This window comes from Glaciecola sp. XM2, from assembly GCF_018595715.1.
In the GTDB taxonomy this organism is placed as follows: Bacteria; Pseudomonadota; Gammaproteobacteria; order Enterobacterales; family Alteromonadaceae; genus Glaciecola.
In genome coordinates this window covers 1-57,494 of record NZ_JAHEOJ010000015.1, presented here as the reverse complement: position 1 = coordinate 57,494, position 57,494 = coordinate 1, and the positions used below count along the sequence as shown (strand labels likewise).

The following is a 57,494-nucleotide window of genomic DNA, read 5'->3' as shown; positions in this document are numbered from 1 at the left end:
TTTCTCACATCGGCAATGTTTTTAGTATTAATACCGCCATCCACTTCTATGCGCAGGTCTAGTTTTAACGAATCGGCCCATGCTCTAAGCGCCTTAATCTTATCTAGACTATGTTCGATGAATGCTTGACCACCAAAGCCTGGGTTAACCGACATAATCAACACATAATCAAGCTTGTGAATGACATGATCCAACACATTGAGAGGTGTCGCTGGATTTAAGGCTAATCCTACTTTGCAGCCATGCTCTTTAATGAGTTGAACACTTCGGTCAACATGCTGGCTGGCTTCGGGGTGAAAGCTAATCATGCTCGCACCAGCTTTTGCAAAGCTATCAATTAATGCATCTACAGGGCTGACCATTAGGTGTACATCAATATCGGCGGTGATCCCATAATCACGCAAGGCGCTGCAAATCATTGGTCCAAAGGTAAGGTTAGGGACATAGTGGTTGTCCATCACATCAAAATGGACAACGTCAGCTCCCGCTGCTAATACATCTTCTACTTCTTGGCCTAGACGAGCAAAATCAGCTGAGAGTATGGATGGAGCAATTAGCGGTGAATTCATACAACCTCCAATAAAAAAACGAAGTGTAACGAACTTCCTGAGATAGGCAAAGTGAAAACCCTGCCCTTTAATGGGGATAATGGCTTATTTTGGTGCAATTGGACCATTATTTACCATACTCTCTCCAATGTTAGAGCGGGCAGTCTTTAATCAAATTTATATTAAGCTCAATTAAAACAGTAAGTTAAATTTAAATTTTACCGTAATTTGTTTTCAGGCACTGCTTTTGCTAAAGCCAAAGTAACTAGCGACATAACAATAATAATAATATTGCCACGTTTTAAAAATACACTTTTTGTAAATTATGGAGAACACACATGCTAAACATCAAAAAAACGGCCATTGCGGCATCTTTATTGGCAACAACCTTTATTAGTACACAGGCGATGGCCGAAACTGAATGGTCTGCTAACATTGGCGTACTTAGTGAATATCACTTCCGTGGTATTGTTCAAAACAACAGCGCCACAGCAAACGGTGGTGTTGATGTAGAGTCAGGTGGTTTTTATGGCGGTGTTTGGGTCGCTGATGTCGGCACTGATGGCGAGAGCGGAGCGGGTCTTGAAATTGATATCTATGGCGGTTATGGCTTCGAATTTGAGAACGGATTATCGCTAGGTGCTGGCGTTACCTCGTATCAATACACAGGTGACTTCGATACTGAATATAACGAAATTAACTTATCTGCAGGCTACGGCTTTTTAAGCGTTGAATACACGCTTGGTGAAAGAGACGGTGAAAGCGATCCAGATGATTCATATACTTTCTTAGGTATTACTGCTGAAAATGGCGGCTTCTATGGCACATTTGGTGTGTTTGGTGGCGACTATGAAGGCCATTACGGTGAAGTTGGCTACGGCGCTTCATATGAAGGATTTGATTTTGGTATGGCCTTTATCAAAAGTAACAGTGATTTAGATAATGACGAGACGCTTTATTTCTCAGTCTCAAAATCATTCAGCCTATAAGTAAGCTTGCGCGCTACACAGGCAATTGCTCCTAAGCGCACGTATAAAGCTTCTGATAAAACGCCAACGTTTGTTGGCGTTTTTTATTGGGATGAAGTATTATCACAAGGTAATATTGGGATGAAGTATTATCACAAGGTAATATTTATTAGAGGTAGCTATGAGTAAGTCGAAGCATTCGTTGAAGCGTCTCATGATCACTGTGTTTGTATCGAGCTTTGTTGTCGTAACAGCAATGTATTCTATGCTAATGACAGCTAATGCACCTTGTCACAATATCACCAATGGTTATAACATTGAGACTGCTGTTTCTACTCATCAATGGCAGCGCGGAAACGCCGATGTCGACGCCTTTTGCAATCGTGATAGCCAACAAATCAACTGGGTCACCTGGTTGTTCCAACGCCCTCAGTCAGCACAGTTTCACTTTGTTGATTTATTAGAACTGCTTAACCGCTAAGCGTGAATATAACTACTATGAGCAATCGTTTTACGCGCATGTGGCGGGTCGTTCGTAGTGTGTTTGCCGCGTTTCTCGGTGTGCAAAGCCAACAGCATTATGAAGAAGATTTCACTGAAGCTAACAGTATTGTGCCCTACATCGTTGTGGGTGTGGTTATTGTTGCGCTGTTTGTGTTATCGATTGTGGGAGTTTTGAAGCTATTTATGTAGCTTTACCTTAAGAGCCAGTTGACGCTACGCCATTTTTACCTGCCGCTTGATAGAACTGATTTGATTCCAGGAATAACACAAGCTCTTGGTGAGCAATCGGACGAGATATTAAATATCCTTGAATGTAGTCACACCCAAGCAGCCTTAATTGTTCGAAGTGCGCTTCAGTTTCAGCTCCTTCGGCAACGATGGGGACAGAGAGTCCGTGCAGCATCTGTGTTAAAGAGCCGACTATACGCTGCTGTCTTGCGTCAACATCGATATTGTTCAACAACGAGCGATCTAATTTAACCGTGTTGTAAGTGAAGGCGGTCAAGTAGGAAAGCGATGAATAGCCAGCACCAAAATCATCGATAGCAATCTTAAAGCCTAGTTCTGTCGCCTGTTCAATCCATTCTTTGGCCTGCTCAAAATTGGTAATCAGAGAGGTCTCTGTGATTTCAAGCTCAATACGTTTAGCGTCGATATTACGCTCTTTGATCATAGTCGACAGTAAATACAACGCCTCATCATTAACAAGCTGAGACGGACTTAAGTTAATCGACATGATAATGTTGGTCAAACCAACACTGTCTAAATATTCCAACTCGGTAAGCACCTCACCCACGATCCATTCAAATAGCGTATTCATGTTTTCGCTTTCTTCTAATACGTCAATGAAGATGGGTGGCGGAATGTGGCCAAGTTCAGGATGTTCCCAACGGCATAACGCTTCTAGTTTTACTAACGATCGGTCGCTAGCACTGACGACGGGCTGGAACACCATGTAGAGTTGCTCGTTGGCCAAAGATGAAATGAAATCGTTTTTGATTGTGAAGCGTCGCTGCGCATTTTTGCGCATTTGTTCGTTGAAAAAGGTAAAGCAGTTCTTACCGTCTTCTTTTGCTTGATACATGGCAATATCTGCATAACGCAAAAGACGGTCCGGCTCTATGGAAGTCGCCGGCTGAAACGCGATCCCAATACTTGCGCTGATAGTGATGCTGGTATCGTAAATATGAAAAGGCGCAGAGAAAAGCTCTACGACTGAATCTGCCATAAGCTTTAAGGTATCTTGAGATGCATAGTTCGAATAACAAATGACAAACTCATCACCGCCTATGCGGTACACACGAATAAATTTATTCACCACACCTTTTAATCGATAACCAATTTTTTTGAGCATGATATCGCCGGCTTCGTGACCGAGATTGTCATTGACGGGTTTAAATCCATCTAAATCCAAGAAAAATATCGCTACGTTGGCGATATGCTCCTCTCTGTTCATATTGGCTAAATCCTCTATGAGGACATTGCGGGTATATAGGCCGGTTATGCTGTCGATAGTAGCTTGGCGCACTAAGCGCTTTTGTGAGTTGCTCAGTTCTTGCTCGTATGTCTCTAGCACGTCTATAGCGTGACGAAACTCGTCTTCTAAGTCGTCAAGCTCATCTGGCATCATTGCTTTGCGAGGCTTCCCTAATCGATAACGGGCAATGTTGTACTCTTTCGCACCGATGAGTTTAATCGCTCTTTTTAACTGGTTAATTTTAGAGATGGGAATAATCGTAAATAGAATCAAAAATAACAAGATACCAAAGGTAAGGGTAACAAAAATAATAATAACTTGTTGTTTTTGCTCTCGTTGTTGCATGAGTGTGGCCGACACATCATGTACAAACATTATGCGCAAGTCCTGTCCAACGGCGCGTATGGTTTCAAACCAAACGTAATAGTCCATGTCGGGTAGTGCTATTAACACGCCGTCTTGCTCTAGCTGTTGCAGCTGTACTTCACTTAACGGTAAGGCGAACAATTCAGCGGTGTTCTCCATACCGGTCATTACTTCGGTCGCGTAGCGCGATAAGGTATTGTTTTCTTGCGCGGTTTGTTCAAAAGGTGAAATAACACCAATATCGCTGCCCACTATAGAATTTAAAAGCATCACCGCGGGCGTTAAATCTGATAATAATGATAACGACCAAATTTGCCCCTGATAATTCACCGGTACTGATGCGGCTAATTCGCAGGTCTGATGGCATAAAATGCCAGTTTGCGGACGTCGCTGCGTCTGCACGAGCAGCTGCATCTCTTGCATATCCGCTTTAGGAAAGCGGCCAAAGGCGATGTCGGTGGTGCCGTTAGAAAACGAGAGGGAGGAGAGTGAAAAGCTCAGTTGAATCCTAGGCCAAACCGCTTCAAAGAAAGGGGTGATTTCAGACTGTTCAAGTTGCGACAAATTACTTAATAGCGCGACCTCTTCTGCTGAGAGTATATGTTCTTGCATTTCGTCTGCAAGAAGCAACCGCGTCGCCCGTAAGTGAGCTTGTTTTATGGTGCTGATGTTTTCATCTAAGGTTTGTTGTTGTTGAATAGACACAAACATATAGCTTGCGGCAAGTGCAATAATTGCAACGACCACAACCAACAACAACATCTTTGATAACAATCCACGCAGTATATTCACGTTAGGGCGCTGACCTATATGGAGTTAATAGCAAAACTTCACCTGTTTAAATCGGGCGCGAATGATACAGTATAGACCTAAACACGCATAGCATTATAATGGTGTATCGGCACAACAGCGCGGCGACTTAAGCTATAATGTCAATTAGGCGAGCTAGGAGGGGTGTTTAAAGCAAGCAGATTTTTTACCCTATCTCGCTGTGCTTAATAAAACCCTGTATATTTTGTGTATAGTGTGATCAAATACTGTACGACTCAAATAAAAACTCCAAAGCTGATGACCTATCAGCTATTAATAAGAGAGATATGGCGCACAAATCCACATTAAACAAAGCTGATAGCCGAAAGCTAGGGTATATCGGCGCAGTCCCTCAGCAACGTGCTGACATCCCTCGCGACTCTGATTCGTGGTTTACGCCCAGCACATACATCGACATGGTGCGCCAGACGATTGGTGAGATAGACCTAGACCCTTTCTCTAGCGCACAAGCCAATGAAGTGATCAAAGCCAAGCGCTATTTTGATGAAACCAGTGATGCCTTTAAACAAAGGTGGTTTGATGACTTAGGCACGGTGTTTATGAATCCGCCCTACAGTCGGCAACTGATAAACGCCTCGGTGGATTTGTTTATTCAGCATTGGCTTAAAGGGCATATTTCTCAAGGGGTTGTACTGGTGAATAACGCGACTGAGACAAAATGGTTTCAAGCGCTTTTACATGAGGCGTCTGCAATTTGCCTAGTAAATAAGCGCATCGCTTTTGAAAATCGAGACGGTAAACACGTTTCTGGCAATACCCGCGGTCAAGTATTTTTCTATTTTGGTACGCACACCACTAAGTTCACTCGCACATTTAGCCGCATTGGTGCGGTGTTAAAGTGCACTTAAAAGCAAGCATCACTGCAACTGTTGCAGTTAAGGAATTATCGTGAGAAGTATTTCTTTTTTTATAGCCAATTTGTTTGTGGCCAGCGTTTGTTTCGCGCAGGTACAAAGTGCTCCTTTAGTATCCATCCCGAGTCAAGATGGGTTTTTTGAGCGGATCAGCCAATTGTGCGGTCAAGCATTTGCTGGCACGGTGGTCGTTGACAATCAGCCTAGCGACGCATTTAGTCAGCCGCTTAAGATGCATGTACGAAAGTGTGATGAACAGCAGCTACAAATCCCGTTTCATGTGGGAGATGATGCATCGCGTACCTGGATTGTGACTAAGACAGGCAGCGGGCTGTCGCTAAAACACGATCATAGAAAGTCTGACGGAAGTCACGACGCACTCACTATGTATGGTGGTCATACGCTAGATGCAGGCTTTGAGCATATTCAAAGCTTTCCGGCTGATGAGTACTCCAAACAATTGTTCTCTAAGCTGGGATACCCTCAATCTCTTGGCAATACTTGGCAAATGTATATTTATGACGACGTATTTACCTATCGCTTGGTGCGTCAGGGCAGAGAGTTTCGAGTTGATTTTGACCTAACAAAACCGATAGCGCTACCACCTACACCTTGGGGCTATGCTGATTAAAGCTCGCGGTTGAGGTTTATCTCTTGTTGAATTTGCTGCACGGTTTTCGCAAATGGACTGCCGCGCACGACATTCTCACTTAAACTTGAGATGCTTGCAGTTGCCTCTGCTATGGTAGAAAAAGACTGATTTGATAGCACTACGTACCATGGGCCGCCATATCGCTGAGTCTGATACACCCAAGTGCTGTCTTGTAAGTTATTATCGCTGATGTAGCTTTGCAGTACCGATAAATTCTGCATACCTGAGAGCTGTAACACAATGTTTGAGGCGGGTAGCGTTAGCAGTGTTGACTCATCAAACAAAAAATTGTTTGTGGTTGGTGCCGAGAGTTCCAATGGCTCAGCTTGAATGTCGGTGAGCGTTTGCGATAACTGCTCATCTAGCTGCGATACACTGACAATATCGTCCACCGCAAAATCCTCATTTGCTTGAGCGGTGACTTCGCTTTCATTTTCGCGGTTTACTGGGCTTTGTGCAGGCTGCGGTGCCGCATCGACATAGGTTAGATTCTCATTGGTGGCTACTGAAACTGGCTCAACTCGTTCCGCCGGCTCCCAATTGCTCACAAGCAACTCGTCGGTAACGCTTGGCGTCACAACTTCTGCATTTGCGGTGTATGCAGAGCCATCTTCGATAGATTCGATTTCTTCTAGGTCAAGAATAGCTTGAGATTCGCTAGGCAGCGTAGGCGCCTCGTCAGTGCTTGCTTGAATATCCTCAGGTAACTTCCCGGTAGATAGTAGAGTGGCCACATGATGGGGATATTGTAAGGTCATTAGTGCAATAAAAATAACTAAAAACACGCCGAGCACAGCACTAATAAACCAGGTTTTTTTGAGTATTGAATCACCTGTAGACGGCGCAAAGAAGGCGCGTTTTTGTGCCATGAGGTTTTCAAGTGCGTTGACATCAAAGCCTACCGCATCGACCGATTGGGTAGACAGTAAAACAGGTTTATTGCTGTTGTGATCAGGCAAAGCCTCCTGGGCTCTTTCTGTCCAAGACTGCTCACCAAATAAAATAACGTTTATGTGCAGGTTTTCATGATGCTGACGACTGGTTGCTACCCATTCCCAAAGTTCGCTTAAAAACGTCATATCCAAGTACTGGGCTTGCGAGATACAAACGAGGTAATGCCCTTTGTTAGGGTCTATGTCTTGCAAAAGCTCCGTGAGTGGGCGCACAAAACTGCCGACGGTATGATTGGCAAGCTGTCGACATATTATGCGCCGGTAATCGCTGGCATCTTGCTCGTCGCTGGCAGTGAGAAAAGAGACTTCCGTACTTTCTTGCTGAAGCGCTAAAAAGTCACTTAAATTACGCTGTTGATTGGCAACAGAATCGCTACCTACAAAAATAAGCTGCGAAGAGTAATTTACTAATTGTTCTAATCGATTGTGAAGTTCTGACACCTAAATTCCTGAACCAGTAAGCCTAAAGCTATCGCAAATGTATCCAAAGAATTGTGCTGCGCGAGTTAATCCAGCAGTTTTACCAGCATCTGTTCGGTAACATCATCGACTACCTCAGCTGCACCAATACTAGTGGGTAAGACAAACCTCATACGATTATTGAGCGCTTTTTTATCTCTTAGCATATGCGTAATGTAGGTCTGTGCTGTCATATTCTTTGGTCCTGCCGTGGGTAATGAAAATGCCTGAATAAGCGCGCTTACGCGCTCAACATCTGTCAAATTTACATCACCGCGTTGCAGTGCAAGCTCAGTAGCAATTACCATACCAGCTGCAACTGCCTCCCCGTGCAACCAGTTTCCATAACCTTGTTCAGCTTCTATGGCGTGGCCAAAAGTGTGCCCGAGGTTGAGCAGGGCGCGGACATTTTGCTCTCGCTCGTCTAAGGCAACAATATCGGCTTTAATTTGGCAACAACGCGCGACCATATAGCTAAGCGCACTCGCATCTTTTTTGATAATAAGCGCGATGTTTTGTTCAAGCCAAGTAAAAAAATCGCCATCGTGAATGATGCCATATTTGATGACTTCAGCCATGCCAGCTGAAAACTCTCTATCTGGCAATGTACGTAAAGTATCAATATCTATATACACGGCTTTAGGTTGGTAAAAGGCACCAATCATATTTTTGCCAAGGGCATGGTTGACGGCGGTTTTGCCTCCTACCGACGAGTCTACTTGTGATAATAGCGTGGTAGGAATTTGCACAAAATCTATGCCGCGCTGATAGCAGGCTGCAACAAAGCCAGACAAATCTCCGATAACGCCTCCACCTAAGGCAACGATGCACGCGGAGCGAGAGGCTGGCATGGCCAACAATTTTGACATGACCTGCTCAAAGCTTGCGAGTGTTTTGTGTGCTTCGCCATCGGGCAGCACGACAACGTCTACTTTACGGCCCATGGATGCAAAACGGCTGCTGACCGTCTCAAGATAAAGCGGGGCGACAACATCATTCGTGATGATGATGATATGAGGCGCAGGTATTTCGTCAAATAAAAAGCCGGTATCTGTCAAGATACCGGCTTCAATATATATCGGGTAACTGCGCTCGCCTAGGTCGACATTCAATGTAGGCATGGTGAGCTCCTTTTGGACTAAGCGTTACAGCCCTATTTTACTGATAATTTGATTGGCAACAGCGCGGGCGCTTTGCTCGTCTGTTTCTACTACGTAGTCCGCAACATCTTCATATAAGGGGTTACGTTCGCCAGCGAGCTCGCGCAACACTTTTTCGGGATCTTCGTTTTGTAGAAGCGGGCGGCGCTTATCGCGTTGAGTTCTAGCTACCTGCTTGTCGATCGTGGTTTGTAAGTACACCACAATGCCTCGTGCTGAAAGTCTATTTCTGACGGCTTTAGAGACCACAGAGCCACCGCCAGTTGCTAGCACAATTCCTTGCTTATCGGTAAGATCGTGAATCACATCTTCTTCACGCTTTCTAAAGCCTTCTTCACCTTCCAAGTCGAATATCCAAGCGATATCTGCGCCTGTGCGACGTTCAATTTCTTGGTCTGAGTCATAAAATTCTAAATGAAGTTCATCGGCGAGGTGGCGGCCAATAGTGCTTTTACCAGCACCCATGGGACCGACTAAGAATACATTACGTTTTTCAGCCATATTTTGCTAATTCACATCTTAAATAGTTGGTTTATGTCAGTTTTTGTCTTATTCGTGCAACTGACTTTGACCATAACAAGAGGCCTTGCTATGGGCGAATTTTGTCCTCGGGAAAAATCGAGATGGCGGATTATCTCAATGATTAGCGCATGTTTGCAAGCTTTCAAATGAAAATGCCGGTGATTTCTGTGGAAATCACCGGCATTTGAGTGCTAACTGTATGATTTTATTGACCTTCGAGGATTATCCTAGGTGTAACAAAAATTAACAATTCGCGTTTTTCTTCAATTTTCTGAGAGGTTTTGAACAAATTACCTACTACAGGTAAGTCACCAAACAAGGGTACTTTTGACACATCATCAGTACTGGTTTGTTGGAATATTCCGCCAAGTACAATAGTTTCGCCATTTTCTACAAGCACCTGTGTGCTGATTTCTTGCGTATCAATGGCTACCGCTGGACCTGTAGACGTTGATACAGTCTCACCACGGGTGTCTTGGGTGACGACTAAGTTCAAGATGATACGGTTGTCGGGCGTAATTTGAGGCGTGACGCGTAAGCTCAATACTGCCTTTTTAAACTCTACCGACGTAGCACCAGAAGAGGTCGCTTGTACGAAAGGTATTTCAGTACCTTGCTCAATATACGCTTCTTGCTGGTTAGCAACCGTAATACGTGGACTTGCGATAATCTCACCTTTGTTCTCGGACTCAAGTGCGCTTAACTCTAAGTCTAAGATGTTACCATCAACTAGATTGGCAATTTGGAAACCGATGCGGCCGGCCGGGTTAGATACCGGAAGGTTGACGTTCAAGCGGTCGGTAATCGACGGAACGATGCCTGCTCCTGCTAGGTCTGCGCCTTCTAAACCACCTGAAGATGCAGAGTCGCTGCCAGTGCCGGTAAAGCCCCAGCGTACGCCTAGTTGCTCGTCAGCATTTTCACGAACGGTCACCATGCGTGACTCAATTAATACCTGCTTAACAGGAATATCTAAGGTTTCAACGACACTTCTAGCTTGGTCAATCGACTCTTGCGTGTCACGAATCAGCAAGGTGTTTGTGCGATCATCTACGCTCACCGTGCCGCGGTCAGACAAAATGCCGCCATCAGTTGTTTTCAATATCTCTGCAAGCGCCGCAGCGGTTGCATAGTTCACTGAAATGTTCGCAGATTTTAATTCAGCTAAGCTTTGTACTTGCTGTTTAGACTGTAGCTCTTGTGTTTCGCGAGCGGTAAGTTCTTCGCGTGGAGCGATAAGCAAGATGTTACCTTCTAGGCGCTTATCTAAACCACGGATTTTCAAAATCATATCTAATGCTTGGTCCCACGGAACCGCACTTAAACTGATGGTGACGTTTCCGGCAACCGTGTCGGTGGTAACTAGATTAAAGCCGTTCACTTGTGCAATGATTTGTAATACCTGGCGTACTGGTACGTCTTGGAAATCCAAAGAGATAGGCGCACCGCTGTAGTCTTTCTCGGCTGATTTAGCAATCTCTTCGTTTGTAATTGTAACAATATCAAAGGTGTAGCCATCTTCTAGCTCAGTTTTTGAGACCTTTACTCGGCCGTCATAACGAATTTCAACACGCGCGGTATCATCTCTTTGGAAGGTTTCAATGTTTTCGACCATGGTGCCAAATTGACGTACATCAATCTCGACATACTGCTGCTCGTCAAGTTCACTGCCTTCAAAGCTAAGCGCAATATTGCCTCGGGCTTCTACCATCGCCAGCTCGGGCACCCCGTTTTCAAACTTCACGGTTACTTGAGCGGTATCGCCTCTGCGGTTAAATGAAATGTCACTTAGCAGGACTTTATTGGCTTCTAGCTCATCGCCCACTGGGTCGATTAAGGCTACAGGCGCTTCTTGTGCCACTACCCCAAAGGTAACAATGCCCACCAATAATGCGCATACGAGATACCAACTTGGCTTGCGACGGTTTAACTTTTTATTAAAAATGTATTGCTCAGACATTGTTATTATCCCCTGCAGCAGACATACCTAATGTGGCTTGTTTCTCTTGCCAACATCCGGCTCCGTCTGGGAGCATTTCTCTAATTTTCACTTCAGTGTTCGTAATTTCTATGACTTTCCCATGGAACAAACCAAGGTAATTGCCAACGGTGACTCGGTGTAAACTGCCGTCATTTGCTTTGATTAGTGCATATCTTTGTCCACCAATCGTTAGCACACCTGACATTTGCAAAGCGTCTAAACCAAAGCGCTCAAGTTTTTCTCTGTTTCTTGTGCGATCTGGCTGAGCACAGTTTTCAGTAGCAGCGATTTGCACGCTTTGTACTTCTTGCGATGCTCTTCTAAACGGGCTTCGAATAGTGCTGGCGGTATACTCAACATTTTCGACCTGCTTAAACTCTGGGTACGGTTCAATGCTCACTTGAATATTTGACTTAACCTGCTGTGTGTAAGCCACCAAATCATCGATGCTTGCTCCACAACCCGTTAATATCAATGCACTGGACGCACCTATAAGGAATCGTTTCATTGCATTCCCTCCGTTTGTTCAGAGCGATATGTCTTCGCTTGCATCCGTAAAGACAGTTCACCGTTTGTACGCGTTACGTCAAAATCGTGTAGGGTTACAATGCGTGGTAAATTCGCAACATTCGATGTGAATTGACCAAATTCATGATAACCACCCACTACTTCTATCTGTATCGGCAGTTCGGTGTAAAACTCCTTAGGAATTTCGCGTTGCCAGTTCAATAATTTGAATGACAAGCCGGCATCAGTGCCAACGAACGTAACGTCATCGAGCAGACCTGGTGTTTCATTTGAGGTCGGCAAGGATTTCAACATGGACGAGAAATCATTTTCAATACGTGCTAATTGTTCTTTGTATGCTTCAAGGTTAACCGCTATGCGATATTTGGCCTCGAATTCACCTCGTAGTGTTTGTTCTTGGCCCTGCGCTGCCTCTAATATCGGTAGCTTGCCACTGATGATGGTGTAGTAGCATATGGCACCTACCGCGATGCAGCAAAATACAGCAACAAGGGTTTTAATCTCTTTTGGCCAGATCGCAACTTGTTCAAAGTCGAGTTCGTTGACCTCTTTGAGTTTACTAAAATCAAAAGCCATGACTATCGACCTCCCGTTTGCGATTCGGTTTGCATTTCAATTGGTGCATACCTAGGGCTTAATGAAAGCGTTAACTCAAAGTCACTGATAGCATTTGAGGTGCTCGCATCAGCAACAATTGAAGATAGCACTGGGTTGATAAACACATCCGACTGTTCCAGGCTTCTAACAAAAGCAGATAAACGGTTGTTTGACTCGCTGATACCAATAATTTTTAAGTTATTATCTTTGCGCGATAAGCTATTGAATGAAACGCCAGCAGGCAAAGTGCGTGCTAGTTCTTCAAACAAAACAGGCGTGACGTTACGGCTCACTTGAAGCTGCTCAATCAGGCTCATCCGTAGCACAATTTCTTCCTTCGCTTCTTTGATGCGCTGGATTTCATTGATCTGTTGGTCAAGCACTGCAAGCTCTTGTGTAAGGTACGTATTTCTGGCGTTTTGATTGCGAATTTGCTGATCAATAATCTGACCAATCAACCAAAATAGACCAAATACAGCAATGGCTAAAATCCCCAAGGAAATTAGATATTGTTGCTTTTGTGTTTGCCTGAGCGACTCGCGCCAAGGCAACAGGTTTATTTTTGCCATGCGCTTAATCTCCTTGTAGCTAAACCGGCAGCGATGCTCAATTGAGGTGCCACGCTAAGCAGTTTTTCATGATTCACTTTGCTATCGACATCCATTTGCTCAAAAGGGTTAAACAGACTGACATCCATTGCCATGTCTTTACTGAGGTCTTCACAAATGTTCGGTAAGTTAGCGCCGCCCCCGCACAAGCTAAAGCCAACAGGCATTTGTTTGTGAGTGGTGGCTACGTACATTTGTAATGCACGCTGAATGTGCTGTTGTACGCTAGACACAAAGGTGGGTAACGTATCGCTATACCAACTTTCTGGTGCGGTGAAACTTGCGATTTGCTGTTCTACTTCTTGCGCGTCTAAGTTATTTAGTACCGCGATATCTTGCACAAAGCTATTGACGCCAAACGTATGCTCTTTGTGATAGATAACTTTGCCAGCTTCAACGACGCATATCTGCATCAGTGACGCGCCAAGGTTGATACACACCTTGGTTTCGTTTTCTTTTCCTGCACCAAACTGAACGAATGAGTCGGCCAACACATTCGATTCGATATCTACAATAACCGGATCGAAAGGCGCTTCACGTACTAGTGTAATGCGCGAGTCAATCATATCTCTGTGCGCAGCACTCAAAAGCACTTCTACTTTTCCGATGTGTGTTTTACTCGGTGCAATCTCTTGGAAGTCCAAATACACCTCGTCCAGCGGATACGGAATAAGGCTATCTGCTTCTAATTCAATTTGCGTTTCTAATTCAAAATCGGTTTGGTCTGGCTCCATAAAGACGAGCTTGCTGATAACAGAAGGACCTGCAACGGCAATAGCACATTCTTTACTCTTTGACTTAATGCCCATTTGGACTTTCTTCAAAGCTTTACTAATAGCATCAAAGTCTTTGATGTCGCGTTCGGAAAACGCCATACCAGTAATGGGCTCGCAAGCGAACCCAACGACTTTGCATTGTTTGCCAGACATGTCTAGACTGATCGCCTTAACGAACTTAGTACCTATGTCTAAACCGATAATTGTCTTAGCCTTTTTTTGAAAAAGCGATTTCATTCAATGGCGGCCTGTAGTTAGTTGCAGTATCATACGTGCGGATAATACTGAGATTTGTATTACTGTATGTAGTGGTTAACGACACATACGTATAAAATTTGAGTGCTAATTTTAATTTTTTTGAGTAGCTAACCTGCTGTGAAGTATATAAAAGTCTTTTTAATCGTGGTTTTACTCGGTACTTGTCTAGGTGTCGCTTCTGTCTTAGGGATGTATTTTTATCTCAAAGATGACTTGCCGAGTGTAGATGTGCTCAAAGATGTTGAGTTGCAAACGCCTATGCGTGTTTTCACCCAAGATGGGCAGTTAATCTCCCAGTATGGTGTGAAGCGACGAATCCCTGTGTCTTTGGAAAATGTGCCGGAGCATTTGATTCAAGCCATCATCGCAACCGAAGATAGCCGTTTTTATAGCCACGCTGGGGTTGATCCAATTGGGGTTGCCAGAGCGGGCCTTAGTTTGATCGTGACGGGAGAAAAGCGTCAAGGTGCCAGTACCCTGACCATGCAGTTAGCTCGCGGGTTTTTCTTAAACCGCAGGAAGGAGTGGTCGCGCAAAATCAAAGAAATCTTCATTGCCTTTCAAATGGAACAAGAGCTTACAAAAGATGAGATCCTTGAGCTCTACCTAAATAAAGTGGAATTAGGGCATCGCTCATTTGGAGTAGGTGCAGCGGCCCAAGTGTATTATGGAAAAGACCTTACTGAGCTTAATTTAGCCCAGCTAGCTACCCTAGCAGGATTGCCACAAGCGCCTTCTGCACTTAACCCAATCAGTCAACCTGAGCGCTCAAAAGAGCGTCGACGTATTGTATTGTTGCGGATGTTAGACGAGGGTTATATTACGCGCGCTGAGTTTGACGAGGCAGCGAATGCCCCGGTGACAGCTAAACGTCACGGTGCGGAGATCAGCCTAGATGCGCCTTATCTTGCGGATATTATATATAACGAGATGGTTTCGATTTACGGCAAAGAAATTGCCGAAACCAGCGGCTTCAATGTTTATGCGACTGCGCATTCTAAGTATCAAAAATCTGCGCAAAGAGCGGTTATCCAAAACCTTCATGATTATGACGAACGTCATGGGTTTCGCGGTCCGCTCGCCGTTCTCTGGAAGCCTTTGACTGATGAAGTACTAGATACCTTTGGATTTGAACAACCACTTAGCCCAAGCGAAGCCAATACCATACGTGAACAGTACGGTGAATTCATTCCTATGCTCGGCGATGAGTTGCTAGAGGCGCTTGAGACCTTTGACGCCATAGGCTATCTGTATCCAGCCGCGGTGGTTTCGGTAGATGAACAGTCGGCGCGGGTAATTAACCAAGAGGGCCAAGAAATCCTCCTAGATTGGGATGCAATCGATTGGGCTAGAGAGTATATCAGCGATACCGCCCAAGGCAGTGAGCCTGAATATGCAAGTGATGTGTTGCACCCTGGCATGGTGGTGTATATTCGTCAGCGTTTTGATGATCAAAAATGGCAGTTGTCTCAATTACCTGATGCATCAGGTGCCTTTGTTGCATTAAACCCAATGAATGGTGCGGTAGAGGCCGTGGTAGGGGGTTATGATTTTTATGAAAGTCAGTTTAACCGCGCGACTCAGGCTAAACGCCAAGTCGGTTCAAACATCAAACCGTTCATCTATGCGTCTGCCCTTGATAATGGCTACACCCTAGCGTCTATTATTAACGATGCTCCTATTAATCAATGGGATGCTTCGACAGGTCTTGCATGGCGCCCGCAAAATTCTCCTGCTGTGTATGACGGCCCGATTTTAATGCGCAAGGCGCTCGGTAAATCTAAAAACGTGGTATCGGTGAGATTATTAAGAGGTGTGGGCTTAGATAAGACACGCGAGTATTTGACCAACTTTGGTTTTATCAGAGATGAAATTCCTCGTGATGAAACCATGTCTCTTGGTTCAGGCTCACATACACCATTTGAGGTTGCCAGAGCACTAGCCATCATCGCTAACGGTGGTTTTGCGATACAGCCTTACTTTATTGAGCGCATTGAAAACAGCACGGGCGACGTAATTTGGCAAGCTGATCCACTTTATGCGTGCGACCCCTGTGAAGACGAAGTTGAAAAGTTGCCAAATAGCACCGAACAAACCGCATCCTCCGAGACATTAAGCTTAGAGGACCTTGAAGCTCAACTCGCTGCCGAATTTATGCGCAGTGATGCACAAACCCCCGAAGCTGAAATCACCGTTGAACAAAAACGCTCAGCTCCTCGCGTGATTGACGAAAAGACAGCCTTCTTGGTATCTGAAATGATGAGTACAGCGGTGAGAGCTAATGGCAGTTGGAATACCCAGAGCTATTGGCTGGGCACCGGTTGGCGCGCGCGCAATCTGCTTGGACGCACCGATATCGGCGGTAAAACCGGCACCACGAACGACTCGAGAGACACTTGGTTTAGTGGGTTTGCACCGGGCTTAGTGGCAACTTCGTGGACGGGCTTTGATAACCCCGCACGCCAATTAGGTCGCGCAACTCGGAATCAAAACCTCATTAACAAAAACCCAGAGCGTTTTAATTGGATTGGAAATGCCTTAATTGGCGCAGAAGATGGTGCAAAAGCGGCACTTCCTGCTTGGATTATGTTTATGCAAGAAGCCTTAGAGGGCGTGCCAACGGAAACAAAACACATTCCCGAAGGGATAGTGCGGGTCAGGATTGATCGCGCCACAGGCAAGCTGACCACTAAAACAGATGAATCCTCTATGTTCGAATATTTTGTAAAAGGCACAGAGCCTACTACATTTGTACAAGATAACGGTTTATCTTTGCCCGTAGAGGAAGAATCGGAAGAAGAAACGGATTTGGACGATATCTTTTAACGAAGATCCCACACAACACCATGACAAGATGAGTGACTATGTCTACATCAGATAAAAATGCATATCTTTATATCCCCTATGCAGGGCCTGCATTATTAGAAACACCTTTGCTAAACAAGGGTAGCGCGTTTACCGAAAAAGAGCGCAAGTCTTTTAATTTATTAGGCTTGTTACCGCCTAGGTACGAATCTATCGAAGAGCAGGTGGACCGTGCCTATAAACAATATAGCAGTTTCTCTTCGCCGCTTAATAAGCATATCTACTTGCGCGCAATCCAAGACAATAACGAAACGCTGTTTTACCGAGTGGTGCAAGAGCACATCGATGAAATGATGCCAATCATTTATACACCTACAGTAGGTGAAGCGTGTGAGCGATTTTCTGATATTTATCGCTCTTCTAGAGGCCTCTTTATTAGTTATGAAGAGCGCCATATGGTCGAAGATATTTTGCGCAACGCCACCAAACGTAAAGTGAAAGTCATTGTTGTGACTGATGGCGAGCGTATTCTAGGCTTAGGCGATCAAGGCATTGGCGGCATGGGCATTCCTATCGGTAAGCTTTCTTTGTACACTGCGTGCGGTGGTATAAGCCCTGCTTATACGCTGCCGGTGATGTTAGACGTTGGTACAAATAATCAAAAGCTCTTAGACGACCCGATGTATATGGGCGCACGTCATCCGAGGATATCGCAAGATCAATATGATGAGTTTTTAGATATTTTCATCAATGAAGTGCAGCGTCGCTGGCCAGAAGCCATGATCCAGTTTGAGGATTTTGCACAACCCAACGCGATGCCATTGTTAAATCGATACAGAGATAAAGTGTGTTGTTTTAATGATGATATTCAAGGCACTGCTGCGGTTGCCCTGGGTACCATTTTAGCGGCGTGTAAGGCTAACGGAAGTAAACTATCGGACAAGAAAGTTGCTTTTGTTGGTGCAGGCTCCGCCGGATGCGGCATAGCAGAAATGCTCGTGCAGCAAATGCAGTTTGAGGGCCTAAGCGAGGCGCAAGCTCGGGCTCGCGTGTTCATGGTTGACCGTTATGGTCTGCTTACTGAGGGAATGGAAGGGTTGCGTGATTTTCAGCAAGCGCTACAGCAACCAAAAGCCGCTGTGGCAACTTGGACAGTAAGCGCAGATTATCCCTCGCTACTTGATGTCGTTAACCATGCAAAGCCTGACCTATTGATTGGTGTGTCAGGTCAACCGGGCTTATTCACCGAAGAAGTGGTCAAGGCAATGCAGTCACACTGTGAAGTGCCGATCATTTTCCCTCTGAGTAATCCATCTAGACAGGTTGAGGCGCGTCCCGAGCAGGTGATTGAGTGGACAAACGGCAACGTGGTAATTGCCACCGGCAGTCCGTTTGCACCCGTGCAGTATGAAGGTAAAACTTATCCTATTGCGCAATGTAACAATAGTTATATTTTCCCTGGTATTGGACTGGGCGTGCTTGCATCTAAAGCGCGCTTAATTTCTGATGAGATGTTGATGGCTGCGAGTAACGCATTAGCGGACGCATCGCCCCTAGCAAGAGGTGAGTCAGAGCATTTATTACCGCCGTTGACGAAAATTACCGAATTGAGCAAGTCCATCGCCTTTGAAGTGGCAAAAGTGGCCATGGCGCAAGACCTCGCGCTTACGCTATCGGACGAGATGCTAAAAGAGCGGATAGAGAAAAACTTTTGGCGAGCTCAATACCGACCGTTTAAACGCGTGAGTCTTTAGGTTAACAAGCAGACAATGAAGAACCCTTCAAGCGATATGCCGGAGGGTTCCTTTGTTACTTTAAAATCCCGCGTGTTTGCATCACAACAGTAAACCACATCAACAGTCCAGCGATAATCCAAATTGCAGCGGTAAAGGCCATGGTGCCTGGAGTATGAAGATCACTTGGCATGCCGGCGGTAAATTGATAGGCAAATGATACCACCATGCCAAAGATTGAAATTGCGAAGGCATGAAACGCAAACTTGGTACGAAAGAGCAGTAGGACAGCGCCTATAAACCCGCCGAACACGCCTAGAGCCCATACAATATTTGCCCACAAAGGAAAGCCATAAAAGAAATCTCGCTGCTCTTGCGTATAGGCAGACATATACGCCTCGTTGTGCGTATGCGTCATAGTGAAATCCATCACGCCGCCAGAGTTCCAAAAGATGGCCAACACCGCGACCAACCAAAACCACCAAGGGGTTTTTGCTTCCATGATCCCACTCCAAAATGAAAAGACTTGATTAAGTTATCAGCTTAGCCTGACCGACGCAAATACCGGCTAATTCAGCTAATTGCTTAAATCCAACATAAACACTTTTGAGTTTCGGGTATAGTTATACATCTGCTTTTTCATTGACGGTAGGGCATCAATATCTTTTTCTTCAAAGCCATGCTCTAAGAACCAATGACCGGTGATGGTAGTAAGCACAAAAATACGTTCTAGGCGATTCAAAATAGCTTTATTCTTAAGTGCTTGTAGCAGCCTTTCACCGCGATTGCTGCCGCGATAGTCTCGGTGTGTGGCTACACAAGAGATTTCTCCGCTGGCATCTTCTGGGTAAATGTAGAGTGCAGCGCAGGCGATGATCATACCGTCTCGCTCAATCACCATAAACTGTGTTATTTCGTTTTCTAATAGCTCTCTTGAGCGTTTTACTAACGCGCCACTTTCTTCCAGCGGACGAATAAGTTTCAGTATGCCACCCACATCATCAATATTCGCGCCGCGCAAGCGCTCATAATGGGTTTGCATGACAAGAGTGCCTTCACCGTCGCGGGTGAATAACTCTTTGAGTAGGGCACCATTTTCTTTGTAGCTAACGCAGTGAGCGCGTTCAATGCCCGCTCCAACCGCCTGCATCATGGCCGTCAAACAGGTGACTTCGGCGGTAATTTTGTCCTCATCAACCAGCTTTTGTAATGGGTTAAGTTCTATGGTGCGAATGAATTTATCCGCTTTGCCTTCTTCGCGTTGATATAGCCCGTCTTGCTGTGACAAGGAAATTAACTTATTCGCTTTTAAGGCAATAGCAGCTTGGGTGGCAACATCTTCGTGAGACAAATTAAATACCTCACCAGTAGGGGAGTAGCCCATGGGGGAGAGTAAAACGATTGAACCGTCATCGAGCTGGTCTTCTATGCCTTCCACGTCGATTCTGCGCACTAGGCCGGTGTGCTCAAAATCAATGCCATTTCTCACCCCGATAGGTTTAGCGATGACTAGGTTGCCTGAGCACACTCGTATCCTTGCCCCATGCATGGGAGAGTTTGGTAAACCCATAGTGAGCAGCGCCTCGATTTGGCTGCGCAGCGAACCAGCGGCGTCTTTTACACACTCTAAGGTTGCCTTATTGGTCACGCGCAGACCATCGACAAACTGACCTTGCAAGCTTCTAAGGTGCAGTCGCTCGTCTATTTGCGGGCGGGCCCCATGAGTAATAATAATGCGCATGCCTAAGCTATGCAGAAGGGCAATATCTTGCACCAGCCGGGGGAAGTTAGGATCTAATACTGCCTCACCGCCAAAGGTAATTACAAACGTTTTACCCCTATGGGCATTGATATAAGGAGCGGAGTTTCTGAATAAGCGAATACTTTCGTCATGGGATAAAGTCATGGTGTACTTAACTCAAACTAGCTTTTAGTTGATCGAGATGTTCAAGCTCAAGATATAGCGCTTTTGTGACTGTATCATGACTGGTTCCGCCCAAATATTTGCGTTTATCAAGCACCGCTTCTAATGGCAGCCATTCGTAAACGTCTTCTTGAATACTGGCGTGCAACGCTTGTAAGTCCTCAATTGGCAGCTCTTCTAAGGCTAACCCTTTTGCAATGGCGGCGACTACCGCTTGTCCTGCAATATCATGAGCGGTTCTAAATGGTACGTTTTGCGCGACCAAATAATCGGCCAATTCTGTGGCGTTAGCATATCCTTGTTGTGCGGCTTTACGTGTCGCCTCTTGATTGAGGCTCAGCCCTTCTAATACTTCCACACCAATACACAAGCAAATATGATATTGATTCACCGCGTCAATTGCGCCTTCTTTATCTTCCTGCATATCTTTGTTGTAAGCGAGCGGCAAGCCCTTCATGGTGACCAGTAGGCCTTGTAGGTGACCAAACACTCGCCCACACTTTCCACGCATCAGTTCAAGGGCGTCAGGGTTTTTCTTTTGCGGCATTAATGACGAGCCTGAAGTCACTGCATCACTTAACTGTAGAAAGCCTGCTTCGCCCGAGTTATAAAAAATCAGGTCTTCGGCCATCCGCGATAAGTGCATCATGCCCGTGCTGCAAACAAACAATAGCTCTAAAACAAAATCACGATCTGAGACCGCGTCCAAGCTATTCAAACACGGGCTAGCAAAGCCAAGTTCCTCTGCCAATTTTTCACGGTCTACGTCAAAGCTGGTGCCCGCCAATGCTCCGCAGCCTAAAGGAGATTGATTCAAACGCCTGACACAGTCGTCAATACGAGTGATATCACGCTTTAACATTTCGCCATATGCTAAGCACCAATGAGCAAAATATACCGGTTGCGCGCGCTGCAAATGTGTATAGCCGGGGATAATCGCTTGCTCATGACGATTGGCACAGCTCAACAACGCGTCAAGGAGATTGACAATATCGAGTTTAAGACCGGCTAAATGGCGTTTACACCATAAACGAAAGTCAGTCGCAACTTGGTCGTTTCGGCTTCGACCAGTATGCAGTTTACGACCAAGATCGCCAAGTGCGTCAGTCAGGTAGGCTTCAACAAAGCTGTGAATATCCTCTTCGGTGGAAGCGCTAAAATCGACTTTATTGGCCTCTACGTCTTGCTTTAGTGTGTTTAAACACTGCTCTAAGCTAGCCTGTTCTTGCTCAGTCAATACGCCCGCTCTCACCAAACCTTTCGACCATGCGATTGAGCCTGTAATGTCCTCAATTGCCATCACATAGTCAAAAGGCAATGAATCATTGACCTGTTTGAACATGGCGCTTGCATCACCGCTAAACCGTCCGCCCCATAAAGCCATTTTTTATCTCCTAGTGTTGTTGCACAGCGCTTACTTTGCGCCGCCTTGACTTTTTAACGCTTTGATTCTGCTCGATAAACTAAACAAACGAATAAAGCCTTCTGCGTGAGACTGGTCGTAAACATCATCGGCGCCAAATGTTGCAAAGTCTTCAGAGTATAAGCTGTTGGGTGAACGACGTTGTACGACCGTGGCAGTGCCCTTATAAAGTTTAACGACGATATCGCCGGTGACTAATTCTGCAAAGCTTTGTGCGCCTGCGAGTAGGGCGTCATTTAAAGCCGTAAACCACCGTCCGTCATACATCACATGCGCAAACTCTAGGCCAATTTGCTCACGATATTTCAAGGCAGATTTATCTAAAACTAGGCATTCGAGGGCTTTGTACGCTTTAACCAAGACGGTGCCGCCAGGGGTTTCATAACAGCCTCGTGACTTCATACCTACCAGTCGATTTTCAACAATATCAATACGCCCAACGCCATGAGCCGCAGCAATGGTATTAAGGGTCATCAAGGCGTTGTAAGGCGAAAGCGATGTGCCGTTTACTTTTACAAGCTCGCCTTTTTCAAACGACAGACTCACCGTTTCGGGCGTATTTGGCGCATCTTGTGGGTCCACGGTCATTGTCCACACTTGCTTACTAGGCTCACACCAAGGGTCTTCTAGCTCGCCGCCTTCGTGTGAGATATGCCATGCGTTTGCATCGCGGCTATAAATTTTTGTCGCTGAGGCACTGGACTTAATGTTGCGACTCGCTAGGTAGTCGAGCAAGTCCTCACGTGAGACCATGTCCCATTCACGCCAAGGTGCAATGACCTTTAAGTCTGGAGCAAGGGCTGCAAAGGCACCTTCAAAACGCACTTGGTCGTTGCCCTTACCGGTACAGCCGTGGCTCAGTGCATCCGCACCGACTTTACGTGCCACTTCAACCTGCGCTTTGGCAATAACGGGTCTTGCCATTGAAGTGCCGAGTAAGTACTCACCTTCATAAACCGCTCCGGTTTTAACTGTAGGGTAAATAAAGTCGCGCACAAACTCTTCTTTTAAATCGACAATGTGACATTCGCTTGCACCACTGGCTAAGGCTTTGGCTTCTAGTCCTTCGAGCTCTTCATCTCCTTGACCCACATCAGCGGCAAAGGCGACCACTTCGCAGTCGTAGTTTTCTTTTAACCAAGGCATGATGGCTGAGGTATCAAGGCCGCCAGAATAGGCAAGCACCACCTTTTTGATATTTGACATAAATTACATTCCTTTAAATACGGATAAAGACAGGTTCTTACAAAGACATGTCGGTCATTAAATAACTGAGTATGGCATTTTGTGCATGCATACGGTTGTTTGCTTGTGCCATCAGCAATGACTGCTCTGAGTCCATCAGCTGCCCAGTGATTTCCAAATCGCGATGGGCTGGCTGGCAATGCATGACGTAGCTTGCGTGTGTGTGCTTCATAAGCTCATCGTTTAATTGATATGGCATAAACGTATCTTTGATATCTGCCAACGGCGTATTGTCGCCCATAGATAACCAAGTGTCGGTATAGATCACATCACAGCGCGCAAGTGCACTCATTTCACTGGCAAATGTCACCTCGACGTTGTGCTCATCTGCTAGCGCGATCACAAACGCCTTAATTTCATCATCGATTTCATAGCCTTTGGGTGTTATCACCACCTGGTGGCAGCCTAACAGCACGCCTAAAATGAGCAGTGAATGGGTTACGTTATTGCCATCGCCAACATATGCCATGGTTTTGCCGCGCACCGAGCCTAGATGCTCATGCATACTCATATAATCAGCAAGTGCTTGGCACGGGTGATAGCGGTCACACAAAGCATTTATCACCGGCACGTGTGAGCCCTCGGCTAATTGTTCTAGCGTTGCATGAGCATATACTCGAGAGACAATGGCATCTGTCCATTGCGCAAGGTTGGCACCTACATCGATAGGGTCTTCACGCTTTTTAAGCTCGGCACCTTGACTATCTACATAGACCATATGACCACCGAGTTTGTTGATGCCAATGTCAAAGCTTACGCGGGTGCGCAAAGATGGCTTTTCAAAAATTGCCACAACCGTTTTACCTTCCAACAGCCTGCCGTACTTGTTTGGCTGCTGTTTAAGATCCAAGGCAAATGTCAGTAACTTTTGAGCATCGTCACTGTTCCACTGTCTGAAGCTGAGTAAATCTTGGTGCATGAAAGGTCCTATGTTTGATTTGCGAGCATTAGCTCACACTATCGGAATATGGGTGAATTTGGGTGCCAAAGGGCTTTCTTGGGTTGATCAGGCCTTCGATGTCGTTCCAGCTACCAATAGTGACTGGTGCATCGAGCACGTCTGCAGCATCTTGGGCAGCGTTAACCTTTACAATCATACCGTCGGTGATCACGTTTTTAGCAATAAGCGTTTGAGCTTGCTCGGCTGATAACTCATCGATCTTGACGCCATCGGCATCTAGCACGCCCTTCACGTCTGATAGCAGATACAATTTTGCGTTTAGCAATTGTGCAATACATGTGGCAGCGTGATCGGCATTTACGTTGTATAAGAGGCCTTTTTCATCGCAGCCAATAGACGCAACAATGGGCAGCATACCTGCCTCAATAAGCTGCTTTAAGAGGCCTGGATCGTTTGCTACCGGAGCGCCTACTGCACCAAGCTCTTGACTTATCTGTCGACACTTAGCAATGGCGCCATCGGCAAGGGTAATGCCCAGTGCATTGATACCAATCGCTGCGCTATGAGCAACCAGTGTTTTATTGAGATACCCCGACAGAACGCCTGCGACAATCGGCATTTGCTCAAAAGGGGTCACGCGCAAACCATTCGCTTTAACGGTTTTAAAGCCCAGCGCCGTAAGTTGCGTCTGCACTTGCTCACCACCGCCATGCACTAACACAACTTGCTTGCCTTGCAGGATAAGCGAGTCGATAGCATGTAAGAGCGGGTGTTTAAGTGCACTTTGCTCAAAAAGCTCATTGAAAAAGCGCCCGCCCACTTTTATCACGATGATATCGCCGCCTTTGGTTTTACTGCCTAGCTTTTGGGTTTGCGCTTGTGGTTTGTTCATGGCAACAATCCTTGTGCTTCGTTCAAAGCAAAGCGGATGTTTGCGCACTGTATCGCTTGGCTGGCTGCACCTTTGAGTAAGTTATCGATTGCTGCGGTCACAATCACGCATTGCTTTTGCTCATCAAAGGCCCAGTGAATATCACAAAATGGTGTGTGGGCAACGTTGTCTACCTTCGGCCACGACGTGCACAGGCGCACTAGCGGTTTATCGTCATACGCGTCATGAAACGCCTTGGTGATATCTTGGGCGCTTACATGTGGCTCTACAAAAGCGGTAACGGTTGCCAAAATCCCTCTTTTAAAAGCGCCTAAATGCGGCGTAAAAATCACTTTAGTATCAGAAAATTCTTCTATTTCAGGCGTGTGTCTGTGCGTATGCACACCATAGGCTTGCAGGCTGACTTCAAAAAAGCTACTGGTCATGCTCGCTTTTCTTCCTGCGCCACTGACGCCGCTTGTGGCATTGATCACGGGTAACTGCTTTGTCGACAACAAGTGGTTTGAGGTGAGCGGTTTTAGCGCTAGCATCGAGGCGGTTGGGTAACAACCGGGCACGGCTATGAGCTGCATAGCGTTTGCGATCTCGTTAGCATGCCACTCAGCAAGCCCATACACTCGCTCCTCGAGCAAATCAGGATAGGCATGTGCAAAGCCATAGTAATGTTCAAATGTAGCAGCATCAGACAATCTAAATGCGCCCGATAGGTCAAATATAATGGCTTTAGTACCGCGAAGTTGCTGTGCCCAATGATGGCTAACCTCATGAGGAAGCGCCATAAAAATCAAATCATATAGCTCGCCTAAGGCCTGAACTTGATCATCAGCGAGTGCTTGCATTTCTATTCCATGCACATGAGATAATGCACCATGGACTTCGCCAAGGCGCTTTCCTGCATCAGCGCTTTGTGCTGATACAAAACAGCCGTCTAGAGAAAAATCTGGATGAGCCCACAAGATTTTGGCTAATTCAGCACCTGTATATCCACTGGCGCCTAAAATACATGTTGAATACATAATTATCTTTTGTGTGTTCGTTATTGTCAGAGTAAGCGTGCATCTTTATACGCTTGTAGTTTACAACACGGCAAGCGATTTCTCACTAGCCTTAATGGGCATTGAAATCACACTATCGTCGGTACTTGAGCTTATATTTTGTGAATTCTGCCGTTATAAACCCTTTTTGATGAGGTAGTAAGATATGTAGCAGCATGTTGATGCAATAAAACAACGAATTACTCCTTAGGCAAAAGACGCAGCAAGACTATATCCATTTGAGTATTTATGCAATAAATATATATAAATATTCATTTTGTGTGGTTTAAATCAAGCCAAATGTGAATAAATGGTTGGTAACTTGCTTATCGCTGTATAAAAAACATGCAATACATAGTTAACCATTGACGAAAAATGCCGATATTTCAATTAAGGCAAGTTTTTGGTGTTGAATGTAATGGGAAAAGACGCTCTATCTGAAGAATATAAAACAACGCACACAGTGTTTCGCTATGTGCTTCTATTTCAGCTCGCTCTTAGCATCTTTATAGGGTACCTGACAGACACAATTTATATGGGGCTAGGTGTGGGTCTACTGATTACGCTACCGGCTATCTTTATCGGTAAATCTTCTCCCGAGTCGGCACTTTCAAGGCATGTGATCGCGATGGCCACCCAGTTGATGGCGGCGCTTCATATTCAGCAAACCATGGGAATGACTGAAATGCACTTTCAGGTTTTCGTGGTACTTGCATTTTTATCGTTTTTTAGAGATTGGAAAGTCATCATCACCGGCACGCTCGTAATTGCGGTTCACCATATCGGTGGATTTATTATGCAGCATACCTTGGGTGGTTTAGTAGTGTTCGAAGACAGTTCGCCGAGTTTCGCGATTTTGCTGATTCATGCCACCTTCGCGATAGTAGAGTGCACTGTGTTAGCTTTCGTTGCGCATAAATCCGCAAAAGAAGCTCGCTCTGCAATTTTATTAAAATCTTCAGTGGCGACCATCATTGGCGATGGCGGGCACCTTAACTTGCGCGAAACAGACCTGCCAGATTTGCACGAGCAAAAGCACTTTGGGCTGATGGTCACCTCGGTGAAGAGCTTGGTCAGTCAAGTCTCTGAGATTGGCGAGGAGCTTGTTACTTTCGCCGATAGGGTGCAACATTCTACCAATGCGTTAGACAACACAGTAGATGCGCAATACGAGCAAGTAAGTTCTATCTCGTCTTCTATGAGAGAGATGACGACCAGTATCGGTGATGTGGCGACATTGTCTCACGATGCAAATGAATTTGCTGAAAATGCGAAAGCGAAAACACTCGATACGCAGACGGCGATTGAAGAAAGCCGTAACAACATTGCGCAGCTTAGAACAACGCTAGAAACGACCTCAGAAGCAATCAGTGATTTAAGCCAAAAATGCCAGAATATTTCTGAGGTGATGCAGTCGATTAAGACCGTTGCGGAACAAACCAACCTGTTGGCACTCAATGCCGCTATTGAATCGGCTCGCGCTGGCGAACACGGTCGCGGCTTTGCTGTTGTGGCCGACGAAGTTCGTAATTTGGCTATTAAATCAAAAGAAAGTGCCGAAGAGATTGAGCAGATCACCAGCTTGCTAACCGCGAGCGCAAACCATTCGGTAGACAACATGAACAATTGCGTTGGCATGGTGAATGTTGCCGTTGAGTCCTCAGAGACTGCGACAGCAAATATGCAGCAGGTGCTAGATGGGATTGCGGTGGTCAATAGTAATGTGACCAATGTGGCGGGCTCCGCTTCAACGCAAGCAACGAGTTCTGAGGCGATTAGCGAGTCGGCAGAGCACCTTAATGGCTTGTTCTCAGAGGAGCGTGCGCAAGTGCAATCACTCCAAGAAAACGTCGTTTCACTTAATCGCTTAACCGAAGCGCTAGGTGAACAGTTAAGCAAATTCCACATTAAATAGTGGTATGAAAGACTTAGAATATGCGTTTTAAAAAGCCGTTAGTGCTCAGTTTAGTTGCGTTGTGGTTTCTTTCAACCACAGCGCTTGTGCTGGCGATGAATAAAAACTTGAGCAAAGCGTTTGATCATGACATGCGCTTATCGATGCAGCTCATGTCGTTAGATTTTGAGACACAATTTGTTGATGTACTGCATGCGCACAGCAGCCCCAACACTAATACCTTATTTCATATTACATCCGACGATGGCTGCTTCTGCCAGAACCTCGCAAAAAAGCACATGGCCAAGCTCAATGAGATTGTTGCCGGTCGTGATTTTGCGATAAAAGAATTAAACATCAGCGCACTAGATGCGGTAAAGGCCGCCATACCATCGACCCCCGCGGTGGCGGTGGTTAACGATCAAAACAAGCTTATTTACTTAGGTCCTTACTCTAGGGGGAGCGGGTGTTTTGGTAGTAACGGTGAGGTAAACGCTATTTTAGAAAACGCGACATCTGCGCCAACAGATGCAGCCCAACAAACCTATTTGCAGCCAGCTATTATCGTCACAGAAGCGCGAGGGTGTTACTGTAACGACGAAGGCTAAACCGCGAATAGTCATGCAGCGCAAAATATGCGCTGCATCTTCATCTGAGAATCTAAAAGCCTAGCTCGCAATTACATCATTTGCTTAGCACGGCGTTCCTTTTTCCCTTTACCCACCCTTTTCTTCATTGCGTGTAGCAATTCAAGCTGCTCATCGTCTAACACACTTTGCATGTCGAAACGTGCGTGCAACTGGTTAACCTGTAACGCTTGCAGGGTAGGTTAATAGACTGGTTTAACGCTAGCCACGCTTGCTCATCAAAGTTTTCTGAATGTATTAAGGCTCTTTCGGCGCTGCGATATTCCTTGATCTGTGCGCGCAAGCTTTCGTTTTGCACACGCCACGTTTCTCGCATGGTGGTCAGTTCAGCTTTCTGTGCATCACTTAAGCCCAGCACTTTCGCCATTCTTTTTTCGCCCTTATCCTTTTTGCTGCGTTTTGCTTTACCAGAACGATCGCCTTGGGCAATACTTTGTCCGAGTTTGGCTTTTTGTTCGTCAGTTAATACCTGATAGGCTTTGTTTCGAGCAAGTGCACGATTTAACTGTGCCTGCACTTTGCTTGCCTCTTGCTCTTCTACAAGTTGCTGCGCCAAAGCGTCATCCCACTGTGCTAAAGACATTAGTGCACTTAATTGCTCACGCTTAAGATTTTTATCAGCTCTCAACGCCATGTTGTTGCCGCGCGTTTGACGCAAGATCAACTCAATATCTTGTTTTTGTTCATCCGTCAGCGCAAGTTGAGCAAACATCGCTTTCTCACGGTTGTGCATTTTATCCATGCCAGGCTCTTGATGCGCGCTAGCCGAGGGGTTATAAACGATTGAGCTAGTTAAAAAAGCCGTCAAGGCGTAAATAATGATTGTTGGTTTCATGGTCACTCCATAAAGGTTTATCAAAGTTCTAAATAATCATAGCGCAGTCAACGCAAAGAAACGCCATGGCAATGTAAAGGTTGTGTAAAGCTGATGTCGCGCTAAAATCGTAACGCTAGAATAGGGTTTCACTGATTAACCTTGAATTAAGATAAAAGGCAAAGGCGCATGCAAAAGCTTTTAATCATCGATGATGATATCGACCTGACGACCCTGCTCTCAGAGTATCTGTCAGCACAGCAATTCGATGTCGCTGTGGCAAACTCTCCTGATGAGGGGATTGCGCGATTGAAGAACGAGAAATTTGATGTTCTGTTGTTAGATGTGATGATGCCAGTCATGGACGGATTTGAAGCGTTAAAGGCGCTGCGACAGTTTTCGAGCATCCCAGTTATTATGCTGACGGCTAGAGGCGATGACTTCGATAAAATTTTAGGCTTAGAATTGGGGGCAGACGATTATCTGCCTAAGCCTTTTAATCATAGAGAGCTTCTGGCGCGCATAAAAGCCTTGATAAGACGATTAGATCCCGCAGGCGGTTTTACGATTGGAAAAGTACTTAGTTTACATAACATTACCGTCGATGAGTCTTCGCGTTCGGTGAAAGTCTTAAATAAAGCGATTGAAATGACAGGAACAGAGTTTGTTATGCTCGCGCAATTGATGAAGTCTGCCGGGCAGTTATTATCAAAAGAGCAGCTTAGTGAATCTGTGCTTGGCAGGAAGTTGGCGCCATTTGACCGAAGCCTCGATATGCACGTTAGCAATATTCGCAAAAAGTTAGCGCAAGAAGGTGTGCAAGACGTCATTAAAACGGTCCGCGGTAACGGTTACATGATGGTCACCGAACAGGTTGAGCAATGATATGCTGACCAAAATCAAAACGGTATTACAACGCTTCAATCCTATAAATAGCTTGTTTGGTAAAATCATCATTTGGTTTTGGTTATCAATTGCTGCGCTCATGATGACTGCCTTAGTGGTGTCGCGTCTCGTAGCTCCCCCCATTGATGTGGCACAACCGGAGCCTTCGCACATCCAGCGAATTGAAGCGGCAAGTGTTGCCGTGCAAGCCCTACTCAATCGAGGGGTGCCTGCTGAAAGAGCGCTTAGGCGCGTTGCAACTCGTGGCCCTTGGCAACTACTGCTCATTAATCCGCAAACCGAGGAGACCGTACTTAGTTTTCCCAATCGTTTACTGCCTCAGGAGCGCTCCATCGTGCAACTGGCAGACGCTTCACAAGTCTTGTTAATCACAACCCCCGCTTTGGAGCTTATTGGGCCTTTGTCGATGTACCAAGATGCCACTGAGTGGAAGCTTTTCATGGTGCGCTTATTGCGTCGTGATGAGCGACAACCTGCTTCTATGGGTATCAGTATTGCGGTTGTAATCACACTAGGCACGCTACTGTGTTTGATACTTGCATGGCGCCTCACTCGACCCATTGAAGAATTACGCAGTGTTAGCTTGCGCTATGCAAATGGCGATTTGAGTTCGCGGGTTGTCAATGCAAATGCACGGCATGACGAAATAGGGCAATTGGCAAATGACTTCAATACCATGGCCGATAAGCTCAGTGGTAGCATGCATCAACAGCAAATGTTGATGGCAAACGTTTCCCACGAACTTCGCACGCCCCTGACACGCTTGCAACTTGCCGTTGCGATGCTGCAAGAACAAAAGGTGACTGCACCTGAGCAATACTTGGCGCGAATTGAGCAAGAAATAGTGCAAATGGATAACCTGATTGGCCAAATTTTGAAACTTACGCGCCTTGAAAATGTGAGCAAAGGTCTGTTGCCAAAAGACAGTTATTCTTTCGATTTGCAACCCATAAACGCGGTGCTTTCGCCGGTGGTCGATAGCTTAGAGTTTGAAGCAAATGCCACGGGCAAAACACTAACATGCTCTGACATCCCCAAAGTCGAGATGCGTATGCATGAAGACTCAATCGTCAGTGCGCTTGAAAATTTGGCGCGCAACGCTATTAGGTTTGCCAGTAGCGACGTTTATCTCGACTTTAAAGTAGAGCAAAACAATCTTTTAATTTGTATTGATGACGACGGTAAAGGACTCGATAGTAACGATATGGATAAGCTTTTTGACCCCTTCTACCGAGCAAATAATCAAGGTGTAGCACATAACAAGGGCAGTGGTTTAGGATTAGCTATTGCAAAGGCGGCGGTAAATTTGCATCATGGTGAGATAACTGTAACATGTTCATCTTACGGCGGATTGCGCCTTACAATGACATTGCCCATTAGTGATAATTAGGTGTATTTAAGCTTAGAACCCCAACTTACCGATTACTATCAACATCGCCTGCCAACCTTTATACAAGAGAAGCTTGTCGCAGGTGTATGGCAACATCCTGATGGCCGCAAATTGCATTATCGTCAAGTGGTCAACCCTGATGCAAAATGCTGGGTAGTGATTTTACAAGGGCGTTCTGAATGCGCTGTAAAGTACGCTGAAATCATCGAGGAGCTTTATCAAAACGGGTGCTCGGTGTTTGCCTTTGACCATACAGGTCAAGGCCAATCTACTCGTTTAATTGCTAACGCATTTCATGGCTACATAGACACTTTCGACACCTATGTGGGTGATGCCGAATCGATAGTGCTCGATTACGTTGCCACGCTGCAAGAGACATCTAAACAAACGCATTTACCTGTGCACTTGCTATGTCATTCTATGGGCAGCACCATTGGCACGCTATTAGTCGCCAAGCGTCCTGAATTGTTTGACCGAGTAGTGTTATGTGCACCAATGTATGGGATCTTGGCGCCTGCACCGATGTTTATCGTAAAGCTAATACTCTCAATTGGCATTCACACGCATCGCTTTTTAAAAGTCCCCTCGGCTTATTTTGTCGGGCAAGGTGACTACCAAGATGTGGATTTTAAGGATAATAAGCTGACCAGCAGCCCGCTGCGATATGAGTGGTTTAAAGCTTACTTTAAAGATCATCCCGATGTGCAACTAGGCGGGGTGACTTTCCAATGGCTTGATGCTGCCTTGAGAGCTATGCAAAAAATAGTATCTGTTGCGCCATCAATTGATCGGCCTCTTCTCGTCTTGCGAGCAGGGGGAGATAAGATTGTTGATAATCGCGCACTTGATCAAGTAGTCCCGCTTTTTCCAAATGCGAAGCTTGTTAATATCGACAACGCGCAACATGAGATCTTGTTTGAACAAGATTGCTATCGTCAACCGGCAATGTCACACGTAATGACATTTTTTGAGCTAACGTAAACAGACCTAGTGTTTTAGGTGCATTTTGCTACCATACGCGCACATTCAGTCTTACTGCGCCCATATCATGCTCGACGTTGTTTTATATCAACCAGAAATTCCACCTAATACCGGCAATATAATTCGCCTTTGCGCAAACACCGGTTATCAACTGCATCTTATCGAGCCGCTAGGCTTTGATTGGGAAGAAAAAAAGGTGAGGCGCGCAGGGTTAGATTATCATGAGTTCGCAAAAGTAAAGCGCCATGCAAGCCTGCAAGATTACCTAGATTCAGCAAAGCCCAAGCGGGTATTTGCTTGCACGACGAAAGGTAAGACTTTTCATTCAGATGTGCAGTATGAGGCTGCAGATGCATTACTGTTTGGTCCCGAAACGCGAGGCTTGCCTGAGGATATTATTTTTGCATTGCCACCAGAGTGTCGTGTACGTATTCCCATGTCTCCAGACAGCCGAAGCATGAATTTATCCAACGCAGTAGCGGTGTTTGTCTATGAAAGTTGGCGACAGCTTGGATATGAAAACGCGCGTTAGTAAATTTGAATGCAGGCGTTTTGTTTATTCGGAGGTTTGTTGGCGACTTAACAAGGCAACGGCAGCTTCTTTTGCGCTCTTACCATGGTAAAGGACCTGATAAATTTGCTCGCAAATCGGCATCTCGATGTTGTATTTTTTTGACAAAATATGCACTTCGTCGGTGTTACGATGGCCCTCAACGACTTGACCAATACTGGCTATTGCATCTTCTACACTCAAACCTTGACCTAACGCTAAACCAAAACGTCGGTTACGAGATTGGTTGTCGGTGCAGGTTAATACTAAATCGCCTAAACCCGCCATCCCCATAAATGAGTCACTACTAGCGCCAATCGCCACACCAAGGCGTTTCATCTCAGCAAGACCACGGGTAATCAATGCAGTACGAGCATTCGCGCCAAAACCTAAGCCGTCTGCCAAACCAGCGCCGATTGCAATGACGTTTTTTACGGCACCGCCTAGTTGCACACCAATAAGGTCATCGTTTAGATACACCCTAAAATTCTTGGGGTTGTTTAGCATTTGGCTAAATTCTACCGCTAACTGCTCATCTTCACTGGCAAGCGTAATGGCGGTGGGTAAGCCAGCAGCCATCTCTTTGGCAAAGGTAGGGCCCGACAATACGGCTTTTGGAAGCTGCTTACCTAATATATCTTCTACAACGCAATGCAGTAAACGCCCAGTGTCGGGCTCTAAACCCTTCGATGCCCAAATCAATTTATGATGAGGCTGGAGAAATGGTTTAATTTGGCGCAGCATATCGGCAAAGGCGAAGCTGGGCACGACAACCAATAAAAACTCACTTTGTTTGACCACAAATTCAAGATCGGCGCAGGGGTGCAGATGTTCGGGAAAAACAAAGCCTTCCAGATAGCGATTATTCGCTCTATCTCGCTCCATGGAGGCGATATCGTCAGCATTACGCCCCCATAGGTAGCTCGGGTGCTCATTGCGGCTCAGGCAAAACGCAAGTGCGGTGCCGTATGAGCCGGCCCCGATAATACTCACGTTCGCCTTGTTTTGCGTCATGCTAAGTTAAGCGTCCAACTTTGGAGCTTGGCCGTTTTGTGCTTCTTGCTCACGTCTTTTTTGCACGTATGAAGCAAAAATTGCATCAAAATTAACGGGTGCAAGGTTAAGTGGTGGGAAGGTGCCGCGGTTTACTAAGTTCGATACAGCTTCACGCGCATATGGGAAGAGCATATTCGGGCAAAATGAACCCAAGGTATGCGCCTTGTTCGCTTCTGGCATCTCGCCAATTGCAAAAATACCGGCTTGTTGTACTTCACACAAAAATCCAGTTTCTTCGCCAACAGTCGCGGTAACCGTCAAAGAAAGCACCACTTCATATACGTTCGTATCCAGCTGCGTGGTACGAGTATCGATGTCTAGTTTGACCTCTGGCTTCCATTCCTTTTGAAAGATCCCAGGTGAATTTGGCGTTTCAAATGAAATATCTTTAGTGTAGATACGTTGAAGACTAAATTGGACTTCTTGTGCCTTGCCGGCTTCTTCTGGTTTTACTGCTGGGTTGTTATTTGACTCATCCGCCATGGGGATACCTGTATGTTTAGTGAAAAAAAACCGCCGGATACACCGGCGGACAACATTTTAAAATACATTGCTTATGCGTTGAGTAAACCGTCTAGATCACTCGCAAACTCTAATGCAAATAAATCATCGCAACCGCCTATATGACGATCGCCGATGAAAATCTGAGGAACGGTAGTACCACCGTTGGCTCGTTCAACCATTTGCGTTTTTAAGTTTGGCTGCTTTAACAAATTGTATTCTGTAAATTCCACGCCTTTTTGAGCAAGTAATGCTTTAGCGCGTGAACAATATGGGCAAAAATCTTTCGTGTAAATTTCTACGTTCTGCATGTGGTGTATACCTTGTTTCTTGCGTCGCGCGGCAATTTATTTCTCGACGGGCAAACCAGCAGATTGCCAAGCATTCATGCCGCCGCTTAAGACACTGACATCACTAAAGCCCTGTTTTGTCATTTTGCTAGCAGTGCCTACCGCTAAATTGCCCATTGCACAGACGACAATAATGGGTGTTGATTTATACTTTTCAAGTTTTGAAAAGTTTCCTTCGCGCACTTCTTCAGGTTTAATTTGACGTGCACCCACTATATGACCGGCTTTAAAGTCTTTTTGTGCACGAATATCTAATAAAACTGCATCTTGCTTATTAATAAGCAGCGTAGCGCCATGATTATCAACACGTTTAACCTTTGATAGCGCAGGGCCTATGAAGGAATACACCAACATCACTACTAAAGCTAACCAAATGCCAGATAAAATTACATTATCTCTTGCAAAATCAATGATGTGGTCCATCGTACTGATATCCTACCCAAACGTGACTGTAATGAAAGAACGCGAATTATATAGAAACCTCACCTAAAAAACACCTGCTAGTTGCGCTCAAAAGTGTGCGAGGGAAGTTTTTCTAGTTTATACGCAACATAATTACTGGTAAATTAAGGTCATACGTCGCGATTTATCTTTACACACCCAGTTAAAAGGCACCTAATGACATCACAAAAAACTCCCTTAGCCCTTATTATTCTCGATGGTTGGGGCTACAGAGAAGCTACCGAAAACAACGCTATTGCCGCTGCAAATACACCTAATCTTGATCGCTTGTCGCAAGAATATACCAGCACGTTAATATCGGGCTCGGGTTTAGATGTTGGGTTACCGCCTGGGCAAATGGGTAATTCAGAGGTAGGGCATGTGAACCTCGGCGCAGGGCGGGTGGTGTATCAAGACTTTACTAAAATTACCAAGGCGATAGAGGATGGCGAGTTTGACAAAAACACAGTCATTTTAGAGGGTATTCAAGCTGCGCAAAATCAACAAAAGGCAGTACATGTGATGGGGCTTTTATCAGACGGGGGCGTGCACTCTCATCAAGACCATTTGTTTGCAGCTTTACGTCTAGCTAAGGCGCAAGGTGTTGAACGTGTCTATTTACACGCCTTTCTCGACGGACGAGATACGCCACCACGCAGCGCTATGGGATATATCGATGCGGCGCAGCAGGTATGCGATGAGCTTGAAGGTGTCGAGTTTGCGACTATCGTAGGGCGCTACTTTGCAATGGACAGAGACAGTCGTTGGGATCGTATTGAAAAAGCCTACAACCTCATTGTTGATGGCCAAGGAGACTTCAATGCCAAAAGTGCCGCGCAAGCCCTGCAAGATGCTTACGACCGAGATGAAAATGACGAATTCGTAAAAGCCAGCAGCATCGGGCATTATGGCGGGGTTGAAGATGGCGACAGTATTATTTTTATGAACTTCAGGGCCGATCGCGCCCGAGCGATGTCCCATGCTTTAGTCGACAAAGAATTTTCGGGCTTTACGCGCAAGCGTTTCCCTCACACCCACTTTGTGATGCTTACCGAGTATGAATCAACGTTACATGTGCCGTGCGCCTACCCACAAGAGAACTTAGTGAATGTGATGGGTGAATGGTTAGCCAAGCATGACAAAACGCAGCTGCGTATTTCTGAAACTGAAAAGTTTGCGCACGTCACATTTTTTTATAGCGGCGGTAAAGAAGATGAATACCCTGGCGAATCGAGGATATTGATTAAATCGCCAGACGTTGCAACCTACGATCTGCAACCTGAAATGAACTCAACAGAATTGACCGACAAACTCGTTGAGGCGATTTTATCCCGTGAGTACGACGCCATCATTTGTAACTTCCCTAATGGCGATATGGTAGGCCACACCGGTAACTTTGAAGCGGCGGTAAAAGCATGTGAAGCAGTAGATCATTGCATTGGCCGAATTGTAGATGCCTTAAAGCAGGTGCAAGGTGAATGTTTGATAACCGCAGACCATGGCAACGCTGAGCAAATGGTAGACCCTAGCACTGGCGTAGAGCACACCGCACACACCAGCGAGCCTGTGCCATTTATCTATGTTGGACGCCCGGCAAAAGCCAGAGAAAATGGCACCCTAAGTGACGTCGCCCCAACCATGTTGCACCTTATGGGCATGCCACAACCTCAAGAGATGACAGGCAAGCCCATTGTGAGTCTCCTCTAACATGACGCGCTCGGGCAGTGGGCTAGGCAATCGAAAACGCTTGCATGCGATTGTAGCGTTTTACCGTTGTGCCTTGTTTATTGCCTTTTGTATTATTGGCACTCAAAGTGTTGCTCAGGATCAAAGTGCCGATTTAGAAAATATAAAGTCTCTGATTGAGCAAACTCGGCAACAACTTGAAGAAAAGTTAGAGGATTCTGAGCGTCTGCAGCAAGAACTGAAACTTGCGGAGTTACAAATTGCAGAATCTGCTACGCAACTCAATCAAACCGATAGAGCGCTTGCGACCACGCGTAGCGAAATTACCGACCTAGAAAAACAGCGTAACGAAACACAAACCAATATTGACAATCAGCAAGCGTTTTTAGCGAATCAAATCAAAAGCGCATTTATGGCCGGTAATTATGATTTCGCTAAGATGGTGTTCAATCAAGATGATGCCAGTAAATTTGAGCGAGTCCTTACTTACTATCAATACTTGAACAGCGCACGTCAGGAACAAATCACTCAATTTAGAGAGCTTATCGCCTCCCTCGAATCACTAAAGCGCCGACTCGCAGATAAAGAGCAACAGCAAATCCTATTGATTGCACAACAGCGTACTCAGGCCGAAAGATTGCGAGAACGACAACAGGCTCGTCAAGTTACGCTGCGCGATTTAGATGCGCAAATTAAGTCTGATCAAGCGCGTGTAGCCCAGCTCGAACAACAAGAAAGAAGCTTAACCCAAGCAATTGAGAGAGCTGAGATTGAGGCACTGCGTAGTCAAAATCGCGAGAATGTGGAAGTTGAGTTAGTAGGGCTAACGCAGCTTAAAGGGCAGCTTCTTGTGCCAACATCAGGTCAAATGAATCGTTTGTTCGGTAAACGAAGACAGGGCCAAGTGCGTTGGAAAGGGATCATCATAAACTCGTCGGCAGGGACCCCTGTTAATGCCGTTGCGGATGGTAAAATCTTATATGCTGATTGGCTCAAAGGATTTGGTTTAGTGACTATTGTGGACCATGGAAAAGGCTACATGAGCGTGTATGGGCGCAATCAAGCCTTACTTAGAAATGTTGGAGACAATGTAGTGGCTGGCGATACCATCAGCCTTGTAGGAAATAGCGGTGGCCAAGCTGAGCCTGGCTTATACTTTGAAATTCGCCATAAAGGCAAAGCACTTAACCCAAGTTTATGGCTAAAACGCCGTTAGACCGACACTCTCACTATCATATTAAGTTAAATAACTTATAACCTGCCAAACCTAACACCGTTACGACCACAACAATGCCACCGGTGTTGCTAACATATCGGTTTCTTGCTTGCCCCATAAGCCCGCTATTGTTGCATACCATCATCAAGAGAATGGCTGAAATTGGCAGTAAAATAGCATTAGCTGCCTGAGCGACCACAATGATCAGAAAGGGTTTTGCCCCCGACACCGACACTAGTATGCCTGCGACAATGATGAGTAAACTGACAGCTTTAAATCGCCAGTCACTGAGCTCACTTTTCCAGTTAAACAAGCCAGCTAATGCGTAACTTGCGGCCAATGGAGCTGTGATTGCGCTGGTAAGCCCTGCGGCAAATAAACCAAGTGCGAAAAACAGGCTTGCGTAATTGCCTAATAAAGGTTCAAGTTGTGAGGCAATGTTTCCCCTGTCCATCACAATACCCGTGGCGAAAAACGCCGTAGCAGCAGATGACATCACCGCGAATGTGACTAAGCCTCCAAGCCCAATCGATGCAAATAGCCCCGCGTTTGTCTCTGTCTTGCCGTGGGAGTTTGCTTTGTGGTCTTTGACGCTCATGCCTGCATGAAGAAAAAGGTTATAGGGCACAATCGTCGTGCCTACGATAGCTAGCAACAGCGTATAGTTATTAAACAAACCGTGCTCTAAGGTCACGCCCGACCAAAAAAGTTGTCCATTGATCCCAGCGACGAGCATTAAGCTAATAAATACAATGCTCATAATGGCAACGAGTGTGACAAGAAGGCCTTCTATCATGTTGTATTTGTTGCTGAGGATCAGGGCAATGGCAATGGTGCCTAAACTGCTAGCCCATATTGCGATGCTGCCCCCAAAACTGGCGCTTAAGCCAAGTGCAGCACCGGTTAAGTTTCCGCCTTCATAAGCTGCGTTACCGACTCCTATTGCTATACAAATGAGCACAGTAACCGCCCATTTATAAATCGGATGTGAATATTGCAGCAAGATAGCTTGCGACAAGCCCTGTCCGCTAGCCATGCCTAAGCGAGACGCCATCTCTTGTAAAACGCAAGTTGCAAAGAGTGCGAACAACAAGGCCCACACAAGTTGATAGCCAAGTTGAGCGCCCACCAAAGAGGCGGTGGTGACGGTGCCAGGTCCGATAAAAGCGGCTGTTACAATGAGGCCTTTTACTGCTGAACGCACTAACCTTCTCCTTTATTTATCAAGCGCTTCGGGTATGATACCGCACTAACGATTCTTATTTTTGTTGCTTTAGCATTCAATGAATTTACTTGCGCTATACGAACAACCCGAAAATGTGCATTTTCTACACTCTCGCTATTTTGTGGAGGGGTGCATTACTGGCGCATGTGCTTGCCCAGAAATACCCTTACCGGATACTTGGTTGCCGTGGACAATTAAACAGCATGAGCAAGTTCAAGACAACGAGCAAGCAGATTATATCTTTTCGCAGTTATTCACCTATTTCAAGCAAGTGCTTGGCGCAATGAAAGATCAGCAGCTTACATTACCATCGTATGCGCTGTACAACACGCCCGAAAACTCAAAAGCGCTAGCGCAGTATTGCAGCGGGCTTATGTTGGCTCATCAGTCTACTGAGCGTGAATGGGCCCATGCGTGGAAGAATATGCAAACACAAGCCCCGAGTGAAGCGCCCAAACTAAGCAAAGATTTGCAGCACTGCTTGTTGGTGTTTTCAACCTTTGCTGACCCTACCTTAGCGATACAACAGGCCCATGCTAGGGGAGAAAAACAGCTCGAAGACAAGTTACCCTTAATTGCTCAGTCTTTATCAAGCACGCTCAAGCAATATGTCAGTATGTCTGGCAAGCTAGCGGCGTATTTGCCCAATCAATTTGAAACCTTTGTGCAAGCGGATCCTAAAAAGGTTTGAGGATGGCAAGGATAACAATCGCCAATAGCGCCAATACCGGCGCTTCATTTAAAAAGCGGTAAAACTTAGGGCTATGGGTATTTTCGTCCCTAGCAAACACTTTGACCAGGTGCCACAGATACATATGGTAAGCATAAAACAAAGCTACAAGGGCAAGCTTTGCATGCAACCAAGCACTAGCGCCAAGCCATGGAGCGCCATATACATAAATAATCGCTATGCCAAGCACAAGTGTCAGTAATGCAAAGGGCGTGATAAACAGCCACAAACGCCTTTCCATCACTTTAAATTGATCGCGCACTACCTGCTCTTTTGTTTCGGCATGGTAAACAAATAGTCTGGGAAGATAAAAAATGCCTGCCATCCATGCAATCATAAAAAATACATGAAAGGCTTTAAGCCATAAAATGCTCAACTGCTTTCCTTAATGTCGTTGTTTTAACAAGTAATTGTGTACCATATTCCATGTGATCACGCCGCTGATATCGTCATGCTCAACACTTTGAATGAGTACCGCGCCTTGGCGCCTAGTTTGCAATGCTTCATGCACATCTGCAAGCGTATGTTGTTCGCTCAGTAGCACTGTATCGTGCATCATGAGTGGGTTATCGTTGGCGTTCAAACTCACGTTTAGCTCCACAATGTGTGCATTGTCAGCGGCGTAATGAATCAGCGTGTGCTCAGGATGGGTTTGTAAATAATCATACAAAACGTCATCTGATACATCGCGCATGACGGTTAATTCGCGCTTCATCATTGCCATAACTCCGGTTTGTTGGAGCATATCGCGGATAGCGGTTCGAGTATAAGGAAGCTCCTGAAAATCTAATTGCTGAATAAAAATCGATTTATTGTTACACATTTGCTTTGCAGTAACGTAAGCGCTCACTATCACAATCATTGCAGGCAGCACAGCTTGAGAACTCGCCGCAAGCTCCATTGCGGCAGATAATGCCGCCATGGGCGCATGTAATACCGCTGCCAAGAAGCCAGCCATGCCGAGCAGGGCATAGGTACTTGTCATGTCACCGGGCATAAGTGTTGAAATAGGTTGCATTAAAACAACACCAAGCAGCATGCCGATTACCATTACCGCACCGATAATCCCTCCTGGCACGCCAAGCGCAATGGCTACAATTGCCAATACAAACTTTGCTGCAAATAGGGCAAGCAGAGTACCGATGTCGGGTTGAGTGCCTAGCAACAGTTCGATGTTGATGAATTCTGCACCCATGCTACTGGGCATGAAATAGCCAAAAGCACCGGTGATTGCAGCCGCAACATACAAGCGCCCAATCATATTCATTGGCGTAAACCAACGCATAATGTTCATCAGTTGTTTGTTAAAAAGCGCTGCAACGATCCCAATACAGATGCCCATTAACACCAAATAAGGTAATTGTGTGGGCGGTACGGGGGCAAAATTTAAAAAAGCCAGTTCACTTACGTCGCCAAACACAAGGCGGGTGATCACAGAGCCACAAGCGGCAGATAGCATAATGGGCACAAAAATATGGACCTTATACTCTCTGAGTACCACTTCCATCACAAAAATAACGGCGGCAAAAGGCGTGTTAAAGGCCGCTGCAATACCCGCTGCAATGCCGCACCCAGCGAGTATACGTAAACTGTTGAAAGGCAGTTTTAGCCATCTTCCCACGTAATGACTTGCCCAAGCGGCTAAGTGGACGGTGGGGCCTTCTTTTCCCACAACAAAGCCACTGGCGAGGGCAAAGATGCCGCCAAAAAATTGATTAATAGTGGTCCGTAGTGGAATATGCCCGTAAAACTGCTTCACTCGATGGATAACAAACGGAATACCAAGACGATAATGTTCAAAACCGGTGAGTTTAGCTACGCCAATAATGAGCGTAACGGCGACAAATGGCAGGGCTAAGCGATAGACGTCAGAGAGCGAAGCGTAATTGCCAATTCCGTCCAAGAAAAACACGTGCAATAATGTGAGGGTTAAACGAAAACTGATGATCACAAACGCTGCAATCAAGCCACCTGCCAACCCAATCAAACAAAGTTGGACCGACGTGCTTGGATGCGAAAGGGCTTGTCGTAATGACTGTAGACTCATAACGTTCTCGCTTTTTAGATTCGCAAAGACTAACATAATCCCTTGATAAAGGAGAGATTTTTTGAAATTAGCTGAGTACAAACACAAATATGGATTTGTACAGTTCTATGCATTTGTCATTGGAATTTTGCTGTTAGCATTTTATTTGGGATATGTGTTTGCAGATCGCAGTAATTCAGGTCTTGGGCAAGATGTAAAAGTCATGCGTCAGTCGGTTGAAAATTTAACCCGCGAAAATCAAAGCTTAAACTCACAAATTAACACGATGAAAATTGCATTAGACGTTGCCCGCTTAACTCAACAAGAGAGCCAAACTGCCCTGCAAGACGCGGCAAGCCGAGAGATTGCTTTAAAACAAGAGCTGGCATTTTTTCAACGAGTAATGGCACCGGAACTTACGCAAGATGGATTTGTAGTGGAGCGCTTGGCAGTTACTGCTACGCAAAGCACAAACAATTACGCGGTGAGTATGGTGTTGCTACAACATGAAAACATTAAAGATATTATCAAGGGCGACCTAGACATCGAGATATCGGGTAGTTTAGACGGTAAGCCAAAAACATATGCGCTGAGTGAATTGCAAGATGAACCAAAAACGCCGCTTAAATTTGGCTTTAAGTATTTCCAAGTGATTGAGACCACTATCACTCTGCCAGCTAATTTTATCCCGGAGAAGTTTGAGTTAGAAACAGATGTGTACAAATACAACCGAAGGCGAGGTAGTTACAATACCAGTATTACGTGGGTAGAAGCTTTCAGCGAAGCTGAGTGAATACTTGATTAAATTACTCAGGTATTGGATAATCCGCGATTATTAACGGTATCACAAATTGGAGAGATGCATGTCGGTTGAAATGGCAATGCCAATTGAGTTTTCTGACGCAGCGGCACATAAAGTGAAGTCGCTGATTGAAGAAGAAGAAAATCCGAACCTAAAACTAAGAGTCTACGTTACCGGTGGCGGATGCTCTGGCTTCCAGTATGGCTTCACCTTCGATGAAAAAGTCAACGAAGGCGATATGACCATTGATAAAGAATCGGTCACTTTAGTAGTAGACCCAATGAGTTTGCAATACTTGGTGGGCGGAATAGTAGATTACACCGAAGGGCTAGAAGGTTCTCGGTTTTTGGTAAATAACCCAAATGCTAGCACGACGTGCGGATGCGGGGCTTCATTTAGCATTTAACAATCAACTTGCATAAAGGCGCAACAATGAAATTATATGGCTCGACAACTTCACCTTACGTGCGACGCTTACGCATGTTGATGCAAAGTATTGCGTATGAGTTTGTTGAAGTAGATGTGTATGCACCCGATGATCGTGCCATGTTAGTCGAAAATAACCCTACATTGAAAATTCCCATGTTGATGGATGGCCAGCAGGTTGTTTTAGACTCACGCGTTATATTTCAGTATTTGTGTGATAAGGGCTTGGCTACACCACTTAGTTTGGTGCAGCAGAACATGCTCACGGCCATTGATTCAGCCAACGATTCTTTTATTCATCTGTTTTTATTGAAGCGCTCTGAAATTGAAAATGCGCCCGATAAACTTTTCTTCAAACTTCAAAACGAGCGCATTGTTTCGGTCATGGCTTACTTTGAAAAAGTGGTGGATGATGAAGCGTTTACCCAATGGAACTATTTGAGCATGAGTTTGTTTGCAATGCTCGATTGGTTACTGTTTCGTGATTTATACGACCTGCAATCCTTCCCTGGGCTTTTGGCGTTTCATGAAAAATACCGAGTGGAAACGGCCGCCGTTGAGACAGACCCTCGTTAGTATCCGCTAACGCCAAAGATAATATTATTAAAACTGCACTTTAAAAAATAATAGTATGTGAGTACTTACTCTAAGCTTCAGCAACCTCAACTAGATTGAACGTCGTCTGCGCTTCACCTTGAATAAACACTTGGCAATTGCCCCAAGACTTCGGAATGGTCCAAATGTGATCTTCGGCAATAGTGAATTTTTCTCTGCGCGTTTCGCACCGTACTTCTACGGTTTCCAATTCGCCCTGTATATCTGCAAAGGCAAACTTGTTGCGCAATAATCTATGAAAGTACTGATCGTCTTCATCTAGTGTGATAGCGACCGCAATATTCTTATCGGATGCCGATACCTCTTCGATATGCGCGAGCATTGGCTGTAAAGGTTTAATGAGCTCATCACTGTTTGGTAAGCTTTTTATATCGTCATAAGTTTGTAGCGCCAGCGCATATTGCTTCAGGTTCGTTCTGGCAACAAACAGGCGTTGATACAAATTGGCTTTGTAGTCATCCGAAAACGTTTTATGCTCCTCGTCGTGGGATCTACTGCTAGAAATAGCGCGTGATAAGCTTCGCGCAATACGCACCTGGTCATCTTTTTTTGCCGCAATTAACGCGTCCAAATTCCACAACCATGCATTTTCGTACCGATTACGATTTTTATTATCGCGCATTTTTTCAACTAAAACCTCAGCAGCTTCAATATCGCCATTTTGAAAAAGGTCCTCGGCTTTCTTATATTGATATACAAAACTTCTGGTTGCACCCGTTGCACCGCCGATAGTGAAGTCAAAGCGTATTGATTGATGACAAACCTCGGTTGGTTTGCCGTCTTTCATTGCAGGGGTATAGCGCGTATTTTTCAGCGCTCTAAGCGCAGAACTCCTAAAAGCGCGATGACCGCTAAAATCCTCCACTACGGGGTCTACAACTTTGCCCTCTTCGTCAATTACATAGCTCATTTGCACCCATCCTTCAGCACCATTTCTAAGCGCTTCAGTAGGAAAGCGCATCCTTGGACGCTCCAAAACTTCTGGAGGCGTGAAGGACGTTATTCGTGTGACTTTGTCTGATGGTGTCTGGGAGAGTGCTGCTTGTGCCATGTCATCACACGGGAAGTCAGCGTCTTGTGCAACTGCTGTTAGGTGAGCAAAGCTCATGATAAGCGCGGCGCTTATTAGCGATAATGTTTTGATATTCATAATAATCCCTCATTTTGAATCGACTGCAATCGTTGCAATCCAAAATACTGCGTGTCACGATTTTTAAATACATACCCTACCGTGTCAAGTCATCACTCCCAATAAGGTCATCTAAATTATACCTATTGTCGCATTTTGTATGATGCTTCTCTTTAACCAATGGTATACTTCAACTATATTACGGGTATAGCGTAAAGGTGTTGTTCATCAAAGCGATACCACGAACTTGATAGAGGATTTGTTATGGGCGGAATTAGTATTTGGCAAGTGGTTATCATATTGCTGATTGTGGTTTTATTGTTTGGTACAAAAAAACTACGTAACGTTGGCTCAGATTTAGGCGGCGCGTTAAAGGGCTTTAAAAAGGCCATGAATGATGATGAAGACAAAAAAGACGCGGATTTTGCGCCAGTAGAAGATAAGTCTGACGCTACTGCAAGCACAACCCAAACCAAAGAAAAAGCAGAGTCAAAAGACTAACCTTATGTTTGATATCGGCTTCTGGGAGCTTTTAATTATTGGCATCGTCGCGTTGGTCGTTATTGGGCCCGAACGCTTGCCTTCGTTTATGCGAGCTACCGCGGATACCATAAAAAGCGTTAAAAATATGGCAAACGGCTTTAAGCAGGAAGTCTCCGAGCAATTAAAAACGCATGAATTGCACGAAAACTTGAAAAAAGCTGAGCAGATGGGCATGGATAACATCGGCGGTGATATCAAGCGCAGCGTTGATGAATTAAAAGCCGCCGCAGCATCTGTACAGCGCCCATATCAAAATCAAGCTGTAAGTGACCCAAACAAACAACTCAATGTGGATGATGCCCCAGCGTCAAAGGCGATTGAGGCAACCGATTCAACTGCAAAAACGCCCAAAGATGACTGAGCAAAGCACATTTATATCCCATCTTATTGAGTTAAGAACACGCATTTTACGTGCACTAATAGCGGTGCTTGTGGTGTTTGTATGTTTGTTTTATTTCGCTCAAGACATCTATGCCTATGTTGCCGACCCATTAGTTGCAGCAATGCCAGAAGGGGCAAGCATGATTGCCACCGACGTTGCATCACCCTTTTTGGCGCCATTTAAACTGACCTTAGTGCTCTCATTTTTTATTGCCATCCCCGTGGTTTTATATCAAATATGGGGGTTTATTGCCCCAGGCTTATATAAAAACGAAAAGAAACTGGTTGCACCGCTGTTAATTAGCAGCACGCTGTTGTTTTATGCGGGTATGGCCTTTGCGTACTTTGTCGTGTTCCCACTCGCATTTATGTTTTTCAACAGTGTTGCCCCTGAGGGGGTGCTTATCAGCACCGATATATCAAGCTATCTGAACTTTGTGCTTAAACTCTTTTTTGCGTTTGGGATCGCCTTTGAAATACCCGTAGCCATCATCTTAATGTGCTGGACAGGGATCACAACGCCCGACAATCTGAGAAAAAAACGCCCATACGTCATTGTTGGGGTATTTGTGGTGGGCATGTTGCTCACGCCGCCTGATGTTATCTCTCAAACCTTGTTGGCTGTGCCGATGTGGTTGTTGTTTGAAATTGGAGTGATCGTTGGGGCGTTTTATACTCGCAAACCGAGTGACGTAGAAGAAACCTCGCAAATGGAGTCAGATAAATGAAGATAGCGTGCTTAATTGGTGGATTAACGTTGCTTATTGCCGCGCCTATTTTTGCATCGCCGAGTGAGCAAGCCATTCAAACATGCAAAAGTATAGGCGAAGCCAGTCAGAGACTTGCCTGCTACGACGCGCTTTTTCAAGATGTCGCCGAAGTACTCGAGTCTACGCCCAGGACACCCGCTCAAGAAACCGTGAGCGCTGAACTTACCCAAACACCAGAAGCAATCGAAATACCTGAAATAAGTGAACAAGCGCAAATAGAGGAATTTGGCGGGGGTCACTTAAAGAAAAATAGTCCAGACGATGAGCTCGAGCAAATCTCAAGTAGTATCGTATCTATTACCCAAAATAATGCAGGAAGAGACATCGTCACTCTAGCAAATGGTCAACGCTGGCGTGCAATAGAAAACCATCGTTTGCGTTTGCGAGAAGCGTCGGTTGTGTATATTAAACGAGGCGCTTTTAATTCATTCATCTTGCAACTCGAAGGCAGTAATCGTAGCGTGCGAGTTAGAAGGATAAATTAGGTCATGCTTTTTGATGCGGGTGTAAATCTCCTAGACTCGCGTTTTGACTGTCAGCAGATACTTGACGAGTCGTTAGCTCATCATGTGTCAGATATATTGGTGATTTCGAGCGATATCACAGAATCGCAAAATGCAGTGGCCCTCAAAGAAAAATATCGTGAACACTCCCTTTCACTTCATGTCACCGCTGGCGTTCATCCTCACTACGCTGAACATGCTACTGAGCATGATTGGCAAACGCTAGAAGCCTTAATTGAGCAACACTCTATTGCTGCAATAGGTGAATGTGGATTAGATTTTAATCGCAACTTCTCCACCCCCGAAAAACAAATCTCGGCTTTTGATAGGCAGCTTCAAATAGCTGTCAGTCTCAATAAAGGTGTTTATCTGCATGAACGAGACGCCTTTGAAAAACAAATTAGTATGCTCACGCCCGTGTGCGCATCGCTGCCGTTTATGGTAGCCCATTGCTTTACCGGTGACGCTCACTCGATGCGTACCTATCTAGATATGGGATGCTATATTGGCATTACTGGCTGGGTGTGTGATGATAAACGTGGTCAAGATTTACAGGCTGCAGTACAAGATTTACCGCTATCGCGTTTATTGCTTGAGACCGATGCCCCATATTTGTTTCCTAAGACCGTTAGGCCGAGGGCAAAAAACAACGCACCGAAGTACCTGCATGCTGTGGCCGAAAAAGTAGCGGAACTTAAGCAGGTGCCGATACAAGAGGTATACGAAAGCGCGTATAGCAACGCGCGCAAATTATTTAACCCATGAGATGTCGATATGCAGTCAGGTCAGCTGATACCTACAGATAGACGCTATTGGATTACAGCGATAATATCGCTGTTTGTCATCTGCATGTTGGCGTTTACGGTATCATTGAGCACGATTGCACAAAAGATGAGCCTACCTTTCAGTGCTACCTACGTCACCGATTCATCCGAGACAATCACAGGCGAGCTACCCGCTGATATCACACAGCAGTTCCCAGATGCGATATGGAAGCCTTTGATAAACGACAATCTAGGGCTGTCTAACGATACTCACTGGATACGAGTCAGTTTAGATTCAATCAAGCCTGGCTCCCAATATCTGCTGGAGGCAAATTATAGCCTTATAGATGAGATAGATGTGTGGGTCTTTAATGCTGACGTCAATGGCGCAATAGATATCTCTGAGCCATTAGCGACATATTCAACAGGCGATATGCGCAGTTTCGACCAACGTGTGATCAAGCACGAGCAGTTTTTGTTCCCTATCGCTGGCGATAATGAACACATGCTCATTGTGCTTCGGGTGCAAAGTGATGGCCCAATCAAATTGCCCATTCGGGTTTGGCAATATGCAGATTTCATTAGTTACAACAGCGCGCACCAATTATTCTTAGGACTGTTTTTTGGCTACATGTTGGCCATGGCATTAAGTAATTTGTTTTTGTTTGCCACCACGCGCAACAAGATCTTTGCGGTTTATGCGGGTTATGTCATTGGGTTAGCACTTGTTATAGCGGCTCTACAAGGCGTTGGGTTTAGGTTCTTTTGGCCCGACAGCCCATGGTTTCAGCAAAAGGGCTTAATGCTGTTTGCCTGTGTCACATTGGCACTGGTGATCGTGTTTTCAATACAAGTTTTAGATTTGAAGCGCAACAGTCCGCGCGCATATCTACTGCTCAGTATCGCCAAATTCATATATGTTGGAGTATTCGCACTGGCGTTTGTTCTCCCCTATACGCCTTTGCTTATAACGGTATTGATCATGATGGCCATCACGTCGCCGGTCATTTTGCTTGCGAGCCTATATTTGGCAATACAGGGAAATTCGATTGCTCGCTATTTTTCCGCTGCTTGGTTGGTCGTTTTATTTTCAGGTGTTGTATTAACCACCGAAAATTTGGGCGTGTATAACTTGCCCTTAAATGCTAACTATCTGCTCATGGTTGGTGCGATTGCCGAAACTATTTTACTTTCTTTGGCGCTTGCCATCCGCTTTAGTACGCAGTTTGAGGAAACTGAGCGGGCCAAAACACTTGCTTTAGAAAACGAGCGCCAAGCTATGGCGGCAAAAGATGAGCTATTAAAAGTGCAAGAAGCTTCGCAGCAGGATTTAGAGTATAGAGTAGAAGAGCGTACCCTCGAGCTTGAAATTGCGATGCGGGAGCTTTCTGAGGCCAATCAAGAACTAGAGCGAATGAGCGCAATTGACCCACTCACCGGGTTGATGAATCGCCGCTATTTCGATAAACGCTTACTTGCAGAAGCGCGTCGCAGCCGCCGTGAACACAGGCAGTTAACCTTAGCGATGCTGGATATCGATTTTTTCAAAAAAATTAACGACAACTACGGTCACCCTGCAGGCGATGAGTGTTTGCGCGTATTTTCACAATTACTACAAACACATATCAAACGTCCCAGTGACGTGATTTGTCGTTACGGTGGCGAAGAGTTTGTGGTTATTTTACCTGCTACCGAAATCGACGGGGCAACGGTATTGATGGAGCGTGTGCGAGACGCGCTGGAGCAAACTGTTGTGGAGTTTGAGGGGGAGAAAATCAAAATGACGGTGAGTATTGGTGTTACCGCTCGCGTGATTACGAGTGATGATCAGAAAGAAGGTTTACTCGGCTTTGCCGATCAGCTGCTTTATAAAGCCAAACAAAACGGCCGTAATCGCGTTATCGCAGAAACCTTCGACGAGTGATATCAAAGATTTTATGAGTCACGACACCCAAGCGCTTAACAAACAGAGACAAAACCTAGCAAGCTACGACGAGATTTGGTTGTTTGGATATGGTTCGCTTATCTACAAAGTCGACTTCCCTTTTATTGATAGCGCCCCTGCATATATCGAGCATTTTACGAGACGGTTTTGGCAGGGCAGTCATGATCATCGCGGTACACCAGAGGCGCCGGGCAGGGTAGCAACATTAATAGCGACTCCCAATGAGACTTGTTTTGGAATGGCCTATCAGGTTAGTGAGGAAGTATTTGAGCATTTAGATCATCGCGAAAAAAATGGCTACCTACGACACGAAGTTAAGATTCAATTGGTCAACGGGAAAACGAAAACCGCATTGGTGTATTTGGGTGCGCCCGACAATGCGGCCTTTTTGGGAGATGCGAGCATAGAGAATATAGCGCATCAAATTTTCTATGCGACAGGGCCAAGTGGTGCTAACCGTGATTATGTGTTTGAACTGGCTAACGCACTACGTCATCACCAACAAGTAGATGAGCATGTGTTTGCAATTGAGGCGGCGCTGAATAGGTTGGCTTAAGACAGGCCTTAGGGGAGCGCATAAATGCAGTTTACAAGGGTTTATCCTCAATCATGAGCAAGTTGCCACAACCATCTTCAAACACGTTTTGAATCCCCCACTTTGGGTTATCTAATTCAGGGCGAAGTGTGATGCCTGCTGCTTGTAATCTTTCAAGTTCTTGCTCAGCATTGTTTGATGATAACCCCATTATGGGTAAATCTGCTTCAAACGCAGCTTTTTGATATGTTTCGGCAAAGCTGCCTTCGCAAGGCTCTAGCAATATAGCGGTTCCGTCTAAATCGTATGGAGATACAACAATTGCTAATTTAGCGTCGGGGGTAAATTCTTTAGATGCAAAGCCTAATTTGGTTGTGTAAATTTCATGCGCTTTAATGGGATCTTGCACAGGGATACTAACTAATGAGATTTTCAATCTGCTTTCCTCAAAGGTGCTTCAAAGTTTAAGTCGACACGTCGGTATCAGATAACACGGCAGGCAATCCTTTCCTAATTAGCTTGGCTTGCAATTGATGATTAATCGATAAATGCAAGAGCACCGAAACCGCAGACACGGCTACAGTAACGTATGATAAACCTTGAAAATACCAAACGACTATTACAACAGGTATAAATGAAATTAACAATGAGCCAAATAAATATAGCGCGCTGCGTCCCGACAACTTCATATTCACAAAGGCCTGCACTCTTGCTCGCTCTAACAGCTCAGCCTGCTGTTGTGGCGGTAGATGCGCTATTTCTGGAAACTTATTAATATATGATTTCATGACTTCTACAAAAAATGCCTCAATACAGAGCTAGTGCTATATGCATAATATGCATGTTACGCACGAAGAGGGCAACCCGCATAACGGCGCTCCAAAGCCCTTGATTTGTTGTCGATGTCTTTGTTTACGAGTTATTTTCATTGGTGAACCCAGCGACAAAGTTAGGGCCTGATAAGGATACTAGCAAACAAATAGATGCCATTAGCATAATGCGCAGTGGTGTTGCGACTTACATTGCTTATGGTGTGTTTTCACCTTTTATTTTAAGAAGCTGATTAACGACATCAGGTAGGCTCTGAAAAGCGTTATTCGCATATGCAATCACGAAGTATTCGCCTCTCATTTGATTGAAGCCCAACACTTTATTTGCTCTGGCCACATTACTAAAATACCCATTGGCTACCTGCTGAGGAATTTTTACCTCAATTGATAATCCATAAACACCACCATAGAGCTTTTCACGCTGAATATTGCCTACATGCTCCCAGCTTACATCAAGATTTGCAGATGCTTCACTTTGTGATGGAGACGATGGAAAGTGTATGCCGTCATCATCAGCTAAAAAGTACACCCAACCTTTCCAGTTTGACGGCTTTAAAGACACCAGCAAAAATACTAGACCCATAATGAACAAGGCATACTTCAATGCCGAGGGAGCATTACCCGCCCAAACATCGTAAGTCCAAAAACATAACAAAAATATGCCTGATATAAGAAAGTAAGCAAAGCATATCGCTTTTGCTCCCCATGCGGGTGTTTCGTATTTAAATACTCGATTCATTTATAAATAACACCCATGCGGCACAATAATGTGCAAGGCGGGCAGCCTAATGGTTGCTTGGCGAGCCCGATTAGGCGCGAGTATCTGCAATAACTCGCTTTTTTCTGGTGATCATTAACACGCCCAAAAGTGATGTAAGCACAAAATAAAGCGAGCCTGGCTCTGAGACTGTCACTGAATTTAACTGAAATGATGTTGTTTGGGCTATCCATACCCCAAAACTTGCTTGTGTACCATACTGAAAAGTAAGAGGTGATGGCTCGTTGAAATCAAATGCAACATAAAAATCGTTGTTTCCAGAAGCTAAAATACAGCTTACGCCGCAATCAACTCCTCCGAAAGCAAAAAAATCGCTATCAAAACTATCAAAACCGACTTCATTTGCATCGAATGAATATCCGTCAATTACCAGGCTTATATCAACTAATGAAACTATATTTGCTATTTGGTCCTCATATTCCCAAGTGATTGAACCTTGGATAAGATCCTGAGGAATTTCGGTTACGTTGGTACAGCAATTTTCAAAATCAGAGGCTTCAAATTGTAACGAAACTAGAGAGGCATTTGCAGATAAAGAGAAAGCTAAAATAAAGACAGAAAATACTACATTTTTCATTGATTAGTCCATTAGTTACGACGTTTTAATGTGTGGGTAGCCAGCCGTTTTGTTAAACGGCTGAGGCAGGTTAAAGGTTTTTATCTCTCGTCGCAACTAGAGCCCACATAATATTTTAAAACGTCTTCCATTGTTGTCGGTTTTTAGTTTTATCGCGGTTAGCAACCATACGATAAGAAGTGTTGGTACCCCTACAACTAATAAGAACCCCATTTATAAATCTCGTTTGACCCATGACGCGAATACTTTACGTCAGCTGCTTAGTATTATGGCAATGCTGGGTTTCTGGGTAAAAGTGCCCATACTATAAAATATTTAACCTCGTGTGACCTGTTAGTTGCCGCGTCCAGCCGAGTTTTTAAGTAACCTTTTACTATTAAAGTACTCTAAAGACACATTTAAGCCTAAGAATAAAAATCCAATAAAGAAACTTATTCCACCAAAATCAAGATACCTAAAGTTACCATTGATTTCATATTGTTGATTAAAATCAGCACCTTTTAATGTTGGTATAAGAATATCAACTATCCATAAACCAAAGAATACACTTGAGAAAGCGAAGGCAACAAGCCAAGCATATTTGCAAATAAACCTAAATGTAACATTCTCGATTTTTTGAGACGATTGCAATTCATCAGGAGTAACAACGAAAACTGACGCTAGTGCTTTGGTTGTTTCTAAAGATGCTGTGCCGCTTTTTTCAACACGTTGAATAGTTCTTACACTTAACCCGCTAGCTGATGCTAACTCTTCTTGACTCCAACAGTTGATAGCTCGTAATCTTTGTATTGTATTTTTATTTAACTTCACATCGTTACTCATAATTTGACCTAACCTCATTAGTTTTACATGAAAGGTCATAATAATTAATATCTATTGAAACAGTCCTGACAATTTCACGACTCTTTGCTGACATTCTACCGACAGCTTCATGACAAGCGCGGCTGCCAGATATATTTATAGGCAACCGCTTCAATAAGCGGCTTGTAATAGTTTGCCAAAATGTGAAGCAAAGCGCAGCCGAGCAAACTGTTACTCGTCCAACTATATTGCCTTGTTAGGGCTGTGCTGCTGTAGGTTTAGATACTTTAGTTTCTGAAAAAAGTAACCCAATCGTAATTAGATATACTGGAATCAATGCTAAAAAAGTATATTGATATGAGATCTCTTTACCCAGCAATGCAAACAAGCAGCCTAAGCTCGGCATCATAATACCTATAAAATAATAAGCCTTGCTTTTATACAGCCACCCATAGGGAATGAAATGAGATCCAAATAGAATAGCCATAGAAAATGGAACCCAAGCGGGTGCAATTTGAAAAACAAGAATAAAAATAGGCCAATAGAATATCTGAACACCAGCCAGAATTGCAGCAAGGTTAGAGAGCGGAGGCAATTTAACAAATGGATTAACTTTCAGTAACTTAGAAATAAACATAGCTATTGGAAATACTGCCCCTGTCACAATGAATACAGCGATTAAAGCTTGCCTCTCAGGTAGTAGATTAACTGCAACGGCCGCAAAAGTAATAATGAACAAGCCAGCCATGGGAAAACCAATCCCCTTTTTGGAAGCTAAAATTAATTTATCTCTATAACTCATTTTCTACTCCAAATTTGGCTTGTAGTCCTAACCTCATGTTACTGTGGCCTCAAGCGATAGCGAGTGAGTTTAGGTTTTTGTTATACGCCACTGCTTTTTACCTGAATAAATATCCGCCGAAAAATTAATACCGCGATACCTAGAATAAAGAATAGCAAACCAAATTTAAATTCTGGGTCGCTTTCAACTAATTTGTAATATCTATCTTCTGTTGGGGGGAGCAAAAAAAACAATTCAGTTAATTCGACAGGCAGAAGATCCCGAGACTTATATATCAGGCCGAGTAAAATAAATACTATTCCGCAAATGAGCAATGGTGTATCTAGCTTGTGATTAACTTTCATCTTCAATGTCAAACTGCAGTCTAACCTTCATATCTTTTTGAGCCACAGCGACCCCGTCTACAATTTTGGGTTGATACTTCCATTTTTCTAACGCATTGATCGCAGCTTTATCAAAGACACCTTGATGAGTAGATTTTATCACCTTGATATTAACAACAGTACCTGACTCAGTTATGTCAAATGAAAGTTCGACCCACCTTTCAGATGTCGGTGAATTCAATATATCTGCTTTTTTCGAGTCATCTAAACTAATGGCGTTACTTACGCTCGCAGACACGAGTAAAATCAGGCAAATAATCACTTTGAACATAATTAATCCTCCTTGAAAGTTAACTTTGAGCTAAGGGACAGTAACATTGCGCGAAAATGGCGAAGCCGCGCAATGTTACTGTCCCAGTGACCGAAGAGAACGCCTTAAGCGTTTTGTTAGCCCTATAACTGAGGGTCTTTCGAAGAAGGGTCAAAATTGTCTCTGTGTACTGTAAAAGTAATTTCATAATCTGTATTAAATGCATCTTTTGGTACTGTGACAGTTGCACCTTGACGACAATCGGAAACTTCTTTTTCGAAAAAGTTAGCAAAGCGCATCAATTGTTCCGGTTTTCCGCCAATATCACGTTTGTTAATTGAGAAGTCCTCTAGTGAAGTAAAGGTTAAATACCAGTGTGGCATTAAGTGTTCATGATCACCATATTCTCGATTTTCACTAGCGAATTTTCTTAGCAAGTTGCAAAGGTTAGAGAGTCCAGTTCTTGAACCATGTAATTCCCACTTTTCATTTGCTTGATCTGAAATGTAGTAGAAACCTAAATTTTTCCATTCTTCCCGAGTTAAATCCGCGATTTTGTCTGATAATTTATTCATTGTATGACAAGGGGCTAACACTTAGCTAAGGGGCACAAACATGGCGCTATACTCCGAAGGAGCGCCATGTTTGTGTCCCTCTTGAGCGCCTTGATACTCATTGAGTCTCCTCCTAATTAGCATAAACAAAGTTTATCCTAACAGGCGACAAAACCAACGGAGAAAACTCAATGAATTTCTATACTAATACACATCCTTACTATTGTGGAATTGATTTACACACCCGCCTACTTTATGTCTGCATTATTGATAATGAAAATAACGTTCTCGTCCATGAAAAAATTTCTGATTCGCCAGAGCAACTTATTCAGTTATTGACACCTTATCTCGGTAGTGTAGTAGTCGGCGTCGAGTGTATGCACTGTTGGTACTGGGTATCGGATTTTTGCGAACAGCACAACATTGACTTTATTCTTGGCCATGCGCTCTACATGAAAGCGATTCATGCAGGTAAAACTAAAAATGATAGAATCGATGCATTGAAGATCGCTAAACTCATGCGAGGAGGAAATTTCCCGCTTGCCCATGCTTACCCCAAAGAGCATCGCTCTATCAGGGATGCATTGAGAAGACGCACACATATTATGCGTATGAGTGCTCAACTCAAGGCTCATGTGTCCAGCACTGTTGGCCAATATAATTTACCTGCGCCTGAAACACGATTAAACCTACAAAACTCACCCGCCAGACAACATATGCACCACTTCTTTCCTGATGAGGCTGTGCAAAAAAGCATGGACTTAAATCTCAACATTATCGATACCATGGTGCACGAAATCTATAAAATCGAGCATTACGTCAAGCTCAAAGCGCAGATCAACAAGGGAAGTGACTTCCATATTCTAAGATCCTTTCCTGGTATTGGTAAGATTCTCGCCCTAACCATCTTATATGAAGTGGGTGATATACAGCGCTTTCCTCGTGTCCAACAATTTGCGTCATACGCACGACTCGTAAAATGCAAAGCCGAATCTGCAGGAAAGTCCTATGGCACTCAGGGCAATAAAATAGGTAATGCGCATTTGAAATGGGCATTCAGCGAAGCCGCCGTTCTGTACTTAAAAGGCAATGACAAAGCTAAGCGATACCTTGAAACGCTTCAGAAACGCATGAGCAAAGCTAAAGCGCTATCAGCTTTGGCACATAAAATAGGCCGCTGTGTTTATTTCATGCTCAAGAACCAACAGGTATTTAATGAAGATAAGTTTTTAAACGGGTAAGTCGCGCAGTGGCATGAGCTTCATCGTATAACTGGGAAAATGGCGAGTATCTTGTTATCGCACATCAATCTGCCCTAGCAGCATCGATAACTATACCAACTGACCTTAACCAATTCGCTTTGATTAGACATGCCACTGTTGCGCAACATAAACTTTTATCAGACTTTGCTTACACCTTCGCTGAGCCCGCCACTAACTGGTTCTACTAAGCCACTCAGCTTTGAATAGGACAGATGAAGGTTAACCGATGAATGTCTAGTGCCGTTGACCATCAGAAGGAACTGAAAAGTGCAACATTAAGAGCCTCTATATGTGTTTGACGTGAGCAATATGCTCAACATCGACCATGACAGACGAAGTAAACAAAACTGATGAAAGGAATTAGATTGCTCATAAAAAAATGAGCAATAGGTGTTCTTTTGTCATTGACAGACCGGAGGCTCATATGTGTTA

60 protein-coding genes and 1 pseudogene (1 of these 61 running past the window's edge) are annotated in these 57,494 nt (G+C 44.8%); 27 read left to right on the top strand and 34 right to left on the bottom strand.

Features of this window, described 5'->3' with window-relative positions:
- Nucleotides 1-569 carry the 5' portion of a ribulose-phosphate 3-epimerase gene (gene rpe, locus KJ365_RS03070; RefSeq protein WP_214450164.1) on the bottom strand. It extends 94 nt beyond the left edge of the window, so the window shows 569 of its 663 coding nt (coding positions 1-569); it begins with the start codon at nt 567-569; the stop codon falls past the left edge of the window.
- 317 nt (nt 570-886) lie between these two features.
- Between rpe and KJ365_RS03065 the strand changes: the two genes are divergently transcribed.
- From KJ365_RS03065 to KJ365_RS03055, 3 genes are all read left to right on the top strand, one after another.
- A complete protein-coding gene (locus tag KJ365_RS03065; RefSeq protein WP_214450163.1) occupies nt 887-1,537 on the top strand; it encodes a TorF family putative porin in 651 nt (216 codons plus the stop codon).
- Between the two features lie 160 nt (nt 1,538-1,697).
- Nucleotides 1,698-1,997, top strand: a complete 300-nt coding sequence (locus tag KJ365_RS03060) for a hypothetical protein (RefSeq protein WP_214450162.1) — start codon at nt 1,698-1,700, stop codon at nt 1,995-1,997.
- A 17-nt stretch (nt 1,998-2,014) separates the two neighbouring features.
- Entirely contained in the window at nt 2,015-2,209 is a 195-nt protein-coding gene (locus KJ365_RS03055; RefSeq protein ID WP_250883993.1) for a DUF2970 domain-containing protein, read from the top strand.
- Nucleotides 2,210-2,216: 7 nt separating this feature from the next.
- Here the strand turns inward: KJ365_RS03055 and KJ365_RS03050 are convergent, their stop codons facing one another.
- Nucleotides 2,217-4,655 (bottom strand): putative bifunctional diguanylate cyclase/phosphodiesterase, encoded by a 2,439-nt coding sequence (locus tag KJ365_RS03050; protein WP_214450161.1) that lies wholly within the window; start codon nt 4,653-4,655, stop codon nt 2,217-2,219.
- 305 nt (nt 4,656-4,960) lie between these two features.
- Here KJ365_RS03050 and KJ365_RS03045 point away from each other — a divergent pair, with 305 nt between their 5' ends.
- Both KJ365_RS03045 and KJ365_RS03040 read left to right on the top strand, forming a co-directional pair.
- The gene (locus tag KJ365_RS03045) at nt 4,961-5,542 is read left to right on the top strand and encodes a DNA N-6-adenine-methyltransferase (RefSeq protein WP_214450160.1); all 582 of its coding nucleotides are present in this window, start codon (nt 4,961-4,963) and stop codon (nt 5,540-5,542) included.
- Between the two features lie 49 nt (nt 5,543-5,591).
- Nucleotides 5,592-6,179 (top strand): hypothetical protein, encoded by a 588-nt coding sequence (locus tag KJ365_RS03040; RefSeq protein ID WP_214450176.1) that lies wholly within the window; start codon nt 5,592-5,594, stop codon nt 6,177-6,179.
- Here the strand turns inward: KJ365_RS03040 and KJ365_RS03035 are convergent.
- The 8 genes from KJ365_RS03035 to pilM form a co-directional block, all read right to left on the bottom strand.
- Entirely contained in the window at nt 6,176-7,594 is a 1,419-nt protein-coding gene (locus tag KJ365_RS03035) for an SPOR domain-containing protein (RefSeq protein ID WP_214450159.1), read from the bottom strand. The two genes, KJ365_RS03040 and KJ365_RS03035, sit on opposite strands and share 4 nt — an antisense overlap.
- A gap of 65 nt (nt 7,595-7,659) precedes the next feature.
- Nucleotides 7,660-8,733, bottom strand: a complete 1,074-nt coding sequence (gene aroB, locus KJ365_RS03030) for a 3-dehydroquinate synthase (RefSeq protein WP_214450158.1) — start codon at nt 8,731-8,733, stop codon at nt 7,660-7,662.
- Between the two features lie 24 nt (nt 8,734-8,757).
- A complete protein-coding gene (gene aroK / locus KJ365_RS03025; RefSeq protein WP_214450157.1) occupies nt 8,758-9,273 on the bottom strand; it encodes a shikimate kinase AroK in 516 nt (171 codons plus the stop codon).
- A 226-nt stretch (nt 9,274-9,499) separates the two neighbouring features.
- A complete protein-coding gene (locus KJ365_RS03020; RefSeq protein ID WP_214450156.1) occupies nt 9,500-11,254 on the bottom strand; it encodes a type IV pilus secretin PilQ in 1,755 nt (584 codons plus the stop codon).
- On the bottom strand, nt 11,247-11,783 hold the full coding sequence (locus tag KJ365_RS03015) for a pilus assembly protein PilP (RefSeq protein WP_214450155.1): 537 nt from the start codon (nt 11,781-11,783) through the stop codon (nt 11,247-11,249). Before KJ365_RS03015 ends, KJ365_RS03020 begins: the two co-directional genes overlap by 8 nt.
- Nucleotides 11,780-12,379 (bottom strand): type IV pilus inner membrane component PilO, encoded by a 600-nt coding sequence (locus KJ365_RS03010; protein WP_214450154.1) that lies wholly within the window; start codon nt 12,377-12,379, stop codon nt 11,780-11,782. Before KJ365_RS03010 ends, KJ365_RS03015 begins: the two co-directional genes overlap by 4 nt.
- Nucleotides 12,380-12,381: 2 nt before the next feature.
- The gene (locus tag KJ365_RS03005) at nt 12,382-12,969 is read right to left on the bottom strand and encodes a PilN domain-containing protein (protein WP_214450153.1); all 588 of its coding nucleotides are present in this window, start codon (nt 12,967-12,969) and stop codon (nt 12,382-12,384) included.
- On the bottom strand, nt 12,957-14,021 hold the full coding sequence (pilM, locus tag KJ365_RS03000) for a type IV pilus assembly protein PilM (protein ID WP_214450152.1): 1,065 nt from the start codon (nt 14,019-14,021) through the stop codon (nt 12,957-12,959). Before pilM ends, KJ365_RS03005 begins: the two co-directional genes overlap by 13 nt.
- Before the next feature lie 138 nt (nt 14,022-14,159).
- Here pilM and KJ365_RS02995 point away from each other — a divergent pair, with 138 nt between their 5' ends.
- A complete protein-coding gene (locus KJ365_RS02995; protein ID WP_352109310.1) occupies nt 14,160-16,868 on the top strand; it encodes a penicillin-binding protein 1A in 2,709 nt (902 codons plus the stop codon).
- A 38-nt stretch (nt 16,869-16,906) separates the two neighbouring features.
- On the top strand, nt 16,907-18,601 hold the full coding sequence (locus KJ365_RS02990; RefSeq protein WP_214450151.1) for an NAD-dependent malic enzyme: 1,695 nt from the start codon (nt 16,907-16,909) through the stop codon (nt 18,599-18,601).
- A 55-nt stretch (nt 18,602-18,656) separates the two neighbouring features.
- Here KJ365_RS02990 and KJ365_RS02985 read toward each other — a convergent pair whose 3' ends face one another.
- The 7 genes from KJ365_RS02985 to argC form a co-directional block, all read right to left on the bottom strand.
- Nucleotides 18,657-19,082 carry a hypothetical protein gene (locus KJ365_RS02985; RefSeq protein WP_214450150.1) on the bottom strand — a complete coding sequence of 142 codons (426 nt, stop codon included), beginning with the start codon at nt 19,080-19,082 and terminating at the stop codon, nt 18,657-18,659.
- A 75-nt stretch (nt 19,083-19,157) separates the two neighbouring features.
- Nucleotides 19,158-20,486, bottom strand: coding sequence for an amino-acid N-acetyltransferase (argA, locus tag KJ365_RS02980; RefSeq protein WP_214450149.1), 1,329 nt, complete (start codon nt 20,484-20,486; stop codon nt 19,158-19,160).
- Nucleotides 20,487-20,493: 7 nt separating this feature from the next.
- Nucleotides 20,494-21,888 carry an argininosuccinate lyase gene (gene argH / locus KJ365_RS02975; protein WP_214450148.1) on the bottom strand — a complete coding sequence of 465 codons (1,395 nt, stop codon included), beginning with the start codon at nt 21,886-21,888 and terminating at the stop codon, nt 20,494-20,496.
- Nucleotides 21,889-21,918: 30 nt separating this feature from the next.
- A complete protein-coding gene (locus KJ365_RS02970; RefSeq protein WP_214450147.1) occupies nt 21,919-23,133 on the bottom strand; it encodes an argininosuccinate synthase in 1,215 nt (404 codons plus the stop codon).
- A 37-nt stretch (nt 23,134-23,170) separates the two neighbouring features.
- The gene (locus tag KJ365_RS02965) at nt 23,171-24,091 is read right to left on the bottom strand and encodes an ornithine carbamoyltransferase (RefSeq protein WP_214450146.1); all 921 of its coding nucleotides are present in this window, start codon (nt 24,089-24,091) and stop codon (nt 23,171-23,173) included.
- A 28-nt stretch (nt 24,092-24,119) separates the two neighbouring features.
- A complete protein-coding gene (gene argB, locus KJ365_RS02960) occupies nt 24,120-24,965 on the bottom strand; it encodes an acetylglutamate kinase (protein WP_214450145.1) in 846 nt (281 codons plus the stop codon).
- Complete coding sequence (gene argC / locus KJ365_RS02955; protein WP_214450144.1) at nt 24,962-25,981, bottom strand: N-acetyl-gamma-glutamyl-phosphate reductase; 1,020 nt, start codon at nt 25,979-25,981, stop codon at nt 24,962-24,964. Before argC ends, argB begins: the two co-directional genes overlap by 4 nt.
- A 436-nt stretch (nt 25,982-26,417) precedes the next feature.
- Between argC and KJ365_RS02950 the strand changes: the two genes are divergently transcribed.
- Together KJ365_RS02950 and KJ365_RS02945 are read left to right on the top strand one after the other, a co-directional pair.
- A complete protein-coding gene (locus KJ365_RS02950) occupies nt 26,418-27,914 on the top strand; it encodes a methyl-accepting chemotaxis protein (RefSeq protein ID WP_214450143.1) in 1,497 nt (498 codons plus the stop codon).
- 20 nt (nt 27,915-27,934) lie between these two features.
- Nucleotides 27,935-28,501 carry a DUF6436 domain-containing protein gene (locus KJ365_RS02945; protein WP_214450142.1) on the top strand — a complete coding sequence of 189 codons (567 nt, stop codon included), beginning with the start codon at nt 27,935-27,937 and terminating at the stop codon, nt 28,499-28,501.
- A gap of 157 nt (nt 28,502-28,658) precedes the next feature.
- Here KJ365_RS02945 and KJ365_RS02940 read toward each other — a convergent pair whose 3' ends face one another.
- Nucleotides 28,659-29,375, bottom strand: a complete 717-nt coding sequence (locus KJ365_RS02940) for a Spy/CpxP family protein refolding chaperone (RefSeq protein ID WP_214450141.1) — start codon at nt 29,373-29,375, stop codon at nt 28,659-28,661.
- Nucleotides 29,376-29,543: 168 nt separating this feature from the next.
- Between KJ365_RS02940 and KJ365_RS02935 the strand changes: the two genes are divergently transcribed.
- From KJ365_RS02935 to trmL, 4 genes are all read left to right on the top strand, one after another.
- Complete coding sequence (locus KJ365_RS02935; RefSeq protein ID WP_214450140.1) at nt 29,544-30,239, top strand: response regulator transcription factor; 696 nt, start codon at nt 29,544-29,546, stop codon at nt 30,237-30,239.
- 1 nt (nt 30,240) lies between these two features.
- Nucleotides 30,241-31,650 (top strand): ATP-binding protein, encoded by a 1,410-nt coding sequence (locus KJ365_RS02930; RefSeq protein WP_214450139.1) that lies wholly within the window; start codon nt 30,241-30,243, stop codon nt 31,648-31,650.
- Nucleotides 31,651-32,631, top strand: coding sequence for an alpha/beta fold hydrolase (locus KJ365_RS02925; RefSeq protein ID WP_214450138.1), 981 nt, complete (start codon nt 31,651-31,653; stop codon nt 32,629-32,631). It abuts the gene before it with no gap.
- A 67-nt stretch (nt 32,632-32,698) separates the two neighbouring features.
- Nucleotides 32,699-33,163, top strand: a complete 465-nt coding sequence (gene trmL / locus KJ365_RS02920) for a tRNA (uridine(34)/cytosine(34)/5-carboxymethylaminomethyluridine(34)-2'-O)-methyltransferase TrmL (RefSeq protein ID WP_214450174.1) — start codon at nt 32,699-32,701, stop codon at nt 33,161-33,163.
- Nucleotides 33,164-33,187: 24 nt separating this feature from the next.
- On the opposite strand, the gene gpsA is transcribed toward trmL, so the two are convergent.
- From gpsA to KJ365_RS02900, 4 genes are all read right to left on the bottom strand, one after another.
- Nucleotides 33,188-34,195, bottom strand: a complete 1,008-nt coding sequence (gpsA, locus tag KJ365_RS02915; RefSeq protein WP_214450137.1) for an NAD(P)H-dependent glycerol-3-phosphate dehydrogenase — start codon at nt 34,193-34,195, stop codon at nt 33,188-33,190.
- Nucleotides 34,196-34,201: 6 nt separating this feature from the next.
- On the bottom strand, nt 34,202-34,720 hold the full coding sequence (gene secB / locus KJ365_RS02910) for a protein-export chaperone SecB (protein WP_214450136.1): 519 nt from the start codon (nt 34,718-34,720) through the stop codon (nt 34,202-34,204).
- Nucleotides 34,721-34,791: 71 nt separating this feature from the next.
- Complete coding sequence (gene grxC / locus KJ365_RS02905) at nt 34,792-35,049, bottom strand: glutaredoxin 3 (RefSeq protein WP_214450135.1); 258 nt, start codon at nt 35,047-35,049, stop codon at nt 34,792-34,794.
- 36 nt (nt 35,050-35,085) lie between these two features.
- Nucleotides 35,086-35,511: a rhodanese-like domain-containing protein gene (locus tag KJ365_RS02900; RefSeq protein WP_214450134.1), complete on the bottom strand. Its 426-nt coding sequence runs from the start codon at nt 35,509-35,511 to the stop codon at nt 35,086-35,088.
- 195 nt (nt 35,512-35,706) lie between these two features.
- Between KJ365_RS02900 and gpmI the strand changes: the two genes are divergently transcribed.
- Both gpmI and KJ365_RS02890 read left to right on the top strand, forming a co-directional pair.
- Nucleotides 35,707-37,236, top strand: coding sequence for a 2,3-bisphosphoglycerate-independent phosphoglycerate mutase (gene gpmI / locus KJ365_RS02895; protein WP_214450133.1), 1,530 nt, complete (start codon nt 35,707-35,709; stop codon nt 37,234-37,236).
- A gap of 1 nt (nt 37,237) precedes the next feature.
- A complete protein-coding gene (locus KJ365_RS02890) occupies nt 37,238-38,431 on the top strand; it encodes a murein hydrolase activator EnvC family protein (RefSeq protein WP_214450132.1) in 1,194 nt (397 codons plus the stop codon).
- Nucleotides 38,432-38,447: 16 nt separating this feature from the next.
- Here KJ365_RS02890 and KJ365_RS02885 read toward each other — a convergent pair whose 3' ends face one another.
- Nucleotides 38,448-39,635 (bottom strand): NRAMP family divalent metal transporter, encoded by a 1,188-nt coding sequence (locus KJ365_RS02885; protein WP_214450131.1) that lies wholly within the window; start codon nt 39,633-39,635, stop codon nt 38,448-38,450.
- A gap of 79 nt (nt 39,636-39,714) precedes the next feature.
- Between KJ365_RS02885 and KJ365_RS02880 the strand changes: the two genes are divergently transcribed.
- Nucleotides 39,715-40,347, top strand: coding sequence for a UPF0149 family protein (locus KJ365_RS02880; RefSeq protein WP_214450130.1), 633 nt, complete (start codon nt 39,715-39,717; stop codon nt 40,345-40,347).
- Here the strand turns inward: KJ365_RS02880 and hemJ are convergent.
- Together hemJ and KJ365_RS02870 are read right to left on the bottom strand one after the other, a co-directional pair.
- Nucleotides 40,334-40,762 carry a protoporphyrinogen oxidase HemJ gene (gene hemJ / locus KJ365_RS02875; RefSeq protein ID WP_214450129.1) on the bottom strand — a complete coding sequence of 143 codons (429 nt, stop codon included), beginning with the start codon at nt 40,760-40,762 and terminating at the stop codon, nt 40,334-40,336. The two genes, KJ365_RS02880 and hemJ, sit on opposite strands and share 14 nt — an antisense overlap.
- Before the next feature lie 9 nt (nt 40,763-40,771).
- Nucleotides 40,772-42,433: a chloride channel protein gene (locus tag KJ365_RS02870; RefSeq protein ID WP_214450128.1), complete on the bottom strand. Its 1,662-nt coding sequence runs from the start codon at nt 42,431-42,433 to the stop codon at nt 40,772-40,774.
- A 61-nt stretch (nt 42,434-42,494) separates the two neighbouring features.
- On the opposite strand from KJ365_RS02870, the gene KJ365_RS02865 reads away from it, so the two are divergent.
- From KJ365_RS02865 to KJ365_RS02855, 3 genes are all read left to right on the top strand, one after another.
- Nucleotides 42,495-43,205, top strand: coding sequence for a DUF6776 family protein (locus KJ365_RS02865; RefSeq protein ID WP_214450127.1), 711 nt, complete (start codon nt 42,495-42,497; stop codon nt 43,203-43,205).
- A gap of 70 nt (nt 43,206-43,275) precedes the next feature.
- Nucleotides 43,276-43,620, top strand: coding sequence for an iron-sulfur cluster insertion protein ErpA (gene erpA, locus KJ365_RS02860; RefSeq protein ID WP_214450126.1), 345 nt, complete (start codon nt 43,276-43,278; stop codon nt 43,618-43,620).
- Nucleotides 43,621-43,646: 26 nt separating this feature from the next.
- The gene (locus tag KJ365_RS02855; RefSeq protein ID WP_214450125.1) at nt 43,647-44,216 is read left to right on the top strand and encodes a glutathione S-transferase family protein; all 570 of its coding nucleotides are present in this window, start codon (nt 43,647-43,649) and stop codon (nt 44,214-44,216) included.
- A 70-nt stretch (nt 44,217-44,286) separates the two neighbouring features.
- Here KJ365_RS02855 and KJ365_RS02850 read toward each other — a convergent pair whose 3' ends face one another.
- Nucleotides 44,287-45,405: an energy transducer TonB gene (locus tag KJ365_RS02850; RefSeq protein ID WP_214450124.1), complete on the bottom strand. Its 1,119-nt coding sequence runs from the start codon at nt 45,403-45,405 to the stop codon at nt 44,287-44,289.
- 243 nt (nt 45,406-45,648) lie between these two features.
- On the opposite strand from KJ365_RS02850, the gene tatA reads away from it, so the two are divergent.
- The 7 genes and pseudogenes from tatA (at nt 45,649) to KJ365_RS02815 (ending at nt 50,846) form a co-directional block, all read left to right on the top strand.
- Nucleotides 45,649-45,885 carry a Sec-independent protein translocase subunit TatA gene (gene tatA, locus KJ365_RS02845; protein ID WP_214450123.1) on the top strand — a complete coding sequence of 79 codons (237 nt, stop codon included), beginning with the start codon at nt 45,649-45,651 and terminating at the stop codon, nt 45,883-45,885.
- 4 nt (nt 45,886-45,889) lie between these two features.
- A pseudogene (gene tatB / locus KJ365_RS02840) lies at nt 45,890-46,186 on the top strand (Sec-independent protein translocase protein TatB); the annotation flags it as partial.
- A 94-nt stretch (nt 46,187-46,280) separates the two neighbouring features.
- A complete protein-coding gene (tatC, locus tag KJ365_RS02835; protein WP_214450121.1) occupies nt 46,281-47,036 on the top strand; it encodes a twin-arginine translocase subunit TatC in 756 nt (251 codons plus the stop codon).
- A complete protein-coding gene (locus KJ365_RS02830) occupies nt 47,033-47,563 on the top strand; it encodes a hypothetical protein (protein WP_214450120.1) in 531 nt (176 codons plus the stop codon). Before tatC ends, KJ365_RS02830 begins: the two co-directional genes overlap by 4 nt.
- Before the next feature lie 3 nt (nt 47,564-47,566).
- The gene (locus tag KJ365_RS02825) at nt 47,567-48,346 is read left to right on the top strand and encodes a TatD family hydrolase (protein WP_214450119.1); all 780 of its coding nucleotides are present in this window, start codon (nt 47,567-47,569) and stop codon (nt 48,344-48,346) included.
- A gap of 9 nt (nt 48,347-48,355) precedes the next feature.
- Nucleotides 48,356-50,269 carry a sensor domain-containing diguanylate cyclase gene (locus KJ365_RS02820; protein ID WP_214450118.1) on the top strand — a complete coding sequence of 638 codons (1,914 nt, stop codon included), beginning with the start codon at nt 48,356-48,358 and terminating at the stop codon, nt 50,267-50,269.
- A gap of 13 nt (nt 50,270-50,282) precedes the next feature.
- On the top strand, nt 50,283-50,846 hold the full coding sequence (locus KJ365_RS02815) for a gamma-glutamylcyclotransferase (protein WP_214450117.1): 564 nt from the start codon (nt 50,283-50,285) through the stop codon (nt 50,844-50,846).
- Between the two features lie 31 nt (nt 50,847-50,877).
- On the opposite strand, the gene KJ365_RS02810 is transcribed toward KJ365_RS02815, so the two are convergent.
- From KJ365_RS02810 to KJ365_RS02775, 8 genes are all read right to left on the bottom strand, one after another.
- Complete coding sequence (locus KJ365_RS02810; RefSeq protein ID WP_214450116.1) at nt 50,878-51,261, bottom strand: VOC family protein; 384 nt, start codon at nt 51,259-51,261, stop codon at nt 50,878-50,880.
- A 28-nt stretch (nt 51,262-51,289) separates the two neighbouring features.
- Complete coding sequence (locus tag KJ365_RS02805; RefSeq protein WP_214450115.1) at nt 51,290-51,613, bottom strand: hypothetical protein; 324 nt, start codon at nt 51,611-51,613, stop codon at nt 51,290-51,292.
- 238 nt (nt 51,614-51,851) lie between these two features.
- Nucleotides 51,852-52,394 (bottom strand): hypothetical protein, encoded by a 543-nt coding sequence (locus KJ365_RS02800; RefSeq protein ID WP_214450114.1) that lies wholly within the window; start codon nt 52,392-52,394, stop codon nt 51,852-51,854.
- 70 nt (nt 52,395-52,464) lie between these two features.
- On the bottom strand, nt 52,465-53,010 hold the full coding sequence (locus KJ365_RS02795; protein ID WP_214450113.1) for a hypothetical protein: 546 nt from the start codon (nt 53,008-53,010) through the stop codon (nt 52,465-52,467).
- 333 nt (nt 53,011-53,343) lie between these two features.
- Complete coding sequence (locus KJ365_RS02790; protein WP_214450112.1) at nt 53,344-53,832, bottom strand: helix-turn-helix domain-containing protein; 489 nt, start codon at nt 53,830-53,832, stop codon at nt 53,344-53,346.
- A 235-nt stretch (nt 53,833-54,067) separates the two neighbouring features.
- Complete coding sequence (locus KJ365_RS02785) at nt 54,068-54,613, bottom strand: DUF7010 family protein (RefSeq protein ID WP_214450111.1); 546 nt, start codon at nt 54,611-54,613, stop codon at nt 54,068-54,070.
- Between the two features lie 333 nt (nt 54,614-54,946).
- On the bottom strand, nt 54,947-55,267 hold the full coding sequence (locus KJ365_RS02780; RefSeq protein ID WP_214450110.1) for an energy transducer TonB: 321 nt from the start codon (nt 55,265-55,267) through the stop codon (nt 54,947-54,949).
- Between the two features lie 122 nt (nt 55,268-55,389).
- A complete protein-coding gene (locus KJ365_RS02775; RefSeq protein WP_214450109.1) occupies nt 55,390-55,821 on the bottom strand; it encodes an Imm32 family immunity protein in 432 nt (143 codons plus the stop codon).
- Nucleotides 55,822-55,991: 170 nt separating this feature from the next.
- On the opposite strand from KJ365_RS02775, the gene KJ365_RS02770 reads away from it, so the two are divergent.
- Nucleotides 55,992-57,041, top strand: a complete 1,050-nt coding sequence (locus KJ365_RS02770) for an IS110 family RNA-guided transposase (protein ID WP_214449666.1) — start codon at nt 55,992-55,994, stop codon at nt 57,039-57,041.
- Nucleotides 57,042-57,494 lie beyond the last annotated feature (453 nt).

Coding starts and splice junctions, on each gene's coding strand:
- argH (WP_214450148.1), bottom strand. CDS start 21,888: ATGGCTTTATGGGGCGGACGGTTTAGCGGTGATGCAAGCGCCATGTTC.
- KJ365_RS02870 (WP_214450128.1), bottom strand. CDS start 42,433: ATGAGTCTACAGTCATTACGACAAGCCCTTTCGCATCCAAGCACGTCG.
- argA (WP_214450149.1), bottom strand. CDS start 20,486: ATGACTTTATCCCATGACGAAAGTATTCGCTTATTCAGAAACTCCGCT.
- KJ365_RS02935 (WP_214450140.1), top strand. CDS start 29,544: ATGCAAAAGCTTTTAATCATCGATGATGATATCGACCTGACGACCCTG.
- KJ365_RS02965 (WP_214450146.1), bottom strand. CDS start 24,091: ATGCACCAAGATTTACTCAGCTTCAGACAGTGGAACAGTGACGATGCT.
- gpmI (WP_214450133.1), top strand. CDS start 35,707: ATGACATCACAAAAAACTCCCTTAGCCCTTATTATTCTCGATGGTTGG.
- KJ365_RS02785 (WP_214450111.1), bottom strand. CDS start 54,613: ATGAGTTATAGAGATAAATTAATTTTAGCTTCCAAAAAGGGGATTGGT.
- KJ365_RS02900 (WP_214450134.1), bottom strand. CDS start 35,511: ATGGACCACATCATTGATTTTGCAAGAGATAATGTAATTTTATCTGGC.
- KJ365_RS02775 (WP_214450109.1), bottom strand. CDS start 55,821: ATGAATAAATTATCAGACAAAATCGCGGATTTAACTCGGGAAGAATGG.
- KJ365_RS03055 (WP_250883993.1), top strand. CDS start 2,015: ATGAGCAATCGTTTTACGCGCATGTGGCGGGTCGTTCGTAGTGTGTTT.
- grxC (WP_214450135.1), bottom strand. CDS start 35,049: ATGCAGAACGTAGAAATTTACACGAAAGATTTTTGCCCATATTGTTCA.
- KJ365_RS02850 (WP_214450124.1), bottom strand. CDS start 45,405: ATGAATATCAAAACATTATCGCTAATAAGCGCCGCGCTTATCATGAGC.
- KJ365_RS02825 (WP_214450119.1), top strand. CDS start 47,567: ATGCTTTTTGATGCGGGTGTAAATCTCCTAGACTCGCGTTTTGACTGT.
- argC (WP_214450144.1), bottom strand. CDS start 25,981: ATGTATTCAACATGTATTTTAGGCGCCAGTGGATATACAGGTGCTGAA.
- tatC (WP_214450121.1), top strand. CDS start 46,281: ATGACTGAGCAAAGCACATTTATATCCCATCTTATTGAGTTAAGAACA.
- tatA (WP_214450123.1), top strand. CDS start 45,649: ATGGGCGGAATTAGTATTTGGCAAGTGGTTATCATATTGCTGATTGTG.
- KJ365_RS02930 (WP_214450139.1), top strand. CDS start 30,241: ATGCTGACCAAAATCAAAACGGTATTACAACGCTTCAATCCTATAAAT.
- KJ365_RS02815 (WP_214450117.1), top strand. CDS start 50,283: ATGAGTCACGACACCCAAGCGCTTAACAAACAGAGACAAAACCTAGCA.
- KJ365_RS02830 (WP_214450120.1), top strand. CDS start 47,033: ATGAAGATAGCGTGCTTAATTGGTGGATTAACGTTGCTTATTGCCGCG.
- KJ365_RS02795 (WP_214450113.1), bottom strand. CDS start 53,010: ATGAAAAATGTAGTATTTTCTGTCTTTATTTTAGCTTTCTCTTTATCT.
- gpsA (WP_214450137.1), bottom strand. CDS start 34,195: ATGACGCAAAACAAGGCGAACGTGAGTATTATCGGGGCCGGCTCATAC.
- erpA (WP_214450126.1), top strand. CDS start 43,276: ATGTCGGTTGAAATGGCAATGCCAATTGAGTTTTCTGACGCAGCGGCA.
- KJ365_RS02950 (WP_214450143.1), top strand. CDS start 26,418: ATGGGAAAAGACGCTCTATCTGAAGAATATAAAACAACGCACACAGTG.
- KJ365_RS02990 (WP_214450151.1), top strand. CDS start 16,907: ATGTCTACATCAGATAAAAATGCATATCTTTATATCCCCTATGCAGGG.
- KJ365_RS02880 (WP_214450130.1), top strand. CDS start 39,715: ATGAATTTACTTGCGCTATACGAACAACCCGAAAATGTGCATTTTCTA.
- KJ365_RS02945 (WP_214450142.1), top strand. CDS start 27,935: ATGCGTTTTAAAAAGCCGTTAGTGCTCAGTTTAGTTGCGTTGTGGTTT.
- KJ365_RS03015 (WP_214450155.1), bottom strand. CDS start 11,783: ATGAAACGATTCCTTATAGGTGCGTCCAGTGCATTGATATTAACGGGT.
- KJ365_RS03005 (WP_214450153.1), bottom strand. CDS start 12,969: ATGGCAAAAATAAACCTGTTGCCTTGGCGCGAGTCGCTCAGGCAAACA.
- KJ365_RS02890 (WP_214450132.1), top strand. CDS start 37,238: ATGACGCGCTCGGGCAGTGGGCTAGGCAATCGAAAACGCTTGCATGCG.
- KJ365_RS02940 (WP_214450141.1), bottom strand. CDS start 29,375: ATGAAACCAACAATCATTATTTACGCCTTGACGGCTTTTTTAACTAGC.
- KJ365_RS03060 (WP_214450162.1), top strand. CDS start 1,698: ATGAGTAAGTCGAAGCATTCGTTGAAGCGTCTCATGATCACTGTGTTT.
- KJ365_RS02805 (WP_214450115.1), bottom strand. CDS start 51,613: ATGAAATCATATATTAATAAGTTTCCAGAAATAGCGCATCTACCGCCA.
- pilM (WP_214450152.1), bottom strand. CDS start 14,021: ATGAAATCGCTTTTTCAAAAAAAGGCTAAGACAATTATCGGTTTAGAC.
- KJ365_RS02985 (WP_214450150.1), bottom strand. CDS start 19,082: ATGGAAGCAAAAACCCCTTGGTGGTTTTGGTTGGTCGCGGTGTTGGCC.
- argB (WP_214450145.1), bottom strand. CDS start 24,965: ATGAACAAACCACAAGCGCAAACCCAAAAGCTAGGCAGTAAAACCAAA.
- aroK (WP_214450157.1), bottom strand. CDS start 9,273: ATGGCTGAAAAACGTAATGTATTCTTAGTCGGTCCCATGGGTGCTGGT.
- KJ365_RS02855 (WP_214450125.1), top strand. CDS start 43,647: ATGAAATTATATGGCTCGACAACTTCACCTTACGTGCGACGCTTACGC.
- KJ365_RS02770 (WP_214449666.1), top strand. CDS start 55,992: ATGAATTTCTATACTAATACACATCCTTACTATTGTGGAATTGATTTA.
- KJ365_RS02790 (WP_214450112.1), bottom strand. CDS start 53,832: ATGAGTAACGATGTGAAGTTAAATAAAAATACAATACAAAGATTACGA.
- KJ365_RS03020 (WP_214450156.1), bottom strand. CDS start 11,254: ATGTCTGAGCAATACATTTTTAATAAAAAGTTAAACCGTCGCAAGCCA.
- KJ365_RS02800 (WP_214450114.1), bottom strand. CDS start 52,394: ATGAATCGAGTATTTAAATACGAAACACCCGCATGGGGAGCAAAAGCG.
- KJ365_RS03010 (WP_214450154.1), bottom strand. CDS start 12,379: ATGGCTTTTGATTTTAGTAAACTCAAAGAGGTCAACGAACTCGACTTT.
- KJ365_RS03045 (WP_214450160.1), top strand. CDS start 4,961: ATGGCGCACAAATCCACATTAAACAAAGCTGATAGCCGAAAGCTAGGG.
- aroB (WP_214450158.1), bottom strand. CDS start 8,733: ATGCCTACATTGAATGTCGACCTAGGCGAGCGCAGTTACCCGATATAT.
- secB (WP_214450136.1), bottom strand. CDS start 34,720: ATGGCGGATGAGTCAAATAACAACCCAGCAGTAAAACCAGAAGAAGCC.
- KJ365_RS02780 (WP_214450110.1), bottom strand. CDS start 55,267: ATGTTCAAAGTGATTATTTGCCTGATTTTACTCGTGTCTGCGAGCGTA.
- KJ365_RS02820 (WP_214450118.1), top strand. CDS start 48,356: ATGCAGTCAGGTCAGCTGATACCTACAGATAGACGCTATTGGATTACA.
- KJ365_RS03065 (WP_214450163.1), top strand. CDS start 887: ATGCTAAACATCAAAAAAACGGCCATTGCGGCATCTTTATTGGCAACA.
- trmL (WP_214450174.1), top strand. CDS start 32,699: ATGCTCGACGTTGTTTTATATCAACCAGAAATTCCACCTAATACCGGC.
- KJ365_RS02970 (WP_214450147.1), bottom strand. CDS start 23,133: ATGTCAAATATCAAAAAGGTGGTGCTTGCCTATTCTGGCGGCCTTGAT.